This window comes from Amycolatopsis sp. 3B14, from assembly GCF_050958625.1.
Classification (GTDB): Bacteria; Actinomycetota; Actinomycetes; order Mycobacteriales; family Pseudonocardiaceae; genus Amycolatopsis_E; species Amycolatopsis_E thermoflava.
In genome coordinates this window covers 1-56,363 of the sequence record NZ_JBHZEN010000016.1, presented here as the reverse complement: position 1 = coordinate 56,363, position 56,363 = coordinate 1, and the positions used below count along the sequence as shown (strand labels likewise).

Below are 56,363 nucleotides of genomic sequence, written 5' to 3'. Positions count from 1 at the left end.
GGTACCAGTACAGCCGGCCGCCGGTCAGCGGCACCATCCCGACCTCGGTGCCCGGCCCGAGCAGACCGGACAGCTCGAGCGGCCCCGGATCGTCGAGGATCGCCCGGAACGCGGTGTGCCCGGTGTGGACCGGGCCGGGGTGGCCTGGCCAGAGCGCCGAGCGGACGGCGCTGTGCACGCCGTCGGCCGCCACGACCAGATCGGCGCTGAGCTCGCCGCCGTCCCAGCGCACCCGGCCGTCGCCGGTCACCGCGGTGACGGTGGTGTCCGCCCGCAGGTCCGCGGCCGGGATGGCCTCGCGCAGCAGGTCGAGGAGCTGGGCGCGGGCGATGCCGAGGAGCGGTTTGCCCAGCGCGCGTTCGAACCGGGCGCCGTCGACCTCGGTCAGCAGGCGCCCGTGGTGGTCCCGCAGCCGCCCGCTGACCTGCGGCACGGCGAGCGGCGCCAGGTCGAAACCGAGTGACTCCAGGGCGCGCAAAGCGTTGGGCCACAACGTGATGCCCGCGCCGACCTCGGCGAACCGCGGCGCTCGTTCGAAGACGGCGACCTCCCAGCCCGCCCGGCGCAACCCGATCGCCGCGCTCAGGCCGCCGATGCCGCCGCCGATCACCGCTGCTGTTCGCACGCCGGTGACTCTACGCCTGTAGAGTCACCGGCGTGCGCGTGACGTCGATCGCCGACGCGGCCATCGAGGTGGTCGCCGCGGAGGGGATGCGTGGCCTGACCCACCGCGCCGTCGACCGGGCCGCGGGGTTGCCGCCCGGGTCGACCTCGTACTACGCCCGCACCAGGGCGGCGCTGCTGGAGCTGGCGGTGAGGCGGATCGCCGAACTCGACGACGCGTCGCTGACGGTGGCGGACGACGAGTTGGCGCCGGCGCTCGCGCGGTTCCTGCACGCCGCGATGACGACCGGCCGCACGCGGCTGGTGGCGCGCTACGAGTTCGCGCTGGAGGCCACGCGACGGCCCGAGCTGCGGGCGATCTACGACCGGGTGGGGCAGCGATTCCGCGACAGCTGCGCCGAACTGCTGGCGCGCGCGGGCTCCCCGGACCCGGCGCGGCACACGCGGATGCTGATCGCCTGGTGCGACGGGGTGCTGTTCGATTCGGTGGCCGGCGCCGGGGTGGCTCGCGCGCCGGAGTTGGCGGAGCTGGAGCTGAGCACGGCCGAGTTCGTGGCGCTGTTGCCGGGGGTCGGTACCTGGCCGGTGGAGCGGTGATCTTCGCGTGTTGATCCCTGGTGGGTGGGCGGCCTGGGCGCTGGAGTTGGCGGAGCTGGAGCTGAGCACGGCCGAGTTCGTGGCGCTGTTGCCGGGGGTCGGTGCCTGGCCGGTGGCGCGGTGATCTTCGCCTGCTGATCGCCGGTGGGTGGGGCGGCTCGGGCGTCGGAGTTGGCGGAGCTGGGGTTGAGCACGGCTGAACTCGCGGCGCTGCTGCCTGGGGGCGGCGCCTGGCCGGTGGGGAGGCGGCCTCTGCCTGTTGGTCGCTGGTGGGTGGGCGGCCCGGGCGTTGGACCTGGCCCACAGCACGGCTGAGTTCGCGGCGCTGCTGCCGGGGGTCGTGCTCAGCATCCGGCCGCTGCCGGGAACAGTTTCCGTCCGCTGATCGCTTGGCGCGTGCGCCTCAGCGCTTCCGTCGCTTGCCGAACGACTCCATCTCGGCGACCTGCCGTCGCGCCTCGTCGGCGGTCTTGTTCGCTGCGGTCGCGGTCTTGCGGGCGGCGGCGAGCTCCTTGCGCACCGCGCGTTCTTCGCGGCTCGCGTCGTCCAGTTGCGAGCGCAGCTCGGCCACCCGCGCCGTGGCCTTGTCGGCCCGGGCGCTCACCTCGTCGAGCGCCTGCTGAGCCTCGTCGCGGGCTGCCTCCGCCTCGTCGGCCTTCGCGCGGGCCTCTTCGAGTGCGGCCTGCCGACGCTCGGCTTCCGGGTCCCGTTTCGGCGGCTTCGGGGCCGGCGCAGGCGCGGCTTTGCGCTTTGGGGAAGCAGCCAGCGCGGCCGCCAGCCAATCCTCCGAAGAGGACGGTTCCAACGCCGCGGAAAGCCGTCCCGCGGCCACTTCCGTCGCCGCGTCCGGATCGGACACCGCCGCCTCGAATGTGTCCTCCACCTGGCGCATCGCGACGTCGCTGTAGGGGACGCCCGCCTCGCCGGCGACGCCACCCGCCCGTCCGCTCAGCCGCCGGATCAGCTCGTTGCGCTGCCGCGACAGCGTGCGCAGCTCGTCGCCCGCCAGCTTCTGGTGCGCCGTGCGCAACCGCGCGCCCAGGTCCGCGAGCTGCCCGATCTCGTCCGGATGCCGCCGGCTCACCTGGTTCACCAGCCACGCGGCGACGGTCGGTTTGCGCAGCTGGCTGATGCGCTTGGCGAGCTCAGGGTGGCGGCCCTTCGCCTCCTTGGCCCGCTCGGTGCGGGCCGGCGTGAACTCGTCCCGGGGCAGCGCGTACAGCTCGTCGGCGACCGCGTCGAACCCCCGGGACGTCATGCCTCCATCATCGGCTCGCCGGCGACCACCGGCAAACCGTCATTCGGCCTGCTGCTGCTTCGCGATCTCCGCGCGCACCTGGTCCATGTCGACCTCGCGCAGCTTGCCGATCAGCTCCTCGAGGCTCTGCTCGGGCAGCGCGCCCGGCTGGGCGTAGAGCACGACGCCGTCCCGCACCGCCATCAGCGTCGGGATCGACTGGATGCCGAAGGCCTGGGCCAGCTCGGTCTGGTCCTCGGTGTCGACCTTGCCGAACACGATGTCGTCGTGCCGGTCGGCCGCACCCTCGAACACGGGCGCGAACATCCGGCACGGCCCGCACCAGGCCGCCCAGAAGTCGACGAGCACCATGCCGTCGGAGTTGACGACCTCTTCGAAGTTGTCCTTGGTCAGCGTTACCGTCGCCATGAGCGGTGCAACACGCCCCGGACGTCACCTATTCCGGGTAGCACCGGTCACCACAAGATCCTCGGAACTTATGTTCATCGAACACATAGGCAACCCGCTCCAGGCCGCTTACCGTCTGTCGCCATGAGTGGCTACTGGGACGGGCGCGTCGCGCTGGTGACCGGCGCCGGCAGCGGGATCGGGCGCGCCTGCGCGCACGCCCTGGCCGAGGCCGGGGCGAAGGTGCACGTGGTGGACATCAACGCGGGCGCGGCGGCGCGCGTCGCCGACGAGACCGGCGGCTGGGCGCACACCGCGGACCTCGCCGACCCCGCGGCCGTTGACGCCCTGCCCGCCGACGCCGACATCCTCGTCAACAACGCCGGCTTCCAGCACGTCGCGCCGCTGACCGAGTTCCCGCCGGACGTGTTCATCCGCATGCACCAGGTCATGGTGACCGCGCCGTTCCTGCTGATCCGCCGGGTGCTGCCGCACATGTACGCGCAGGGCTGGGGCCGGATCGTGAACGTCTCCAGCGTGCACGGCCTGCGCGCAAGCGCTTTCAAGTCCGCCTACGTGTCCGCCAAGCACGCACTCGAAGGACTGTCCAAAGTGGCCGCACTGGAGGGTGCGCCGCACGGGGTGACCAGCAACTGCGTCAGCCCGGGTTACGTGGACACCCCGCTGGTGCGCGACCAGATCGCCGACCAGGCCGCCGCGCACGGACGCCCCGAGGACGAGATCCTCGGCGAGGTCCTGCTCGGGCGCGCCGCCATCAAGCGGCTGATCGGCCCGGCCGAGGTCGCGGACGCGGTGCGCTGGCTGTGCGGCCCCTCGTCCGGCCACATCACCGGGATTTCCCTGCCCCTCGACGGCGGCTGGACCGCCGCCTGAGGTTTTCCGCCACGGCACAAAGGAGTGTTGCCCCATGCCCCGCAGCGAGAACCGCTCGATCGCGAAAGTGGTCGGCGCGAGCCTCATCGGCACCACGATCGAGTGGTACGACTTCTTCCTCTACGGATCGGCCGCGGCCCTGGTCTTCAACAAGCTCTTCTTCCCCGGCAGCGATCCGCTGACCGGGACCCTGCTCTCGTTCGCCACCTACGCCATCGGCTTCCTCGCCCGGCCGCTCGGCGGCCTGGTGTTCGGCCACTTCGGCGACCGCGTCGGCCGCAAGAAGCTGCTGGTGTTCAGCCTGCTGCTGATGGGCGGCTCGACCTGCGCGATGGGCCTGCTGCCGACCTACGCGACGGTCGGCGTGGCCGCGCCGCTGCTGCTCACGGCGTTGCGGCTGGTGCAGGGCTTCGCGCTCGGCGGCGAGTGGGGCGGCGCGGTGCTCATCGTGTCCGAGCACGGTGACGACCGCCGCCGCGGGTTCTGGGCGTCCTGGCCGCAGTGCGGCGCGCCCGGCGGGAACCTGCTGGCCACCGCGGTGCTCGCGATCCTCGCCGCGGTTCAGTCCGACGCCGCGTTCACCGCGTGGGGCTGGCGCATCCCGTTCCTGCTCTCCGGCGTGCTGGTGATCATCGGCCTGTGGATCCGGCTCACCGTCACCGAGTCGCCGGTGTTCCTGGCCGCGCAGGAGAAGGCCCGTCAGCGCGGCGAGCAGCACCGCGCCCCGGCGGTGGAGGTCTTCCGCGGCGCGTGGCGCCGGGTGCTGATCACCATCGGCGCCCGCATGGCCGAGAACGTGTCCTACTACGTGCTGACCGCGTTCATCCTGGTCTACGTCACCGGCCCGCTGGGGCTCAGCAAGTCGGCCGGGCTCAACGCGGTGCTCATCGGGTCGGCGATCCACTTCGTGACGATCCCGCTGTGGGGCGCGCTGTCCGACCGGATCGGCCGCCGCCCGGTGTACCTGTTCGGCGCGGTCGCCATGGCCGGCTGGGCGTTCGCGTTCTTCGCGCTGATGGACACGCGCTCGTCCGGGATGATCATCCTCGCCGCGACCATCGGCCTGGTGCTGCACGGCGCGATGTACGGCCCGCAGGCGGCGTTCTTCGCCGAGCAGTTCCCGACCCGCGTCCGCTACACCGGCCTGTCGATCGGCGGGCAGCTGTCCTCGATCGCCGCCGGCGCGCTCGCGCCGATCGTCGCGGTCGCGTTGTTCAAGGAGTTCGGCGGCACGCTGGCGGTTTCGCTGTACGTGGTGGTGATGTGCGTGCTCACGGTGATCGCGGTGACCAGCGCGAAGGAGACCGCGGGCAGCTCGCTGCACGACGAGCAGCCGGCGACCGCCCCGGAACCGGCGACGCGATGAGACGATGATCGGCGTGGACGACGACGTGCTCCGGCTGCTCGACCTGCTCGCCGGCGGGGCGAGCAGCGAGCAGCTGGCGCACGCCGGCGCCGCGCATCCCAAGGCCACCGAACTGGCCCTGCGCATCCACGCCACGCTGACCGCGCACCGCCGCCGCGAAGCCGAGCTGACCGCGTTGTTCGACACGGCCAGCGACCTGGCCCGCCTGCGCGATCCGGACGCCGTGCTGCGGTCGATCGTGCGGCGGGCCCGCACGCTGCTCGGCGCGGACGTCTCCTACCTCAGCCTCAACGACGAGGCCGCCGGGCGCACCTACATGCGCGTCACCGACGGATGCGTGTCCCCCCTGTTCAAGGAAGTCATCCTGGGCATGGGCGAGGGGCTCGGCGGCCTGGTCGCGCAGAGCGCGCGCCCGTACGCGACACCGGACTACTTCCGGGACGAGCGGTTCCTGCACACCAAGCCGATCGACGACGCGGTGCGCGACGAGGGCCTGGCCGGCATCCTCGGCGTCCCGTTGTCGCTGGGCGGCGCGGTGATCGGGGTGCTCTACGCGTCCGACCGCACGCCCCGCGAGTTCACCCCGGACGAGGTCGCGCTGCTGTCCTCGCTGGCCGACCACGCGGTCATCGCGCTGGACAACGCCCGGCTGCTGGACGAGATCAGCTCGCACTCCGCGGCGATGCACCGCGCCGAGGAGGCGCACGACCGGCTCATGGACCTGGTGCTGCGTGGCGGGGACGTGCCGGAGGTGGCGGCCGCGGTGGCCGACGTCCTGCGCGGCTCGATCGGCCTGTTCGACGCTGCCGGCGAGGAGCTGGCGCACGCCGGGACCGCCCCGCCCGCACCGGACCCGGAGGTGGTGGCGCTGTCGCGGAGCACCGGACGGTCGGTGTCGGGCGGCGGGTCGCTGGTGTGCGCCGTGCAGGCCGGGCCCGAGCTCCTCGGCAGCATGGTGCTCGCCGGCCGGGAGGCGTTGCTCGACGCCGACCGGCGACTGTTCGAGCGGGCGGCCGTGGTGACCGCGTTGTTGCTGCTGCTGCGCCGGTCGGTGGCGAAGGCCGAGGACGAGGTCCGCGGCGAGCTGCTGACCGACCTGCTCACCGCGCCGGACCGCAACCCGGGCGCGTTGCTCGCGCGCGCCGAACGGCTGGGCGTCGACCTCACCGAGCCGCACGCGGTCCTGGTCGCGCACGCCGAGTCGGTGTCCCGCGCGCGGCTGGCGGTGGCCGCGGCCCGGCACGCCGCGCTCGCCGGGATCCACGCGGAGGAGGTCGTGCTGCTGGTCCGCGGCGACCCCGACGTGGTCGCCGCGCGGATCGCGGAGGCGCTGACCGCGGCGACGGACACGCCGGTGACGGTCGGCGCGGCGGGCCCGGCGCGGGGCCCGGCGGCGATCGCCGCGGCCCATGCCGAGGCGGTCCGGTGCCTGCGGGCGTTGCTGGCGCTGGGCCGGTCCGGCGAGGGGGCGTCCGCGGGCGGGCTCGGGTTCCTCGGGGTGCTGCTCGGCGAGCGCGGCGACCTGACCGGCTTCGTGCGGCGCACGCTCGGCCCGGTGCTCGACTACGACGAGCGGCGTGGCACCGACCTGATCGGAACGTTGCACGCGTACTTCGCGGCGGGCGGCAACCTGACGCGCGCGAAGGAGGCGCTGCACGTGCACGTCAACACGGTGGTGCAGCGGCTGGACCGGATAGCGACCCTGCTCGGCGACGACTGGCAGGAGCCGGGGCGGGCGCTGGAGATCCAGCTGGCGCTGCGGGTGCAACGCTTGACGGGGCGGCGGAGCGGGTAGCCGGGGGCCGACGAAGGGAGGCCCGATGAACGTGACCGCGGGTGATCTGAAGGCGCTGCTGGACGCCGGGAACGGCGCGCAGCTGGTCCTGCAGGAGGGCAGCCTCGCGGTGTTGCCTGCCGAGGAGCTGTCCCGCCACGAGGGCGCGCTGACCGTCATCGAGCGCGAGACGCTGCGGCAGCGGGTGGGGGAGCAGCCGGAGGACCGCGAGCTCGACGAACAGGCCGCGATCCTGTCGACCCAGATCGACACCCTCGGCGCTTGACGCGGGCGAGAATCCCTCAGCGCGATCCGGCGGCCACCAGCCTCGCGGTGATGGGTTCGAGTTCGGCGATCAGCTCGTCGAGCTCGGCGGGGGAAAGCGCCTCGTACGGCGGGGTCGCGAGTTCGTCGGTGAGGGCTTCGACGCGCCGCTTGGTCTCGCGGCCCGCGTCGGTGAATCGGCCGTCGGCGCCGACGAGAGCGGCGACGTGCCCGTCGCCGCGGTGCTCGCGCAGCATGTTCGCGGAGTGCCACAGCCGGGCGACCGGATCGCCCGGCACCGGACGGGCGCGCAGCCCGGCGTACATCACCCGCCCCGCGGTGGGCGCGCTCGTCGCGGCCTGGGTGGTCAGGTAGGCGGCGCGCGCCAGGCCGGGAGAACCGGCCAGCTCGTCGCCGAGGATCCGCCGCAGGGAGGCCGCGCTGCCCCGCTCCCGCGCGGCCGCGGACGCCTCGGGCGGGATCGTCTCCCACGCGCTCGGGATGTGCCGCGCGGCCTCACCGTCGGCGAAGTTGTAGAAGGCCGATCACCGGTTTCAGCGGGCGTACTCCGCCAACGGGGGTTCCGCCGGAACGTGCGGGTACAGCGCGACCTGCGTCGCCACGACCGTCGCCATCCGGGCCTCGTTCACGGCGAGGAACACCGGGTCCACGCCGGGCATCAGCAGGCGCGTGCAGACGTCCGCGGGCAGCCGCGCGGGGTCGGCCGGGCCGTCGTGGGTGAGGGCGTCCACCACGAGCGCGAACGCGACGCCGTCGGTGGTGCCGGTGGTCAGGTGGTCGGCGACGTGCGCCGGGCACACCTCCTGCAGGCCGACGTTGCTGATCCGCCCCTGCCCGGTGTGCAGCGACGAGCTGCCGTAGTCGTTCAGGTTGGGCGCGACCACCTCGTCCAGCACCGTGTAGACGTTCGTGTACTCGATGCCAGCCCAGGTTTCCGCGCCGCTGTTCAGCGCGGTCAGGAACGCCGACCCGGTGCGCTGCTGCCAGAACGCGGGCGCGCAGCCCGGCAGGCAGACGGCCGCAGCCACGACCGTGCCGTGGTTCGACGGCGCCAGCCCGATCACGTCCCCCACCCGGGAGCGCGTGTCCGGCCAGTACTTGAGCGCCCAGCGCGGGACCATCCCGCCCTGGCTGTGCCCGACGATGTCGACGTCCCGCCCGGACGCGGCGCTGACCGCGCGGATCGCGTGCACGACGTACTCGGCGGCGACCTGGATGTCGGCCATCCCGTTGTCCGGCAGGGCGACCGTGCAGAACGGACGGCCCAGCGCGGTCAGCGCGGGCCCGTAGTTCCAGGCGAACACCTCCGGCGTCAGCGTCGTCCCGGCGACCAGCAGGATCGGGTTGTGCCCGGACCCGCGGACATCACCGGAACACACCAGCGCCGCGTCGAGCGCGGCCTCCGGGACCCGCAATGCGGGACCGTCCGCGGCGGCGGCGGACGCGGGCGCCAGGACCGCGCACACGAGGACCAGCAGGGCGAGCAACGAGCGCTTCATGACCGTCCTTCCGGCACACTCCGTCGTGTGAACCGAGGGGATCTTGTCACGCGGGCGGCCGGGGAAGCGACTTCACGGTGGTGAACACCTTCGTGATCCGCGCGGCCCAGGTCTTCGACGGCGAACGCGCCCACCGCGACCTGCCGGTGCTCGTCCAGGACGGCGCCATCGCGCGGCTCGGCGGCCCGGTGCCGGACTGGCCGGTGGTCGAATCGCCGGGCACGTTGCTGCCCGGACTGATCGACATGCACACGCACCTCTCCGGCGACGGCGGTTTCGGCGCGCTCGACCGGCTCGCGGACTACTCCGAGGACGAGCTGGACGGCGTGATCGAGCGGGCGCTGCAAGCCCAGCTGGCCGCCGGGGTGACCAGCGTGCGCGACCTCGGCGATCGCCGGTACGCCACGCTGCGCTGGCGGGGCCGGCCCGGCCTGCCGTCGATCGTCGCCGCGGGGCCGCCGATCACCAGTCCCCGCGGGCACTGCTGGAACATGGGCGGCGAGGCGAGCGGCGCCGACGGCCTGCGCGCGGCCGTCGCCGAGCGGGCCGAGCGCGGCGTGGACATCGTGAAGGTCATGGCCAGCGGCGGCGGCATGACGCCGGGCACCGACATCATGGCCTGCCAGTTCACTCTGGACGAGCTGCGGCTGATCGTCGAGGAGGCCCACGCGGCCGGGCTGCCGGTGACCGCGCACGCGCACGGCACGCCGTCGGTGGAGCAGGCGGTGGCCGCCGGCGTGGACGGCATCGAGCACTGCAGCTGCTTCACGCCCGAGGGCATCCGGATGAGCGACGAGCTGGCCGCCACGATCGCCGCCCGCGGGATCACCGTGTGCCCCACGCTCGGCGCGGTCGGCGAGATGACGCCGCCGCCCGCGTTGCGTGAGTTCCTGGAACGGACGGGTTCCACGATCCGCGACCGGATCGGCCAGGTGGCGCGGATGGCAGACGCCGGCGTGCGGATCGTGTCCGGCGGCGACTCCGGCATCTCCCCGGGCAAGCCGCACGGGATGCTCGCCACCGCGGTGGAGTGGCTGGTGGACGGCGGAATCCCGGCGGAGGCCGCGCTGGCATCGGCGACGTCGCTGGCGGCGGAGGTCGCGGGCCTGGACCGCAAGGGCCGCATCCGCCCCGGTTTCGACGCCGACCTGCTGCTGGTGGACGGCGACCCGCTGACCGACATCACGGCGCTGGCGCGCCCGGCGCAGGTGTGGCTGGCCGGCACAGCTAGATGTTGCGGGTCATGACGTTGATGCCGGCTGAGGGGGGCCGAGAGGAGGGGACCCGTCCATGCACCACCGTGATGCCCCGCTGTCTGTTGAGGGCCGCCGCCGGCTTGTCGTGCGTTGCCAGACCCGCCCGATCGCCCACGTCGCCGCCGAAATGGGCATCTCGCGGCAATGCGCGTCCAAGTGGGTCAACCGCTGGCGCCGCTATGGCGAGGCCGGTCTGCTCGACCGGCCAGCGTCCCGCACCACCAGCCGACCGCCACCCCAGCCGACGTGGTGGCCCGGATCGAACAGCTACGCCGGCAGCGGAAGTACTCCGCTGGCCGCATCGCCACCGAGCTGGCCTGCGAGGGCATCACCATCTCCGCGCGGACCGTGAGCTGGCACCTGCTGCAGCTCGGGCTGAACCGGCGACGGTTCCTCGACCCCACCGGCCAGAACAACCGGCAACCACGGCAGATCAAGATCCCCGACAGTGGTGGCTGGCGCGTCCACTGCAAAAGCAGCGACCACGACCGGCAGGTCGCCGGCGGCAAAACCCGAGGCCAGCGACCCCGCTACACCTACCTGCACTCCGCCATCGACGGCTACTCCCGCCTGGCCTACACCGAAGCCCTACCCGACGAGAAGGCCCGCACCGCGATCGGATTCGTCCACCGCATCCGGGCGTTCTTCGCCCGCCACGGCATCACCCACATCCACCGCCTGGTAACCGACAACGGCGCCTGCTACCGCGCGAAAGACTTCGCCACCGTCCTACGCGGCGCCCGCCACCAGCGGATCACCCCCTACACCCCACGCCACAACGGGAAAGTCGAACGCTACAACCGCATCTTGACCGAAGAGTTCCTCTACGCTCACACCTGGACCAGCGAAGAACACCGCACCGCAACCCTGGCCATCTGGAACATCCACTACAACTACCATCGACCACACACCGCCGCCGGAAACCAGCCACCAGCAACCCGACTCCGCACCGGCGTCACCAACGTCACGGCCTCATACAGCTAGATGATCTCGAGGTTGGCCATCATGCCCATGTCCTCGTGTTCGGCGTTGTGGCAGTGGAAGAGGTACCGGCCGCGGTAGCCGTCGAACCGGGTGATGATCTCCACCGATTCCCCCGGTCGCAACGAGACGGTGTCCTTGAGCCCCGCATCGTGCGGCAGCGGCGGGCGGCCGCCGCGCGAGAGGACCCGGAACCCGGCCAGGTGCAGGTGGACCGGGTGGTGGACGTCGGCGACCAGACGCCACACCTCGACGTCGCGGAGCGCGGTGACGACATCGGAGCGGGCCGGGTCGAACGGCAGCCCGCCGATCAGCCAGCCGTGGCGGCCGTGCGTCCGTCCCGCGCGGAAGGCGAACTCGCGCACCCGCACCGCGTCGGACCGCTGCCAGGCCGGCAGGTCGGCCGAGAGCACGCCGGGGATCCGGCTGTCGTCGGTGGCGCGGCGGACGACGCGGAACGCCATCACGTCCCGCGTGCGGCCCGCCCCCAGCCGGTTCCGGATCCGGACGCGGCCGCCGACCGGAACGCCGGCGAAGTCGACGATCACGTCGTAGCGTTCGGCCGGCGCGACCGGCAGCGCCGAGTGCGTGACCGGCGCGGCGAGCAGTCCCTGGTCGGCGCCGATCTGGACGAGGTCGAGCCGTCGTCCGTCGTCGGTGACGGCCTCGAGTTCGTAGTGCCGGGCGTTGGAGGCGTTGAGCACGCGGAGCCGGTAGCGGGCCGCGTCGACCTCGTGCACCGGCCACGGCGCGCCGTTCACCAGGATCACGTCGCCGAGCACACCGGCGAGGTACTCCTCGGTCACGCCCGGCCGGTCCGGCAGCGCGGGGTAGATCAGGCTGCCGTCGGCGGCGAACGCGCGGTCGGCGATCATCAGCGGCAGTTCGCGGGATCCCGCGGGCAGCCCCAGCGATTCCTCGGCGTCGTCGCGCACGATGTGCAGCCCGGCCAGCCCGCGCCAGATCGCCGGCGCGGTGTAGTCCATCCGGTGGTCGTGGTACCACAGCAGCGCGGGCCGCTGGTCCAGCGGGAAGGTGTAGTCGCGCGTCAGCTCGGTCACCACGGCGCGCGGATCGTGCATCGCGTGCCCGGTGTGCATTGTGGACCGGGGAAGGACGAGATCGGTGGGGTATCCGTCGGAGTCCGCCGGGGTGCGGCCGCCGTGCAGGTGCACGACGGTCGGCACGGGCAGCTCGTTGCGGTGCGTCACCGTGACCGGGTAGCCGCGGCGCGATTCGATGGTGGGGCCGGGGAACGTGCCCTCGTACGTCCACAGTGGAGTGCGCAGGCCGGGCAGGATCTCCGCGCTCGCCTCTCGCTGGGTGATCTCGTAGCGGCCGGGACCGGCCGGTCGCAGCACGGGCGGGATCGGCAGCGGCACCTGGAACGGCGGCGGCAGCGGCGCCGCGCTGCGCAGTTCCGCGCCGGTCACCGGCGGACGGCGGGCCAGCGCGGCCGCGGTCGACAAGCCGGTGGCCGCCACCAGCCCGAGCGCACCGCCGATGCCCAGCACCTGCCGCCGGGTCAGGCCCTGGTCAGGCATCGCGCGCCTCCCGTCGTGCGAGGGGACCGCGCCAGACGGCGACGAACTGCACGACCAGCGCGGCGATCGTGATCACGCCGAGCGGGACGTGCAACCACAGTGCGCCGTCCAGCCCGGCGAAGTACTGCACTGTCTCGGCCGCGGCCACCGCCACGGTCCCGAGGAATGGCCAGGACCGGCGCAGCCGCACCCAGACCACGATCGCCACGATGAGCTGCAGGTAGCCGAGTGAGCTCGTCACGTCGGCGCCGAGCGCGTGCCAGCGCAGGCTGTCGAAGTCACCGGTCAGGTACACCCCGGCGAACACCGGCTGACCGGCGATCGCCACCAGGTGCGCGCTGACGACGGCCCGGAAAGCCCATCCGGCGGGCGTTGTCGTTCGTTGCACGGCTCGAAGCTATTTCTCTACTGCTATCTTGTCTAAGATCAATATCGCTATAGTGTTATGACGCGGGAGGCATGGTGGAGCTGACCTCGCTGCGGCAGTTCCTGGTGGTGGCCCGGCTGGAGCACCTCAGCCGGGCGGCCGAGGAACTGCGCGTCGCCCAGCCGTCGCTGAGCCGCACCATCGCCCGGCTGGAGAGCGAGCTCGGCACTCCGCTGTTCGACCGGAGCGGCCGGCTCCGGCTGAACGACGCGGGCAGGCTCTTCCGCGATCACGTCGAACGGTCCCTCGGGGAGCTGGACGCGGGGCGCCGCGCCGTGGCCGAGGCCGTCAGTACGGGACTGGGCGCCGTGCGGCTCGCCTCGGAAACGTTCCTCACCCTCACCGGTCCGCTCGCGGCCTACAAGCGCGCCCACCCGTCGGCCGAGATCGAGCTCCAGTGGTCGCCTGCCGAGGACATGCCGCGACGGCTGCGGGCCCAGGACGTCGACCTGTGCGTCGCGTCGCAGCCCATCCACGCCGACGGGCTGGAGTCGGTGCAGCTGTTCGACGACGCCGTGGGCGTGGGCACGGCACTCGACCACCCGCTGGCGCGCCGCACGTCCGTGACGATCGAGGAACTCGCCGGGCAGCCGTTCGTCACCGCCCGCCGCGGCCACTGGCTGCGCCGGCTGCTCCACCGGGTCTTCGCCGCCCGCGACCTCACACCGAAGATCGTCTGCGAGAGCGACGAGCCCGGCGCCATCGCGGAGCTGATCGGTGCCGGGCTGGGCATCGGTCTCGTGCCGGGTTTCGCCCGCCGCACCGCCGTCCAGGCCCCGCTCGCCTGGGTCGCCGTCGACAGCCCCGACTGCCGCCGCCGGGTCACCCTGCACTGGGGCGCGGGCAGTCACCTCTCGCCCGCGGCGCGGCTGATGCGGGACACGATCACCGGCTGGGACTGGCCCGACGGCGACCGGTGATCAGCTCGCGGTCCACGCGCGCAGCTTCTCCGGGTTGCGCACCGCCCAGATGCGCTGGATCTTCTCGTCCGCGATCTCGAACGCGTACACGGACACGGTGACGCCGTCCTCCTGGGCGACCAGGCCGGGCTGGCCGTTGACGGTGCGCTCCAGCAGCGTGTGCCCGCGGAACCGGTGTTCGAGGCGGGCCAGGGCGCTCAGGATCCGTTCGGCGCCCTGGACCGGGTGGAGCACCGTGCTGACCAGGCCGCCGCCGTCGCTGATCGCCGTGGCGTCGGGAGCGAGCAGGCCGAGGAGGGCTTCGATGTCGCGTGCTTCCCAGGCCCGTTTGAAGTCGCGGACGACCTGGGCCTGCCGCGAGACCGGCGTGGCGGGGGCCTGGGCGTCGCGGACGCGGCGGCGCGCCGACGAGGCCAGCTGGCGGCACGCCGCCGGGGTGCGCCCGACGACCTCGGCGATTTCGGCGAACGAGTAGCGGAAGACGTCGTGCAGGATGAACGCGACGCGCTCGGCCGGGGTCATCGAGTCGAGCACCACGAGGAAGGCCATGCTGACCGACTCGTCGAGCGTGACCCGGTCGGCGGGGTCGGCGGGGCGCCATTCCGAGCTGTCCGGCACCGGCTCGGGAATCCATTCCCCCACGTAGGTTTCCCGCCGCGCGCGGGCCGAGGACAGCACGTTGAGGCAGAGGCGGCCGGCCACCTTGGTCAGCCAGGCGCCGGGGGAGGCGATGGCGTCCTGCTCGTCGCGGGACATGGCGTACCAGCGGGCGTAGGTCTCCTGGACCACGTCCTCGGCCTCGGCGAGCGACCCGAGGAGCCGGTACGCCAGGTTGATCAGCTGACGCCGTTCGCTCATGATCGCGGTCAGGCCGTCGTCCGGTTCGGTCATCGTGTGCTCGGCTCCCTCGGTCGTGCCTTCTCCACCACTCCGACAAGACAGCGGGGCGAAACGTCAGGCCTGACGTTTCGCGGCGGTGGGTTGTCGGTTCCGGTGAGAGAAGGGAATCCCACCATGAACAAGACCCACAAGGTGATCGTCATCGGCGGCGGGTACGCCGGCACGCTCGCGGCCAACCGCCTGCGCATGCGCGACGACGTGGACGTCACGTTGGTCAACCCCCGTCCGGCGTTCGTCGACCGCATCCGGCTGCACCAGTTCGCCGCAGGCACCGGAGAGGCCACAGTGGACTTCGGCACGATGCTCGACGACGGCGTCCACCTGGTGGTCGACACCGCCACGCGCATCGACACCGCCGCCCGCGCCGTGCGGCTGGCCTCGGGCCGCGAGCTGGGCTACGACTACGTGGTCTACGCGGTCGGCAGCACCGGGGCGGCGCCCACGGTGCCCGGGGCGGCCGAACTCGCCGTCCCGGTCGCCGAACTGGAGTCCGCGCGGCGGCTGCGGGACGAGCTGGACGCGCTGCCGCCGGAAGCGCCGGTCACGGTGGTCGGCGGCGGGCTGACCGGCATCGAGACCGCCGCCGAGCTGGCCGAACGGGGACGCCGGGTCACCCTGGCGTGCGGCGGGACGCTGGCGCCCTCGTTGAGCGCGGGCGGCCGCCGGTACATCGCCAAGTGGCTGTCCCGGCACGGGGTCGCGGTGGTCGAGGCCGCCAAGGTGGCCGAAGTCCGGCCGGACGCGGTCGTTTTCGACGACGGCACGACGCGGGCGAGCGCCCTGACCGTCTGGAGCGCGGGCTTCGCCGTGCCGGAGCTCGCGGCCGCGAGCGGACTGAGCACCGACGATCTGGGCCGTCTGCTCACCGACGAGACGCTGACCAGCGTCGACGACGACCGGATCGTCGCGGCGGGCGACTCCGCCGCGCCATCGGGCCTGCCGCTGCGGATGAGCTGCCAGGTCGCCGGGCCGCTCGGCGCGCAGGCCGCCGACACCGTGTTGAGCCGCATCGCCGGAACCGAACCGCCGGTGCTCGACGTGGCTCTGGTGGGGTCGTGCGTCAGCCTCGGCAGGCACGCGGCCGTGCGGCAGTTCGCCCGCAAGGACGACACCGCGCAGAACTTCTACGTCGGCGGCCGCCTCGGCGCGGCCTACAAGGAGCTGACGTACAAGCTCGGCGTGCTGAAGATCCGACGCGAGGCCCGCAAGCCCGGTTCCCTCCGGTGGGTGAAGGGCGGACGGCAGGTCACAGGCCCAGTGAGCGCAGCAGCGCCCGCAACTCCGACTCGTACAGCTTCGCCGGGTCGGTGACCTGCGGGCCGAGGTGCCCGTAGACCTCGAGCGAGATCAGGCCGTGCATCCGGCCCCACGTCCGCAGCGACAGGGCCAGCACGGCGGGCGGCAGACCGGGGAACTCCTCGCGCATGTGCTGCACCAGCGCGGGCCCGAAGTCGTCCCAGTCGAAGTCGTCCGGGGCCTGGACCGTCGGCCAGGCCCCGGCGATCAGCTCGGTCAGCAGGGCGCACGCCCGGCGCTCCGCGTCCGCCGCGGCGCCGCCCTCGGGCGCGCGGTAGCCGGGCACCGGATCGCCGTAGATGAGCCGGAAACCCTCGGGGTTGGCGAGCGACCACGTCCGCAGCGCGCGGCCCCACGCCAGGATCCGCCCGGCCGGGTCGTCCGCGGGGACGGCGTCCCGCGCGGCTTCGGCGGTGTCCACCAGCGAGGTGTAGACGTCGGAGATCAGCGTGGTGATCAGGTCGTCGCGGGTGGGGTAGTAGCCGTAGATCGCGCCGGCCGTCATGCCCATCTCACGCGCGATCGCCCGCAGCGAGATCGCGTCCGGGCCGCCCTTGGCCATCAGCTCCAGCGCGATGGTCTTGATCTCGCGCGCGGTCTCCGCCCGCAGCCGTTCCCGGCGGCTCGTCCTCGCTTCACCCACCTTGACACTGTACGGCGTTGGTCTACTATTCGCCGTGTTGATACTACACGCCGTGTAGTAAACGAACGCCGTTGAGGAGACGTCATGGCGAGAGCAGTCCTGTTCGACCGGCTCGGTGGGCCCGAGGTGCTGCGTGTCGAGGACCGGCCGGTGCCCGAGCCCGGCCCTGGCGAGGTCCGCATCCGGGTGGACGCGATCGGGCTCAACCGGGCGGAGGCGCTGTTCCGCGCGGGCGCCTACTACGAGCAGCCGATCCTGCCGGGTTCCCGGATCGGCTACGAGGCGGCCGGTGTGGTGGAGACCGGCGTCGACGAGTTCCCCGAGGGCACCGAGATCAGCACCCTCGCCTCGTTCTCGATGCGGGACTACGGGGTGTACGGCGACCGGGTCGTGGTGCCGGTGTCGAGCCTGGTCCGCCGCACGGTCGACGAGGTCACCGGCGCGTCGGTCTGGCTGACGCACCAGACCGCGTACGGCGCGCTGGTCGAGCGGGGCGGCCTGCGGCCCGGCGACACGGTGCTGATCACCGCCGCGTCCAGCGGGGTCGGCATCGCGGCGATCCAGATCGCCAACCACCTCGGGGCGGTGCCCATCGCCGTGACCCGCACCGCCGCCAAGCGGGACCTGCTGGTGGCGGCAGGCGCCGCGCACGTCGTCACGCTCGACTCGCAGGACCTGGTCAAGGAGGTCCGCGCGCTCACCGGCGGCGACGGCGCGACGATGACGTTCGACCCGGTCGGCGGACCGGGCGTGGCCGACCTGGTCGAGGCCACCGCCGTCGGCGGGCTGCTCGTCCTCTACGGCTGGCTGGGCGGCGAGGCCACGCCGCTGCCGATGAACTGGGACCGGCAGGTCACGCTGTTCGGCTACGGCAACGGCAGCTACGTCGCGCGCAACCCCGAGCGGCGGCGCCGGGCCGAGCACTTCATCAACGCCGGCCTGCGCATCGGCACCCTGCGCCCGGCCGTGGACCGCGTGTTCGACGACCTGTCCGACATCGTCGAGGCGCACGCGCACCTGGAGTCGAACACCCAGGTGGGCAAGGTCGTGGTCCGCGTTCGTCACTGAGCGAGTGAACCCCCGCCGGCGCGGGTAGCCCTCTCGGCGAAGCGAAGGAGGTCACCGTGTCGACGGACAAGAAGGACGTCATCGCGTTGCTGGAGGACCAGCACCAGGAGATCCGCCGCCTGTTCGGCGTCGTCGAACGCGCGAAGGGGGACGAGCGCGAGGACGCCTTCCGCGACCTCGTGCGGCTGCTGTCGGTCCACGAGACCGCGGAGGAGGAACTGGTCCACCCCGAGGTGCGGCGCCAGGACGGCGGCGAGCCGATCGTCGAGGCCCGCCTCGGCGAGGAGCACCGCGCCAAGGAACTGCTGTCCACATTGGACGAGATGGGCCCGGACGCGGAGGGCTTCGACACCCTGCTGATCCAGCTCCGGGACGACGTGCTCGCCCACGCCGAGCACGAGGAGCGGTCGGAGTTCCCGCTGCTGCGCCAGGCCTACGACAGCAAGCGGCTGGAGGCGATGGCCGACACGGTGCGGGCGGCCGAGGCCGTGGCCCCGACGTGCCCGCACCCGGGAACGGAAAGCGCCGCGAAGAACATGCTGCTCGGCCCGCCGGCCGCCTTGATGGACCGAGCCCGCGACGCCATCCGGAGCGTGCTCAAACGCTGACGCCCCGGAAGCCGGCCGCCCGCCGAACGGCAGGCGGCCGGTTCCGCGTCACAGACCGACCCGCACCACGCTGCCGCTGCCGGGTGAACCCGGCGGGTTCGGGCAGGCGCCGCAGTTCGACACGTACGCCTTGCCGTCACGCAGTGCCAGCCCACCGGGCATCGTCAGCTGCTGCGTCACGATGTGCTGCGCGCCGTTCTTGCCGACCTGGATCAACGCGCCCGTCGGGTCGCCGCTGAGCAGGCCGTTGTGCGCGATTTCCAGCACGTACAGCTTCCCCTGCGCGAAGCCGATGTCGATGATGTTGGTGAAGCCCTCCGCGTACACCTGCGGCGCCTTGCCCGGCACCACCCGGTACACCCGCGCCGCGCCCTTCGGGAACGGGAAGCCGGTCAGCTCGCCGACGTACAGCGCGCCGTCCGGGCCGAGCGCGACCGAGGTCGGCACCGACTGCATCGGGATCTGCGAGCCGTCCGGCCCCGTCGCCATCCGCGTCGGGAACGTGGCGATCGTGTGGATGCCGCCCTTGTCCGGGACCCACAGCAGGGAGTTGCCGCCCGCGTCGGCCACCACGCGGCCGCCGGGCAGGGCGAGGACCGAGTTGGGGTTGCTGTCCGGCTCACCACCGTCGGGGTTGGCCGTTGCCTCGTAACCGGCGATGTCGGCGACCGGTTTTCCGTTGCGCAGCAACCACCCCATGAACTGCTGGCCCTTCGGCGGCAGGTTCGTGCGCAGCGCGGGGTTCGCCCCCAGACCGACGGTGACGTACATGTTGCCCTTGCCGAGGAACGAGACGTCCGACGGGCCGATCGCGCCGGAACCGTCGCGCGCGGCGAGCGACGGCAGGCCGCTCAGCACGCGTTTCTGCTGCCCGTGGTCGATCCGCGTGACGGCGCCGGATTCGCCGTAGCACGCCTCGCCCTCGGGCCCCGCCATGCACGGACCAGCGCCGCCGCGGCCGGCTTCCGCGACGTACAGGGCCCCGTCAGGCGAGAACGACAGCCCGCGCGGGCTGTCCAGGCCGCCGGCCACTGTGGACACCTTGCCGCCGGCCTCGGCGCCGAGCGGAACCAGTGTCACCGCGAGTGCGGTGGCGGCTGTCAGCAGGATTCGGGATGTTTTCATACGCCCGTCCTTTCACGACGATGTGCCCCCCTTCCGGAGACGGAATCGCGTGGACGAGCGTTACGAGGAGATTTCGGTTGAGGGTGCAAGTAAACGCGCAGCCGTTGCGTCGGGATTTCCACGAGCTGCCAGGACAGCAGCCCGCACGCGTAGGCCAGCGGCAGCGCCAGCGCCATCAGCAGGTACGAGTTCCGCACCCCGGCGAACACGATGAGTTGCTGCACCGGCATCGCCCAGATGTACATGCCGTAACTGCCGTAGACCCACTTGTCGTAACGCGCCAGCCGGCGCGGCCAGTGGTGGGCCCACACGATCGCGCCGTACCCGGCGGCGAACGGCAGCACGATCCGCGCGCAGGGCTGCAGGACGGGCACGAAGTTGACCACCAGGTACCCGGCCACCCCGGCGTACGCGGCCGCCCGCGACAGCGGAATCTTTCCGTGGTAACGGTGCATCACCATGCCGATGACGAACGCGACACCGAACGCGACCATCGCGCCGACGGGCACGGACAGCAACGACCCGCCGCGGCCCTGGAAGGTGTAGGTGGCGCCGAGGAAACCGTCGAGCACGACGATCGCGGCCAGCAGCGCGAACAGGCCGGCGCGGGCGCGACCGAGCAGACCGGTCAGTCCCGCGACGAGAACGAGCGCGTACCCGGTGGTCTCCATCGGCAGCGTCCACAGTGAGCCATTCGCCGACCACGGGTACGGGTTCTCCGCGAACACCCCGGGAAGCAGGTGCTGCAACGGGTACAGCGCCGCGTTGTGCACCACGTAACCCCAGGTCGCGGTGTCCGTCCAGTACTCGCCGGCATCGAGCACGGTGACCAGTGGACCGATCACGAACGCGGTGAACATGACGACGACGAGCAGCGGCGGCCAGATCCGCAGCACGCGCTTGGCGGCGTACCGCCACCACGACGCGTCGCGCGCCCAGCTGTCGGTGATCTGGAACCCGCTCATCGCGAAGAAGCCCATGAGCGCGAAGTAACCGGGGGACAGGTCCCAGCTCGCCGGCAGGATCGTCAGCCGCTGCGGGTCGACGAGCGGGAACGAGTGCTCGACGACGACCATGCTCGCGCCGATGAGCCGCAGCCACGCGAACCCGGTCTCGGCCTTGGCGTACTTGACGGGGCGGATCTGCTGCGTGCGCTCCGCCGAGTTGTCCCGCGGCACCGCTCAGCCCAGCAGCTCGGTCAGCGCGGCGCGCGCGACGCCCGGCCCGAACTGCGCGGCCACCGCGGCCTGCCCGGCCCGGGACAGCCGCAGCCAGAGCGCGTCATCGGTCAGCAGCGACACGATTCCCGCGGCGATCTCCTCGGCCTTGTCGCCGACGAGGACCTCCACGCCGTCGCGCAACCGCATGCCCTCGAACGCCAGCGTCGTGCCGACCACCGGGACACCCGCGGCCAGGCTCTCGCCGACCTTGCCCTTGACGCCGGCGCCGAACCGCAGCGGCGCCACCGACAGCCGGGCCGTTTCGTAGAGCGCGCCGAGGGCGGGCACCCAGCCGCGGAACTTCACGCCGTGACCGTCGAGCGTGCGCAGTTCGTTCGTCGGGTCGTGGCCGACCAGGTCGAGCACCGCGTCCGGGACCTGCCTGCGCACCAGCGGCCAGATCTCCCCGGCCAGCCAGTACGCCGCGTCGCGGTTGGGCGGGTGCTCGAAACTGCCCACGAACAACACGCCGGGCCGTCCATCGGGGCTCGCCTCCGGCCCCGGCGTGTGCACATTGGACAGCACGCTGACCGGGGCGCCCGGCGCGAGGTCGGCCAGCAGGTCGCGTTCGGCCTCGGACACCACCAACGTCCGGTCGCAGGCGCGCACCAGCGCCAGTTCCAGCTCGCGGTAGAGCTTCGCGCGCTGGTGCAGCATCGTCGACGTCTCCGGCGCGCCGCCGAGCCGCTCCACCAGCTCGGCCTCCCTGGACAGGCGCACGAAGTGCAGGTCGACCGTGTCGAACACGATCCGCGCCCGCGGCGCGCAGATCCGCAGCCGGTCGGCGAGGTGCCAGGCCACGGTCGGCCGGGACAGCAGCGCCAGCCGGATGTGCTTGCCCGCCTCGTGCAGGAACTGCTCGCGCAGGCCGTTGTCGGCGAGCACGGTGATCCCGGCGCGGTGCAGCTGGTCCAGGTACGCCGGGTCCGCGGGCGGCCCCATCGGGCAGAACACCACGCGGTGACCGAGCGCGACCAGCTCGTCCAGCAGGCACCGCAACCGCACCGAGCCGGAGTCGCGGTCCGGGGTGGGCACGGTGACGTCGGCGACCAGCACCAGGTCGCCGTCGCGCTGAGGCCGGCCGGGCACGCGCTGGCGGGCGATCCACAGCGGCGTGCCCGGGTCGGCCTGCTCCGCGAGGGCGTCCGCCCACTTCGCCGCGAAGACCTCGCGGTTGACCTCCTGGTACCGCTTGACGCCCTGCGTGACGTCGGTGCCGTGCGAGACGCCCTCGTGGTGGACGACCACCGCGTCCGGGACCACCACCACGCGGTGGCCCGCGGCGCGGACCGCGAACGCCAGGTCGGTGTCCTCGTAGTAGGCGGGGGAGTAGCGCTCGTCGAACCCGCCCAGCCGCTCCCACAGGTCCCGGCGCACGAGGATCGCCGCGCCCGAGCAGTAGTCGACGTCGCGGACGGCCTGGTAGCGCGGGTCTTCCGGGTTGTCGCCGTGGCCGTAGTTGGCGGCGCTGCCGTCGGCGAACACGATGCCGCCGCACTCCTGCAGCCTGCCGTCCGGGTAGACCAGCTTCGCCCCGGCCAGGCCGATGCTCCCGTCGCCGCGGACGACGTCGGTGAGCGCGTCCAGCCAGCCGGGCCGGACCTCGGTGTCGTTGTTGAGCAGCACCAGCAGCTCCCCGCGGGCCTGCGCGGCGCCGAGGTTCACGGCGCGCAGGAACCCCAGGTTCTCCGGGGCGCGCACGAGCCGGACACCCGGGCACGCGGCGAGCTGCTCGGCCGAATCGTCCGGCGAGGCGTCGTCGACCACCACGACTTCGAACGGCACGCGCGTGCCGCTGTCCTCGATCGACTGCAGGCAGCGGCGCGTGTAGCTCCACTGCCCGTGCACCGGAACGACGATGCTGACGAGCGGTTCGTCGCTGGTCGACACCGCGACCGGGCCTTCGGTGGCGCGCCGCCGCGGCCGGTAGCGCTCGATGACCTTGCGGTACTTCGGGCCGCCGTCGTCGCTGGTGAGCCGTTCGATCTCGGCGCGCAGCGGCGCGGCGGCGCGTTCGGCGGCCGCGCCGAGCAACGTGAGCTGCGGGTCCAGCATCGTCGCCGCGGCGGGCACCTCCACCGGGTTGTCGGAGGCGACGCCGACCAGGTAGGTGTGCGGCGCGCCGGTGCCGACCGACCAGCTGTCCTCGCCCGTGCGGCGCAGCTGCTGCGACAGCACCGGGCCGTGCTCGCGGTCGCTGGTGAGCACCGAGCCGACCGCCACGTTCTGCCGCAGCACCGTCACGTGCCGGAACGACGCGCCGAGCAGCGCGCGGAACTGCGGCTCGGTCAACTCCTTGACGTGGAAGGGGTTTTCGTTGCCGTGCTCGTGCGTGTAGACGAGGACGTCCGGCGTGCTGGTGAAGAAGACGCCGCCGGGCGCGAGCCGGGCGCGCACCAGCGCCATCAGCTCGTCCTGCTCCGCGACGTGCTCGAGCGCCTCGAAACAGGTGACGACGTCGAACTTCCTGGCGTCGGCGAGCAGGTCCGGGTCGGTCATCGAACCGGTGGTGAACCGCAGGTTCGGCTGCCCGCCGTAGCGCGCGCGGGCGTGCTCGACGCTGGCTTCGTCGATGTCGACGCCGACCACCTCGGCCGCGTGGGCGGCCAGCAGCGCGCTGCCGTAGCCCTCGCCGCTGGCGAGGTCGAGGACGCGCCGCCCGAAGGCGTAGCGGGCGGCGAGGGCGTAGCGGTGGTAGTGCTCGTAGATCACCTGGATGTCGTCCGTCCAGGGCACGCAGCGCTCGCCCGTCCAGTCGATCCCCCGAGGTCCCACCATGGGCCGGAAGGCTACCGGTACTGGGGCCCCGGGTGATACTGATGCCCGGTAATCTGCGGCGGGGAGGGAATTTCTCACGGTGACCACTGACGTCCGCCGGCAGCGCCGGGAGCTGACCCTCGGGATCGCGATCATCGTGGTGCTGGCGCTGGGTCTCGCCGTGTCCGTCACCGGGTACCTGCTGACCCGCAACGCCGGCCTGGCCGACCCGCCGGACGCCAAGCCGGCCCCCGAGCACAGCGCGCTGGCCCTCGTCGAACCGCCCGGCGCGCCCGGTCCGAGCGGGCCGTTCACCCTCGCCGCGCTGCGCAGCACCGTGTCGCTGCCGCAGCCGATGGTCGACGTGCTGACCACGGCCGGGATGAGCGACGGGATGCGCAAGACCGCGGTGCGGACCGGGGTGACGATCGGACTGTACGCGCTGGCGACGGGTGATCCGCGAGGCGCGGTGCGGGCGTACGGCGCGGGCGTGGAGCTGCAGGGGCTGGCCGCCGACCGGGACCTGTCGCTGGAGGGCGTCACGGTGTACGGCACGCCGGTGGGCGCCCCGCTGGCCCGCTTCGGCGCGGCGTACGTGCTCTACGACCGCGTGGTGGTCGTCGAGACGGCGGGCCAGGGCGACGCGGCGCACGACGTGTTCCGGACGACGCTGGACCGGCAGATCGAGCTGGCGCCGCCTAGCGACCGCTCCTGACGGCGCGCACGACGCGGGACAGGTGCGCGGGGCGCAGGCTGTCCGCGCGGCCGGCGAGGAAGTCGTGCCGGCCGAGGTCTTCCACGACGTCGAACCCGTGCCGCCGGAGTAGCGCGCGGATCTCGTCCGGGCCGAGGAACGTGCGCCACGGCTCACCCCGGCCCGCGGTCATCCCGCCGACGGCTTCGACGTAGGCGTTGCCCGCCGGCCTTCGTCAGCTGGCTCGGCGTGCTCATGTACCTCGACGCCGCTCGACGCCACCCTGACCGCCCTCGCCCGGCTCGCCGCGGGCAGCGAACTCGTCGCGGACTACCTGCTGCCGTCCAACCGGTGGCCGCCTCGGGAATCCCGGCCGCGGCGAGGAGTTCACGCTTCGCGGACTGGCTCGCCGGGTGGTCGACCTCGAGGTGCGGACTCGGCCGTCCCGCTGGGCGAAGGTGTCGAGCCCGGCGCCGAGGACCACGTACTGGCGCAGGCCCGAGGCGTGCAGGCGGTCCTCGGTGATGCGGCTGCGCAGCGTGGTCTGCACGCGGGCGCCGGCCAGGACCGGGTGGTCGCCGTATGCGAGGAGTTCGGTCACGATCCGGTGTGGACGGTGCTACCAGTCCGGGTGCGAATCCCAGGCGCGCAGGCGAAGCGCGCTCTCGAAGCGGTGCTCCGCGCCGGTGAGCGGATCGGTGAACGCGAGCACCTTCGCGAGCAGCTGCAGCGGACGGCGGAAGTCGCCGGGCGGCACCTCGCGGACCTCCGGGTACAGCGGATCGCCCAGGATCGGGATGCCCAGCGAGTTCAGGTGCACCCGCAGCTGGTGCGTGCGGCCGGTTTCCGGCACCAGCCGGTAGCGGCCCAGCCCGTCGCGGTGCTCGATCAGCTCCACGTGCGTCCGCGCGTTCACCGGCCCCGGCAGTTCGCGCGCGGTCAGCACACCCCGCTTCTTCACGATCCGGCTCTCCACGGTCCGCGGCAGCGCCAGCTCCGGCGAGTAGGGCGCGATCGCCTCGTACTCCTTGTGCACCAGGCGATCCCGGAACAGGTTCTGGTACGCGCTGCGGTGCGCCGCGGTCTTGACGAACATCAGCACACCCGCCGTGAGCCGGTCGAGGCGGTGCGCGGGGGAGAGGTCCGGCAGGTCCCGCGTGTGCCGCAGGCGCACCAGTGCGGTCTCCCGGACGTGCCCGCCGCGCGGTGTGGTGGCCAGGAAGTGCGGCTTGTCGACCACCAGCAGGACGTCGTCCTCGTGGAGCACGGCCAGCTCGAACGGCACCGGCACCTCGTCGCCGCGGTCCCGGTGGAACCACAGGAAGGCGCTGGGCGTGAACGGTGTGCGGGCGTCGATCGGCCCGTCCACCCCGACGATCGCGCCCTCGGCCAGCATCGCGTCGATCACCGCCGGGTCCAGCTTGGTCAGCTTGCGGACCAGGTAGTCGCGGATGGTGTCCCACGGGCCGTCCGGCGGGGTCCGGATGCGCGCCGCGTTGACCCCGTCACGCGGCGGCAGCGGGGACGGGGGCGGCTTGCGTCTCATCGGTCAGCACTGTAGCGAGGGGCCACCGCGCCCGGCGCGACCACCACCGCGGCGACCAGCGCGAACCCCGCCGAGTAGGCCAGCGCCGCGGCCGAGAGCCGGGGCAGCATGGCCGCCGCGACGACCACGGTGACGCCGTTCACGGCCGCCACCGCGGACGGCAGGGAACGACCGGCTCAGCGCGCTGGCGACCGTGCCGGCTTCGCCGAGCTGATCATGACCCGCGGCAACCACGGCCCGGGCGGGCTGCGTCTCGCGGAGGTCCTCGCGGCCGCCGGCCTGGACGAACCGGCCCAGGCGTGCTTCTACCTGGTCTTCCTGGCCGTCGTGCCGGGCCGCGCCCACCGCGAGGTGCACGGCGAGCCCACCACGCCGGAACGCGACGCCGGGATCTTCGAAGCCGCACGGGCGAGCTCGGCAGCGCCTACACTGAAAGCACTGGTACCGCACCTGCGCGCCGCCACCGCCGACGAGGTCTTCGACGCGGAGCTCGACATGCTCGCCGGCGCGATCCACGCCGCACGGCGGCAGTAGGCCACAATCCCCGGGGTTGTCGGTGCCCTCCGTTACCCTGCATACGCGCGGCGCCCTGGTGCCGCCCCGCCCCAATCGCTACTGGGAGAGAAGATCCTGTGACTGCTTCTGCTGAGCCTCTCTACGGGGCCGACGACCTTACCCACCTGGAAGGCCTGGAAGCGGTCCGGAAGCGCCCCGGCATGTACATCGGGTCGACCGACAGCCGCGGCGTGAACCACCTGTTCACCGAGATCGTCGACAACTCGACGGACGAGGGTGTCGCAGGTCACGCCACGAAGGTGGTCGTCACGTTGCACGCGGACGGCAGCGTCCAGGTCGACGACGACGGCCGCGGCATCCCGACCGGCGTGCACGCCAAGTCCGGTCTGTCCGGTGTCGAGCTGGTGCTCACCCGGCTGCACGCGGGCGGCAAGTTCGGCGGCTCCGGCTACAAGACCTCCGGCGGCCTGCACGGCGTCGGCGCCTCGGCGGTCAACGCGTTGTCGCACCGCTTCGACGTCACCGTCCGGAACGGCGGCAAGGTGCACGAGATGTCCTTCGCGCACGGCACGCCGGGCGTGTTCGACGGTCCCGGCCCGAAGGCGAAGTTCACGCCGCAGCCCGGGTTGCGCGTCAAGGGCAAGATGAAGCGCGGTGAGCGCACCGGCACGTCGATCCGCTACTGGCACGACGCGCGGTACTTCGAGAAGGGCGCGGAGCTCGACGTCGAGCAGGTGCGCACGAAGCTGCGCAACACCGCGTTCCTCGTGCCGGGCGTCACGTACGTGCTGCGCACCGCCACCGAGGGGTCGATCAGCGAGGAGACCTTCCACTTCCCCAACGGCCTCGCGGACATGGTGGAGTTCCTCGCGCCGTCGGACGAGAAGCCGGTGTCCGGCACGCTGATCATCCGCGGCGAGGGCTCGTACAAGGAGAACGCGGCCGACGCCAACGGGGTCATGCGGTCCAATGTGGAGCGCCACGCCGAGGTCGAGATCGCGCTGCGCTGGGGCACCGGGTACGAGCGCACGGTCGAGTGCTTCACCAACACCATCCGCAACGTGCACGGCGGCACCCACCGCCGCGGCTTCGACCGCGGGGCGACGAAGGCGTTGCAGGAAGCCATTTCCCGCACCCGCGGCCTGCTGAAGGCCAAGGAGGACCTGCCGACGCTCGACGACGTGCTCGAGGGCATGACGGCGGTCGTCCACGTGCGCATCCCGGAGCCGCAGTTCACCTCGCAGACCAAGGACGAGCTGTCCACGTCCGGCATCACCCGCGTGGTGCAGGGCATCGTCGAGCGGCACCTCAAGGAGTGGACGGAGAACCGCAAGACCAAGGCCGAGGCCAAGGTCGTGCTGCAGAAGATCGTCGACGCCGCGCGGGTGCGGCTGACGCAGAAGCAGCAGAAGGACGCGGCGCGCCGCAAGACCGCGCTGGAGGGCGCGGCGATGCCGCCGAAGCTCGTCGACTGCCGCACCACCGGCATCTCCCGCAGCGAGCTGTTCCTCGTCGAGGGTGACAGCGCGCTCGGGTCGGCCCGCATGGCGCGCGTGTCGGAGTACCAGGCGCTGCTGCCGTTGCGCGGCAAGATCCTGAACGTGCAGAAGGCCTCGCTCGGCGACACGCTGAAGAACGCCGAGATCGCCTCGATCGTGCAGGTGCTCGGCGCGGGCACCGGCCGCACGTTCGACCTGTCCGCGATGCGGTACGGCCGCGTCATCCTGATGGCCGACGCCGACGTCGACGGCTCGCACATCCGGACGCTGCTGATCACCCTGTTCGCGAAGTACATGCGGCCGGTGATCGAGGACGGCAGGCTGTTCGCCGCGATGCCGCCGCTGCACAAGATCGTCACGAAGGGCCGCAACCCCGAGACGATCTTCACCTTCACACAGCGCGAAATGGAGCAGAAGGTCGCCGAGCTGGAGGCCGCGGGCAAGCAGATCGTCAAGCCGGTCCCGCGGTTCAAGGGCCTCGGCGAGATGGACGCCGACGAACTGTGGGAGACCACGATGAACCCCGCGACCCGGTCGGTCCGCCGCATCACGCTGGACGACGCGGAGGCCGCGGAGGCCGCGCTGGAGCTGCTGATGGGGGAGAAGGTCGAACCCAGGCGCAACTGGCTCGTCGAATCCGCCGCCCGCGTGGACCGCGAAGCGATCGACGTCTGAGTTCCCCTAGGAGACAACAGCAATGGCACGCCGATCCAAGACAGCCGTCACCCGGGTCGATCCGGCAGCGTTCGACCAGGCAGGCGCGCAGGTCTTCGAGAACCCGGTGAAGACCGAGATCGAGGACTCCTACCTGGAGTACGCCTACTCGGTCATCCACTCCCGCGCACTGCCCGACGCGCGCGACGGCCTCAAGCCGGTGCACCGCCGGATCCTGTTCTCGATGAACGAGGCCGGCTACCGGCCCAACCACGCGTACGTGAAGTCCTCGCGCGTGGTCGGCGACGTGATGGGCCGCTACCACCCGCACGGCGACACCGCGATCTACGACGCGATGGTCCGCCTGGCGCAGGACTTCTCGATGAACGCGCCGCTCATCGACGGCCACGGCAACTTCGGCAGCCCGGACGACGGCCCGGCCGCGTCGCGGTACACCGAGGCGCGCATGTCGCCGGAGGCGATGCTGCTCGTCGGCGAACTGGGCGAGGAGACGGTCGACTTCCGGCCGAACTACGACGGCTCGCTGATGGAGCCGTCGGTGCTGCCCGCCGCGTACCCGAACCTGCTGGTCAACGGCACGTCCGGCATCGCGGTCGGCATGGCGACCAACATGATCCCGCACAACATGGGCGAGGTCATCGCGGCCGCGCGGTGGCTGATCAACCACCCCGGCGCCACCCTGGACAAGCTGATGGAGTTCGTGCCGGGCCCCGACCTGCCGACCGGCGGGATGCTGCTGGGCCTGGACGAGGTGCGCAAGGCGTACGAGACCGGCCGCGGCGTGGTGCGGATGCGGGCGAAGGTCGAGATCGGCCCGCTGCCCGGCAGCCGCGGCCGCCAGGCGATCACGGTCACCGAGCTGCCCTACGGCGTCGGGCCGGAGAAGGTGATCGAGAAGATCACCGAGGAGGTCAACAAGTCCAAGCGGCTGACCGGGATCGCCGACGTCAAGGACCTCACCGACCGCGAGAACGGCACCCGGCTGGTCATCGAGTGCAAGGTGGGCGTCAACCCGAACCCGCTGCTGGCCGACCTCTACCGGCTCACGCCGCTGGAACAGTCGTTCGGCATCAACAACCTGGTGCTGGTCGACGGCCAGCCGCAGACGCTCGGGCTCAAGCAGCTGCTCGAGGTGTTCCTGGAGCACCGCTACGACGTGGTCACGCGGCGCACGAAGTACCGGCGCCGCAAGCGCGAGGAGCGGCTGCACCTGGTCGAGGGCCTGCTGATCGCGCTGCTGGACATCGACAAGGTGATCCGGCTGATCCGCAACAGCGACGACGCCGCGCAGGCCAAGGACGGCCTGATGAAGCGGTTCAAGCTGTCCGAGATCCAGGCCACCTACATCCTGGACACGCCGCTGCGCCGGCTCACCAAGTACGACAAGCTCGAACTCGAGGACGAGCAGGAGAAGCTGCGCGCCGAGATCGCCGAGCTGACCAAGATCCTGGACGACGACCGGGAGCTGAAGAAGGTCGTCTCCAACGAGCTGGCCAAGATCGCGAAGGACTTCAAGACCGAGCGGCGCACCGCGCTGATCGACGGCGACCTCAAGGAGGTGCTGGCCGCGTCCAAGCCGGCCGGGCCGCTGGAGGTCGCCGACGACCCGTGCCAGGTGATCCTGTCCGCCACCGGCCTGGTCGCCCGCACCGCGGCCGAGTCGGAGGAGGCGCCGGAGGGCCGCCGCCGCAACGGCCGGGTGAAGCACGACGCGGTGGCGGCGATGGTGCACTCGACCGCGCGTGGCCAGGTGCTGCTGGTGACCAGCCGCGGGCGGGCGTTCAAGACGGACGTGCTGCCGCTGCCCGTGCTGCCGGAGCAGTCCGGGACGGTGTCGCTGCGCGGCGGGATGGCCGCGCGGGAGCTGGTGCCGCTGGACAAGGGCGAGAAGGTCATCGGCATCGCGCCGCTGGGCGAGCAGGCGGCCGGGTCGCCCGGTCTCGCGCTCGGCACGCGGCAGGGCGTGGTGAAGGTGGTGGCGCCGGACTGGCCGGTGCGGTCCGACGAGTTCGAGATCATCGGGTTGAAGGACGGCGACGAGGTCGTCGGCGCCGCGTGGCTGGCTGATGGCGAGGAGACGTTCGCGTTCGTCACGTCGGACGCCTCGCTGCTGCGGTTCCCGGCTTCGCTGGTGCGGCCGCAGGGCCTCAAGGGCGGCGGCATGGCGGGCATCAAGCTCGCCGCGGACGCCGAGGTGGTGTTCTTCGGGGCGATCCGCACGGACGACGCGGAGCACGGCGAGCCGATGGTGGTGACGGCCACCGGCGCGAGCGTGAAGATGACGCCGTTCGCCGAGTACCCGGCGAAGGGCCGCGCGACCGGCGGGGTGCGGGCGCAGCGCTTCCTGAAGGGGGAGACGCGGCTGACGGTCGGCTGGGTGGGCCCCCGGCCTGCCGGAGCGTCGAAGAACGGGGACCCGGTGGAGCTTCCGGAGCCCACCCTCCGCCGCGACGCCTCGGGAGCCCCGCACCCCGGCCCGGACGTCATCGGACACCTCATCGAGCGCGGCTGATTTCGGTGCGGGTCCCGCGCTCCCGAGTGGGGCCCGCGAGTGGGGCCGCGAGTGGGGCCGCGAGTGGGGCCGCGAGTGGGGCCGCGAGTGGGGCCGCGAGTGGGGCCGCGAGTGGGGCCGCGAGTGGGGCCGCGAGTGGGGCCGCGAGTGGGGCCCGCGACTTGGGCCACACACCAGCCCGCAACACCGGGCCTGCAACACCCGGCGTGCAACTGGGGCCGCAACAGGGGCGGCCTTACCGGGCCGGCATGGACGGCCCGCAACACGGGCCCACAACACTGGGCTCGCAGAACATCGGACCCGCAACAGGGGGCCGGCACCACCGGCCCGCAAACACCGGCCCTACAACTGGGGGTGCAACACGGGCGGCAATAGCGGGCCGGCAAGGCCGTCCCGCAACAGGGGCCCGCAACCCCGGGCCTGCAACGCCTGGCCCGAAACTCCGGGCCTGCAACACCTAGCCCGAAACTCCGGGCCTGCAACACCTGGCCGGCCACCCCTGGCCGGCAACCAGGGCCGGCAAGGCCGGCCGGCAACACCAGGCCCACACCACCGGGCCTGCGGCGCGGGCGCGCCCCGGGCCACCCGAACGAGTGATTTTCTGGAGGCGGCCGGCCCATGACGGAAGATCGTTCGGTCCTCACCCGCCCGGCGCCGGAGCCGGACGGGCAGCTCCGCTACGGCCCGGGGCCCGACCAGGTCGCCGACCACTGGCGGGGCCGTCCGGAATCGCCCTTGATCGTCGTCGTGCACGGGGGTTTCTGGCGGCCCGCCTTCGATCGGCGGCACACCCGGCCGATGGCGGCCGCCCTGGCGCGAACGGGCGTCAACGTCCTCTCGATCGAGTACCGCCGCGTCCCCGGCGAGCCCAGCCTCGCCACCGCCGACGTCGCCGCCGCGCTGCGCGACCTGCCGGTGAAACTCGCCGGGCAGTTCGACGGCCGGGTGGTGCTGACCGGGCATTCCGCGGGCGGCCACCTCGCCCTGCTGGCCGCGGCCACCGCGCCCCCACCGGGCCTCACCGCCACCGTCCCGCTGGCGCCGGTCGCCGACCTCGCCCTGGCCGCGCGGCTCGGCCTCGGCGACGGCGCCGCCCGCGCGTTCCTCGGCGACGTCCCGCCGGACGGACTCGACCCGGCGCGGCTGCCGTCGCCTGCCCGGCCCGTCGTCCTCGTGCACGGCGACGCGGACGAGGTGGTGCCCGTCGAGCTCTCCCGCGCCTACCGCGACGTGCACCCCGGTGCGCGCCTGACCGTCGTCCGCGGCGCGGGGCATTTCGCCTTGATCGACCCGGACAGCACCGCCTGGCCTGCGGTATCGTCGACTCTGCTCGCCCCGGCGACTCAGGCGGAACCGTGGCGGGAATGACCCGAATCCTCGGAAACCGCAGGTTTCTCCGACCTGGGCAGGGGCTAGTCTCGCATCATGTCCACATCGGCCAGCGCGCGACTGCAAGCTGAGCACAAGCTCCAGCGCATCGGTCTCGTCAGCGACAGCGCGCTCGCCCACCTCGCCACCGAGGATCTGCTCACCGAGCTCCTGGACCGCGTCCGCCAGGTCCTGCGTTCCGACACCGCCGCCGTGCTGCTGCTCGAACCGGGCGGTCGTGAACTGGTCGCGGTAGCGGCGCGCGGCATCGAGACCGAGGTGGCGCAGGGCGTCCGCGTCCCGGTCGGCAAGGGCTTCGCCGGTCAGGTCGTCGCTCGCCGCGAGCCGGTGCAGCTGCAGCGGGTCGACTCGACGACGGTGGTCAACCGGCTGCTCTGGGAGAAGGGCCTGCAGACCCTGCTGGGCGTCCCGTTGCTGGTCGGCGGCGAGGCCATCGGCGTGCTGCACGTCGGGTCGCTCTCGCAACGGGAGTTCACGCCGGAGGACGTCGAGCTGCTCCAGCTGGCCGCCGACCGGATAGCGCTCGCCGCCCACGCCCAGCGCTCCAAGGCCGAGCGCGCGGCGGCGGCCGAGCTGCAGCGCAGCCTCCTGCCGACCCAGCTGCCGGTCGTGCCCGGCATCGAACTCGCCGCGCGGTACGTGCCCGGTGACGAGGGCGCCATCGCCGGCGACTGGTACGACGTGTTCCTCCTGCCCAACGGCTGGCTCGGCGTGGTGATCGGCGACGTCGTCGGCCACGGCCTGCCCGCGGCGATCGTGATGGGCCGGATGCGCAGCGCGCTGCGGGCCTTCGCGATGGAGGGCGGCGACCCCGCCGAAGTGCTCGCCAACCTCGATCGCAAGATGCAGCACTTCGAGCCGGGCATGATGGCCACCGTGCTGTACGCGCTGATCGAGCCGAACTTCGAGCGGCTGCACGTGTCCTCGGCCGGTCACCTGGTGCCGGTGCAGGGCCGGGAGGGCGAGCGGGCCAGGCTGCTCGACGTCGCCGTCGACCCGCCGATCGGCGCGCTGCGGGACGTGCGCCGCCGCGTCACGGTGGCGGAGATGCCGCCGGGCTCGGTGGTCTGCTTCTACACCGATGGCCTGGTCGAGCGGCGTGGCGTCGCGCTCGACGACGGGCTCGACCGCCTCTGCGCCGTCGTGCACCCGGCCCAGGCCCAGACCGTCTGCGCCGACGTGATGGCCGAGCTGATCGGCGAGGACACCCCCGACGACGACGTGGCGCTGCTGACCGTGCGCCGCCAGAACGGCGCGGACGTCGGTCCGCTGGAGCTCACCGTGCCCGCGGTGCCGGAGTCGCTGAAGGAGGTCCGGTCCGCGATGCGGCGGTGGCTGACCGTCGTCGGCGCGAGCGCGGACGCCACGGCCGACCTGCTGGTCGCGGTCGGCGAGGCGACCTCGAACGCCGTGGAGCACGCCTACGGGCCCGCGGGCGGCGTGATCAAGGTGCGGCTGGAACTGCGGGGGCAGGACGTGATCGCGACCGTGTGCGACGAGGGCCGCTGGCGCCCGCCGCGCGGCGAGAACCGCGGCCGGGGAACGCTGCTGATGCACCGCTGCGGGGACGAGGTCCGCATCGACCACCGCCCCCAGGGGACGGAAGTCATGATCCGCCGAACGATCGGGCCCGCGGAATGACGACGGCCACCATCGACGCCGACAACGACGGCGGTCACGTCCTGCTGCGGGTCAGCGGCGAGATCGACCTCGCGAACGCGTCCGTGGTGCAGGACCAGATCTTCGCCGCGATCGGCAACGACGCCGTGCGCGTCTCGATCGACCTCACCGATGTGACCTACTTGGACAGTTCGGGGCTGCGTGTGCTGTTCACCCTCGCCGGGCGGCTCAAGGTGCTGCAGATGGAGCTGGACCTGGTCGTCGCGCCCGTGTCGCCGGTGCGGCGGGTGCTGGAGATGTCCGGGTTCGAACCGCTGGCCGCGGTGCGTGAGGGTTGACCCCCGTGGGTAGTCCCGGCACATGGTGAGCGTCGGATACTTCCTGTCCAGCGAGGAGCACGGGCCTCGCGAGCTGGTGGAGCAGGCGAAGAAGGCGGAACAGGCCGGGTTCGAGCGGTTGTGGATCTCCGACCACTTCCACCCGTGGACCGGTGAACAAGGCAACAGCCCGTTCGTGTGGTCGGTGATCGGCGCGCTGTCCCAGGCGGTCTCGCTGCCGATCACGACGGCGGTGACCTGCCCGACCGTGCGGATCCACCCCGCGATCATCGCGCAGGCCGCGGCGACGGCGGCCGTGCAGTGCGAGGGCCGGTTCGTGCTCGGGGTCGGCTCGGGTGAGGCGCTCAACGAGCACATCTTCGGCGACCCGTGGCCGCCCGGCCCGCGGCGGCTGGAGATGCTGGAGGAGGCCGTCGAGGTGATCCGCAAGCTGCACACCGGCGAGCAGGTCACCCACTACGGCAAGCACTACACGGTCGAGCAGGCGCGCATCTACACGCTGCCGGAGCAGCCGGTGCCGATCTACGTGTCGGCGTTCGGGCCGAAGACCGCCCGCCGGATCGCGAAGATCGCGGACGGCTTCGCCACGGTGATGCCCGACGGCGAACTGGTCCACTCCTACCGTGAAGCCGGCGGGCGGGGGCCGATCCAGGGCGGGTTCAAGGTGTGCTGGGCCGATTCGGCGGAGGAGGCGCGGGAGACCGCGCACCGGCTGTGGGCGAGCGACCTGCTGCCCGGCAGCCTCGGCCGGATCCTGCCGACGCCGCGGGATTTCGAACAGGCCGTGCCGGTGGTGACCGAGGAGCAGGTCGCGGGCCAGATCCCGTGCGGCCCGGACGCCGACGCGCACGCCCAGGCGGTGCGCCAGTTCGCCGACGCCGGGTTCGACGAGGTGTACGTGTCGCAGATCGGCCCGGAGCAGGACAAGTTCTTCGACGCCTGGTCGTCGAAGGTGCTGCCGCAGCTCAAGGGGTGAGCGCGAGGCTCGTCGCGGCGAGGGCGAGGAACAGTGCGGGCACGGCGATGTTGCCGAAGACCCTGGCGCGCACGTGGGCGATGAGCGCCCCGGTGAAGAACAGCACCAGCCCGACCGCCGCGGCGAGTCCGATCCACCGCACACCCAGGAGCCCGATCAGCAGCCCCACGGCGCCGGCGGCTTTGAGCGCGCCCAGTGCGGGTAGCCAAGATTCCGGCACGTCCATCGCCGCGGAGTTCGCCAGCACGAACCGCGCCCTGGCGAAGTCAGCGACCGCGATCGCCGCGTTCAACACGATCGTCAGCACAGTCACCGTCACGTACATGACCACCAGGTTCGGGCGGCGGCAGCAGCGCGTCCAATACCTGCTCTCATAACCTGAAGGCATGGACGTGGACACGCGCCTGCTCCGCTACTTCGCCGCCGTCGCCGAGGAGGGGCACCTGACGCGCGCGGCGGAGCGGCTCTTCGTGTCCCAGCCCGCGCTCACCAAGCAGATCAAGCAGCTCGAAGCGCAGCTCGGCACGACGTTGTTCACCCGCTCCCGCCGCGGGATGGCTCTCACCGACGCGGGCCGGGTGCTGGCGGACCGGGTGCCGGCCCTGCTCGACGGGTGGGACCGGGCGTGCCGCGAGACCCGCGCGGCGGGCAGCCGCGTGCTGCGCGTCGGCTTCCTGGCCAGCGCCGCCAACGAGGCGACGCCGGCCATCATCGCCGCGTTCGGCCGCCGCCGTCCGGGGTGGCGGGTCGACATGCGGCAGGCCGCCTGGTCGGACCCGACCGCCGGGCTGGCCGCGGCCGACGTCGACGTCGCGCTGTTGCGCCTCCCGTTCCCGGGCCAGGACGAACTCCGCGTGCGGGAGCTGTTCAGCGAACCCCGCTGGGTCGCGCTGCCCGCGTCGCACCCGCTCGCCTGCCGCGACGAGATCGACTTCCGCGAGCTGTGGGACGAGCCGTACGTCGCCGCCCCGGCCGAGACCGGCTGGTGGCGTGACCACTGGCTGGGCGCGGACGAACGCGAGGGCGAGCCGCGCATCGGCGCGGTGACCGACCAGCCGGACGAGTGGCTGAGCGCGATCGCCAACGGCTACGGCATCGCGCTCGCCCCCGAATCGGCCACCCGCTTCTACGCCCGGCCCGGCATTGTCTACCGCCCGGTGCGCGGCCTCAGCCCCACCCGGGTCGGCATCGCCTGGCACCCGGCCGACGACGACAACCCGGTCGTCGCCGACTTCGTCGCCTGCTGCCTCGACACCACCCAGGCCGAGTACACCTAGTGCGAGTCGCGCGGGACCGAGTGGCCCCGGGACCCGCGCAGGAAGTCGAAGTCCGCGCCCTGGTCGGCCTGCAGCACGTGCTCCGTGTAGAGCCACGTGTACCCGCTGGTGTACGGCGACTCCGGCGCCTGCCAGGACGCCCGCCGCGCGGCCAGCTCCTCGTCGGAGACCTCGACGTTCAGCGTCCGCGCCGCCACGTCCAGCGTGATCAGATCACCGGTGCGCACCAGCGCGAGCGGCCCGCCCACCGCGGACTCCGGCGTCACGTGCAGCACGACCGTGCCGTACCCGGTGCCGCTCATCCGCCCGTCGCAGATCCGGATCATGTCCGTCACGCCCGCCTTCAGCAGCTTGGCAGGCAGCGCGACGTTCGAGACCTCCGGCATGCCCGGGTAGCCCTTCGGCCCGGCGCCGCGGATCACCAGGATGCTCGTCTCGTCCACGTCGAGGTCCGGGTCGTCGGCGACGGCGTGGTAGTCCTCGACCGTGTCGAACACCAGCGCCCGCCCCTGGTGCTTGAGCAGGTGCGGGGACGCGGCCGACTGCTTGATCACCGCGCCACCCGGGCACAGGTTGCCGCGCAGCACCGCGGTGCCGTTGCCGGCGGGCTGGAACGGCTCCTCGACGGTGGTGATCACGTCGGTGTTGAAGTTCTCCGCCCCGGCCACGTTCTCGCCGACCGGCTTGCCGGTCACCGACACACTGCCGGTGTGCAGCAGCCCCGCTTCGGCGAGCTGCCGCATCACCACCGGCAGTCCGCCCGCGTAGCAGAAGTCCTCCATCAGGTACTTGCCCGACGGCATCAGGTTCACCAGCGTCGGGACCTCGCGGATGAGCGTGTCGAAGTCGTCGAGCGTGAGGTCCACCTCGGCGCGTCCGGCGATCGCGAGCAGGTGGACGATCGCGTTCGTCGACCCGCCGATCGCGGCGTTGACCCGGATCGCGTTCTCGAACGCCTCGCGGGTGAGGATGTGCGACGGGCGCAGGTCCTCCTCGACCATCTCCACGATCCGCTGCCCGGCGGCCTGCCCGATCTCGAACCGGCGCGCGTCGACCGCGGGCCAGGTCGCCGATCCCGGCAGCTGCATGCCCAGCGCCTCGGCCATGCACGCCATCGTCGACGCGGTGCCCATCGTCATGCAGTGCCCGTTCGACCGCGCCATGCAGCCCTCGGCGAAGAAGCACTCCTCCTGGGTCATGCGCCCGGCCTTGAGCTCCTCCTCGAACTTCCACACGTGCGTGCCGGAGCCGACGTCCGCGCCGCGGTACTTGCCGTTGAGCATCGGGCCGCCGGTGACCATCACGGCGGGCAGGTCGACGCTCGCGGCGGCCATCAGCATCGCCGGGGTCGTCTTGTCGCAGCCGGAGAGCAGCACCACGCCGTCGAGCGGGTTGGCGCGGATCAGCTCCTCGACCTCCATCGCCATCAGGTTGCGGTAGAGCATCGCGGTCGGGCGCATCAGCGTCTCGCCGGTGGCCATCGTCGGGAACTCCAGCGGGAACCCGCCCGCCTGCCACACCCCGCGCTTGACCGCCTCCGCCACGCGGGTCAGGTGCGCGTTGCACGGCGCGAGTTCCGACGCGCTGGTCGCGATGCCGATGACCGGCCTGCCGTCGAACACCTCGGCCCCGAAGCCCTGGTTGCGCATCCAGGACCGGTAGATCATCCCCGCGCGGCCGGTCGCCCCGAACCACGCCGCGCTGCGCCTCTGCCCCGTCACGAGCCTGTTCCTCTCCGTCGAGTACGTGCGCTCCGAACGTTAAATCATTCGATGATTCAAGTCCAGGGGCGTTGGAGATCACAGTGCTTCCGCTGGCCAGAAAGTTGTACAGTCTCAACTGTTATAGAAATACAACGTTTGGGGTGCGCGTGCCGGAACTGTCCCAGCGGCGTCGGCTCCTGGTGCTGGCGATCTGCTGCCTGAGCCTCTTCGTCGTCTCGATGGACACCACGATCGTCAACCTCGCGCTGCCGTCGATCGAGCGCGACTTCTCCGCCGGCGTGTCGAGTCTGCAGTGGACGATCGACGCCTACACGCTCGTGCTGGCCAGCCTGCTGATGCTGTCCGGCTCGACCGCCGACCGGATCGGGCGGCGGCGCACGTTCCAGACCGGGCTGGTGCTGTTCACGCTCGGCTCCCTGCTGTGCAGCGTCGCGCCGAACATCGGGCTGCTCATCGCCTTCCGGATGGTGCAGGCGGTCGGCGGCAGCATGCTGAACCCCGTCGCCATGTCGATCATCACCAACACCTTCACCGACGCGCGCGAACGAGCGCGCGCCATCGGGATCTGGGGCGCGGTCGTCGGGCTGAGCATGGCGCTGGGGCCGGTGGTCGGCGGCCTGCTGGTGGACGCCGTCGGGTGGCGGTCGATCTTCTGGATCAACATCCCGGTCGGGGTCGCCGCGCTCGTGCTGACCGCGTTGTTCGTGCCGGAGTCGAAGGCACCACGCGCGCGGCGGCTCGACCCGGTCGGGCAGCTGCTGGTCGTGGTGGCGTTGGCGAGCCTGACGTACGGGATCATCGAGGCGCCGCACCACGGCTGGCTGTCCGGGTTGACCGTGGCGTGCTTCGCGGTGGCGGCCGCCGCGGCGGCCGGGCTCGTCGTCTACGAGCGGCGGCGGGCGGAACCGTTGCTGGACCCCCGGTTCTTCGCGAGCGCGCCGTTCTCCGGGGCGACGGTGATCGCGGTGTGCGGGTTCGCCGGGCTGAGCGGGTTCCTGTTCCTCAACGCGCTGTACCTGCAGAGCGTCCGCGGGTTCACGCCACTGCACGCCGGATTGCTGACGCTGCCCAGCGCGCTGGCGATCTTCGCGCTCGCGCCGCTGTCCGGCCGGCTCGTCGCCGCGCGCGGCTCGCGGATCCCGCTGGTGACCGGGGGATTGGGGCTCGCGGTGAGCGGGGTGCTGCTGACCCGGCTGGGCGCGGACACCGGGATCGGGTGGCTGGTGGTCGCCTACGTCGTGTTCGGCGCCGGGTTCGGGATGCTCAACCCGCCGATCACCAACACCGCGGTGTCCGGCATGCCGCGCGCCCAGGCCGGGGTGGCCGCGGCGGTGGCGTCGACGAGCAGGCAGGTCGGGGCGTCACTCGGGGTCGCGGTGCTCGGCGCGGTGGTCACGACGCACATCACCGGCGCGTTCACGACGGGCTTTCCCGCGGCGAGCCACATCGCGTGGTGGATCATGGCCGGATGCGGCGTGGTGGTGATGGCCCTGGGCGTGCTGACGACGTCTCCGTGGGCGATGGCGACGGCCCGGCGGGCGACGGTGCTGTTCGACGAGCCGGTCGGGGCGCGGACGTGACCGCCGCGGAGCGGGTGTGGGAGCGGATGCAGGACGTGCTGGGCAGGCACGACCGGCGCAAGGCGGTCACCGAGGCGCTCGGCTTGAGCTTCATCAAGATCAAGGCGTTGCGCCGGCTGGCGTCCGGGCCGCTCACCCTCGCGGACCTGGCGGAGCGGCTGAACACCGACCGCCCGTACGTGACGCTGGTGGTGGACGACCTGGAGCAGCGCGGACTGGTGTCGCGGACGGTGCACCCGGCGGACCGGCGGCGCAAGCTGGTGGCGGTGACGCCCGCGGGCGCGGAGGCGGCGGCCACGGCGGAGCGGATCCTCAAGGAGCCGCCGGCGTCGCTGGCCGCGCTCGACGCCGACGAGCTGGCCCAGCTGGACCGCCTGCTGACGAAGCTCACCACCGCCTGATCCGGCGCCACGCTCAGTCGGCCAGGGTGATGGCCCGGGAGGCGAGGTGCAGGGCCAGCCGGTCGTCCGGGCGGGACAGGTCCACGCCCAGCAGCTGCTCGATCCGGGCGACGCGCGCGGTGACCGTGTTGCGGTGCACGCCGAGCACCGCCGCTGTCTCGGCGATCGAGGACTCGGCGTCCAGGTACACGGCCAGCGTGCGCACCAGGTCACCGGGCGCGTTGCGCAGCGGGGCGACCAGCGCGCGGGCCGCCGGTTCGAAGGTGTCCGTCCGCGTCCACTCCAGCAGCAGCTGCGCCATCCCCAGCTGGTCGACGTGCAGGAAGTGTCCCGACTCCGGCCGGGTCGCGGCCAGGCGCGCGGCGTCGGTGGCCTCGGCGATCGTCGCGGCGAGGCCGTCCGGGCGCGGGTGCGGGCGGCCGACCCCGAGGTGCGCGCCGAGCGTCCGCCGCAGCGCCTTGTGCGCCGCCCGCAGCCCGGCGGCCAGCGTGCGGACGCGCTCGGCCGTCGGCTCCTGGTCGAAGGTCACCCACCCGGTCCAGCCGTCGCCGTGCTCGACGACCACCGCGGCGATCTGCTCGGCCCGCAGCGCGCGCACCACCTCGGTCGTCCGCGCCACGGTGTCCACACTGGACGCGACGCCGATGCGCAGCCCGACGTGCCAGCCGCCCAGCCGCCACCCGGCGTCGGCCGCCCGCCGACGCAGGTCCGCGCCCGGCTCGGCGTCCAGCCGCAGCAGGTCGCCGAGCAGCGCGGTGCGCGACCGGGCGTCCCGTTCCAGCTCCAGCCGGTTCGCCAGCAGCCACCGCTGCACCGCGCCGGCCGCGACTGCCAGCGCCGGCGGCACCACGTCCGCCCGCGCCGCCTCCGCGCCGGTCAGCTCGGCCGCCACCCACAGCACCGGCCCGGCCAGCAGCGCGGGGTGCGCCAGCAGCACGCCGTCGTCGAGGTCCACCCGCTGTGGCACCGGCTCGCCGACCCGGATCCGCCCCGCCGACGCCAGTTCCCCGGCCACCGGCTCACCCCGGTCGTCCAGCAACGCGACCGGCGACCGCAGCAACCCGCGCAGCGCGGTGACCACCTCCTCCGGCGAGCGCAGCCGTTCGCCGAGCGCCCGGTGCGTCGCCAGCACGAGGTTCGCGCGGTCGAGTTCCGGCGCGGCGAGCATCAGGCGGGCGTCGACGAGCAGGTCCAGCGGCCGGGCCGCCGTCACCAGCAGCGGCATCGCGAGCCGGTCGGCCAGCAGCCTGGTCGCGGTCAGCGGTTCGACCTGCGGAAGGAGCAGGCCCGCCGCGCCGCTGTCCGCCCCGCGCCGCAGCAGGGCGTCGATCTGCCAGTCCGTGCCGCGCAGTTCCCGGGCCAGCACCAGCAGCTCGCCCGGGCCGGGGCTGTCCCCGGCGTCGAGGGTGGCCCGCACCGTCTCCAGTGGACGGTCCAACCCGGATTCGCCCGCGGCGACGCGGACGCCGGCCCACGACGGGAGGGCCAGCAGGCGGCGCAGGATCATGCGAGCACCGGATCCGAGTCGATGCCGTACGCGCGTGGCTGCAGCACCGGCAGCCGTCGCGGATCGGTCCAGAACGGCGCCGCGGCGAGCTGCAGCACGTCGACCTCGATCCCGGCGCGGATCCCGTCGCAGGGCACCGGAACGCCGGTGCGGTGGTCGACCACGGCCAGCACGTCCGGCGTGGACGCCACCGGATGACCGTCCCGCAGCGCCAGCAGGTACTCGTTCTCCATCTCCAGCCGGAGCAGCGCCCCGGTGCGGTGGTCGGTCAGCGTCGCGCTGCCGCGGCCGAACCCGGCGCGGCCGTGCGCCCCGGGACCGGGGTGCCGGGACACCTCGAGCACGCGGCCCATCGCGAGCACCCGCCCGCCGGAGGCCTCGGCGAGCCGGTCCGGCTCCGGGCCCTCCCCGGCCGCGAGCACCCGCCTGCCCAGTTCCAGCGCGCCGGTGACGCTGCCCATCACCGCGCACCGCGGCAGTTCGCCCGCGGGCACCGGGGCGAACGCCATCGCCGCCCAGCCGCCGGAGCTGGCCAGGAACGCGCGGGCGCCGCGCTCGACCGACTCGTCCGAACCGGCCGCCAGCACCAGCACCTGACCGCCCGGCTCGGCGAGCGCGGCAGGCGCCAGCCCGCGGCCGGTCGCGGCGATGGAGAGCTGGTCCAGCCGCGGCAGGCCGCGTCCGGACAGGTCGGCGTCGGCGCACGGCAGGCCCAGCTCGACGGCGGCCACCAGCGGCATCAGCCCGTTGAGCCCGCCGATCTCGATCGACACCAGCGCGCCGGCCCGGGCGCCGGTCCAGCGCTCGATCGCCGACACCGCGGTCGCGAACTCCGCGCCGCTGGGCAGTTTCTCGGTGAAGGCGGCGGTCGCGCCGACGATCCCGACCGGCATCACCAGGGTGGACGGATCCAGCGCGCCGGAGATGTCGGGTTCACGCCCGTGGGTGACGTGCTGGCGCAGGAGCGCCGCGGCCGTCATCGTGTCGCCGCCACCGCCCGACCCGAGCAGCGCGACGCCCCGTTCGAGCGCGGGCACGTCCGCCACGGTGATGCGCATGCTTGCCTTCATGTGCTGAGCTGGAGGTATGACCAGGGTAGACGATCCAGCCACCATGACCCCGGAACAGGCGCGGGCGGCGTTCCGCGCCGGAACCGTGGCGCCGACGTCGGGGTGGGCGACCGGTTTCACGCAGACCAACCTGATCGCGGTGCCACGCGACTGGGCCTACGACGTGCTGCTGTTCTGCCAGCGCAACCCGCAGCCGTGTCCGGTCCTCGACGTCACCGACCCGGGCAGCACCGCGACCACGCTCGCCCCCGGCGCCGACCTGAGCCGCGACCTGCCGCGGTACCGCGTGTGGCGGCACGGCGAGCTGGCCGAGGAGGTCGACGACGTCAGCGGCCTGTGGCAGGAGAACCTGGTCGCGTTTTCGATCGGCTGCAGCTTCACGTTCGAGACCGGGCTGCTCGCGGCCGGGATCCCGCTGCGGCACCTGGAGCAGGGCCGCAATGTGTCGATGTACGTGACGAACCGCGAGTGCCGGCCGGCCGGGCGGCTGCACGGACCGATGGTCGTGTCGATGCGCCCGATCCCGGCGGGCCGGGTCGACGAGGCGATCGCGATCAGCGGTGCGATGCCCGCGGTGCACGGCGCGCCGGTGCACGTCGGCGACCCCGCCGGGCTCGGGATCGCCGACCTGGCCCGCCCCGACTTCGGTGACCCGGTCGAGGCGGAACCCGGTGACGTGCCGGTGTTCTGGGCGTGCGGGGTCACCCCGCAGGCGGCGCTGATGGCGTCGAAGCCGCCGTTCGCGATCACCCACTCGCCTGGGCACATGTTCATCACCGACCGCAGGGACAGCGAGTACCGCGTGCCTACGGCAGCGCGGTGAACGGCGCCAGGAACGTGCGCGCGGACGGGGTGTCCAGGCGGTAGGTCACGTTGGTGGCGTAGCAGGGCGCGTCACCGGTGATCGTCGTGGACACCAGCGTCCGGGTGCCGCCGATCGTGGCGAAGTTCGGCCCGCCCGAGTCGCCGTAGCAGGCGCCGCCGTTGCCCTGCGGCGCGGTCATCGCCAGGCGCACCCACGTCTTGTTGAGCGCGTCGAAGGTGACCGGCGCCTTCATCCGGACGCCGCCGCCCGGGTGGGTCTGCCCGCCGGGGCCGTTGACCGCTTCCTGCGTCCCGTAGCCGGCGACGACGAACGGCGTGCCGTTCAGGCCGCGCGGACCGAGCTGGTCCAGCTGCCCGGCGGTGGGCAACTGCGCCGGGGTGAACGACCACCGTGCGGCGACCTGCTGCGCGGGCAGCTGGATGACCGCGATGTCGTGCGCGTCCGCCGAGTTGCCCGGGTAGGACGGGTCGGAGTGCGCCACGCCTTCCACCGCGACCGCCCGTGCCACCGCGGCGGGATCGCCCGGGTGCTGCTGGGCGGCGGCGTCGAGGCCGGACTGCACGTCCTGGTCGAGCGACACGTAGAACCGCACGCCGGCGGGCCAGTCGCTGGTGCAGTGCGCCGCGGTGAGGAAGGTGTCGCGGTCGACCATGGTGCCCGAGCACACCCAGTCCACCCGGTCCGGCGTGGCTGGGTTCGCGTCGTTGTCCCAGGTCGCGACGAGCGCGCCGACCTCGGTGCGCTCAGGCGCCGGGGTCGCGTTGTAGGAGTTGATGGCCGAGGCCGGGGCCGCCGTCGCCAGGATCGCGGCGACGGCGGCGGCCGATGCGAGTGCTGCTCTCATCCGGGAGAGTCAACCTCACGGACGGCTGAAAAACACCCGACCAACGGCCCTACCGGAACGCGTAGCCGCCGTCCGGGTAGAGCGTCGAGCCCGTCGTGAAGGTGGCGCCGAACAGGTAGAGCACCGCGTCGGCCACTTCGGACTCGGTGCCGACGCGGTGCAGCACCGTGTCCGAGCGGTACTGCGCGAAGCTCGCCTCGCGGACGTCCGCCGGCCGCTGGGACCACAGGTTCCCGTCGATCGTGCCGGGCGCGACGACGTTGACCCGCACCGGCGCCAGCTCCACCGCCAGCCCGCGGCCGAGCCCCTCGATCGCGGCGTTGCACGCGACGTAGGCGGGCGCGGGCCCGGGCGGGCGGACGCTCGCCGCGCCGGACATCAGCACCACCGAACCGTCGCGCGACAGCTTCGGCGCCGCGTGCTTGACCGCGTGGTACTGGCCCCAGAACTTCGTCACGAACGGGCTCGCCGCGTCCTCGTCGGACAACTCGCGCATCGGCCCGGTCCGGTACGACGCCCCGGGCGTGAACAGGTGGTCCACCCGCGGCACGGCGCCGAAGAACTCGGCCAGCGAGTCGGAGTCCGTGTTGTCCACGACGTGCCACTGCGCGCCGATCTTCGCCGCCGCGGCCTCCAGTGTGGCCGCGGTACGGCCGCCCAGGAACACCTGCGCTCCCGCGTCGGCCGCCCGCCGGGCCACCTCGAACCCGATGCCCGAACCGCCGCCGATGATCACCACGACCCGATCCGCCAGGCTCATACCAACTCCTCCACCGGCGTGAACTCGTAGGACAACCCGAACGCGGACGGCCCGAACGTGGCCAGTGCCTCCGGTGTGCGCATCAGGTCCGGCGTCGAGATGCCGATCACCACGACCCGCTGGCCGTAGCGCAGCGTCTCGGTCGTGATCGGCTCGGCCGACTCGGACTCCAGCACGCAGATCAGGTCCGGCACCAGGCACCGGACCTCGCCGTCGACCAGTGCCAGCAGGTTCTCGTTCTGGAACAGCAGCTCCAGCTTGTGCTCGCCGTCGAACGACACCGCCTGCGCCCGCCCGCGCGCGAACCCCGCCTCGGTGCGGCGCTCCACATCGGACACCTTGCCGCGGAACAGCACCCGCAGGTTCCGGTACAGCGTCTCGCGCAACGCCTCCGACAACGCCGCGATCGGGTCCAGGTTGTTCTCCCGCGCCTCGCGGATCGTCCGGCCCACCGTCAGCGCCAGCGACAACGTGCGCGGCACCGCGGTGCGCTTGACCTCCGCGCCGCTCATCGCGTACTCGGCGATGTGCGCGACCCCGCCGAGCCGGATCGTGACGCCGCGCGCCAGCCACTCCATCCGCCGGTTGTCCGAGCCGGTGTCGATCACCGTCGTCTCGCCGCGCTCGCCGCCGATCGCCATCGGCGAACCGGGCACGCCGTAGACGCCGAAGGTCTCCATCTGCAGCTCGGGGAACGCGCGGCCCATCCCGTCCGCGTCGACCACCGGCAGGCCCAGCCGCGCGCCGACGACCAGCGGGATCATCGAGTTGATGCCGCCGCACTCGATCGGCATCGTCGCGCTCGCCCGCTTGCCCAGGTGCTTCTCCAGCGTGCGCAGCGCCAGGACGGGTTCCGCGCCGCTGGGCAGCTTCTCGTGCACGACGGTCGGCGCGCCCATCTGCGCGGTCGGCACGACCAGGTCGTGGTCGCCGACCTCGGACGGGTCGAGGACCGTGATCGGCCCGTGCTCGCGGATGGCCTGCCGCACCAGCAGCCTGCCCACGTACGGGTCACCGCCGCCCCCGGTGCCGAGCACGGCCGCGCCCCGCGCGAGGTCTTCCAGGTGCTCCTCGGTCAGTGTCCAGCTCACGCGGGCACCCCGACCGGGTCGATGTCGTAGCCGAAGTAACGCGGCCCGGCCAGCTCGATGCCCTCCGGCGTGTGCCACCGCGGGTCCGCGGGCGCCGCGATCACCGTGACGCGCTGGCCGTACCGCAGGCCCTCAGTGGTCACCGCTTCACCCGATTCGCGGTCGAGGCAGCAGATCAGATCCGGCACGGACGCCTGCGCGACCCCGTCCCGCTCGGCGACCAGGTGCTCGTTCTGGAACTTCAGCACCATCTCGCTGCCCGCGTCACCGTCCATTCCGGACAGCTTCGCCTCGCCGCGGGCGAAGCCGGTGACGGTGCGCCGGGCGACGTCGACGACCTTGCCGCTGAACAGCTTCCGGCCGCCCAGCCGCTCGACCACGCGGGCGACGGGATCGGCGTGCGCGGCCCGTGCCTGCCGCACCGCGGAGCCCAGCTCGGCACACAGGCTGAGCGTGCCGGGCACCAGCGATTCGCGGGCCTGCGCGCCGGACATCGCGTAGTTGCTGATCATCGCCGAGCAGCCCATGTCGATCGTCGCCGACCGCGCCAGCCGCTCCGCCCAGTGGTTGTCCACGGTGTCCAGCACGCCCCGGTTGCCCTTCTCGTCGGCGATGGACATCGGCGTCGCGCGGATGCCGTACAGCGTGGGCAACACCATCTGCAGCTCGGGGAACGCCCGGCCCATGCCGTCGGCGTCCACCAGCGGCAGACCCAGCTGCGCCGCCGCGACCACCGGGATCAGCGAGTTGACCCCGCCGGCCTCGGCGCACGCGATGTGGGTCAGCTCCTTGCCCAGGTAGGTGGCCAGGGTGCGGGCGGCCAGCCCGACCTGCTCGGCCGAGGGCAGTTTCTCGACCATCACCGTGGGCGCGCCCATCATCGCGACGGGCAGGACCACGGCGTCGTCGCCGACCTCGTCCAGCGGCACCAGCTCGACCGGGCCGTGGTCGCGGACGGCGGAGGACGCCAGCAGGCGCCCGATGTAGGGGTCGCCACCGCCGCCGGTGCCGAGGATCGCGGCGCCGCGGGCGATGTCGTCGAGGTGGTCGATCGTGATCTCGCGCATCGTCACGCTCCCAGCTGCAGGTCGCCGACGGCCTTGACGCGGATGCGGGTGGCGTTGCCGGGCAGGTAGGGGATGGGCACCTCGTCGAAGTCGACGATCCCGACCGAGGCCGGGCTGGCCCCGGCGGCGATCGCGCGGTCCACGGCCTCCTGCTTCGCCTCCTCCACGACGGCTTCGCGGCGGCCCGGCTCGATCGCGTACACCCGGTCGACCTCGCCGCCGATCTGCGCGATGGCCGCGCCGATCGCGTTGGCGACCGCGTAGTTCTCCGGCCGGTGCACCTTGCCCGCGTCGGCCAGCTCGTCCGGCAGCAGCACCGAACCGCCGCCGACCGCGACCACCGGCAGCGGCTCGGCCGAGGTGCGCATCCGCTCGACGACGTCGGAGACGTCCGCCGCGATCTTCTCCAGCGCGGCCCGCACCAGGTCGCGGTCGAGGTGGGCGACCAGGCTCGGGTCGCCGATCTCGGCGCGGCCCGCGGCCACCGCGATGTCGGTCGCGGTGAGCGTGTCGCCGCCGAAGACCAGGGCCTTCGAGATCAGCTCGTAGCCCACCGAGTCCGGCCCCACCGTGACGTCACTCGCGCCGCCGCGGACCCGGCTGCCGCCACCGATGCCGATGGACAGCACGTCCGGCATGCGGAAGTTGGTGCGGATCCCGGCGACGCTCACGTCTGTGGTCGCCTCGCGCGGGAAGCCCTGCCGCAGCACGCCGACGTCGCTGGTGGTGCCGCCGACGTCGACCACAGCGCAGGTGTCCAAACCGGACAGCACGGCGGCGCCGCGCATCGAGTTGGTCGGGCCGGACGCGAACGTCGCCACCGGGTAGCGGCGGGCGAAGTCGACGTCCATCAGCGTGCCGTCGTTCTGGCTCAGGTACAGCGGCGCGGTGATGCCGGCGCCGGACACCGACGCCGCGAGGCCGTCCACGATGTGCGCGGCCAGCTCCCGCAGCGCGGCGTTGATGACGGTCGCGTTCTCCCGCTCCAGCAGCCCGATGCGGCCGATCTCGTGGGACAGCGAGATCGCCACGTCCGGCAGCTGGGCGGCGATGATCTCCGCCGCGCGGGCCTCGAACTCGGCGTTCACGGGGGAGAAGACCGACGTGATCGCGACACTGCGCACCCCGTGGGCGCCCATGTCCTCGGCCGCCTTGCGCAGCTCGGACTCGTCGAGCTCGGCGATGTGGCGGCCGTCGAACTCGTGCCCGCCGTGCACCAGGTAGCTGCGCCCGGACACCGCGTCGACCAGCCGCTGCGGCCAGTCCACCATCGGCGGCAGCGACGCGCCGGCGGGCAGGCTGAGCCGCACCGCGGCGGTCGGCGCGAGCCGGTGCGCCTCGACGAGGGCGTTGATGAAGTGCGTGGTGCCGATCATCACCGCCTGCACCGCGGCCGGGTCGAACGCGCGCTGCTGCTGCAGGCCGTTGATCGCGGCGACGATGCCGGAGGTGACGTCCTCGGTGGTGCTGGTCTTGATCGAGGCGAGCACCTGCCGCCCGTCCAGCAGGACCGCGTCGGTGTTGGTGCCGCCGACGTCGATGCCGATGCGCACTGGGAAATTCCTTTCGGTGGTTCTAAGCGGCGCCAGCCGCTTGCGGTGGGGCAGTCAGCTCGCACCGCGGCGGGTTCTCAGGCGTCCCCTCGCGAGGACAGCGCCGACGTGGTGAACTGGCGTTCATGAGGAGGCGATCCCACAGCGAGGGGGCGTCTGAGGTTCCGCTACCCGCACCGCCATGCAAGCCGATCACCAGGGATTTCCTCCTTAGACGGCGGGAACGGGGTCGGCGTCGGCGGTGCGGCTGCGGCCGATGCCGCGCACCAGGCCGAGCTTGCCCGCCACCACGTAGAGCACGAAGGCCACGACGAGTGAGTTGATGCTGGGCAGGCCCCACTCGACGAACTTGCCGATCAGCGCGGAGACGACCCAGACCACGATGGTGGCAGGCACCCACACCGGGGCGTCCTCGGGCACGGTTCCCTTGGCGCGCGCGGTTTCCAGCTCGCCGCGCCACTTCTTGACCACGAAGTACTCGGCCACCATGATCCCGGCGATCGGCGGGAACGCGACGCCGAGCACGGTGAGGAAGTCGCTGAACGCCCCGAGGATCCCGGCCGCCGCGAGGACGCTGCCGACGATGCCGAGCACGGCGGTGATCAGGCCGCGGTGGGCCTTGCGGCCGGACACGGTGCCGATGAAGTTCACGACGCCGAGCCCGGACGAGTACAGGTTCCAGTCGTTGATCTTGATGGTCCCGGCGATCACGATCAGCAGGCCGACCCAGCCGACCGACGACGTGACGATGGTCGTGATCTCGGCCGACTTCACCGCGTGCGCCAGGAGCACACCGGCCATGCCGATCACGTACTCGCCGAGCGTGATGCCGACCAGGGTCTGCTTGACCACGTCCCCGGTGGTGCGGTTGAACCGCGTCATGTCCGGCGTGATCACCGCGCCGACGATGAACCCGCCCGCGACGAGTGTCGTGCCCTCCAGCAGGCTGAGCTGCGGACCTGGCGGCGCCGACGACACCAGCGCGCCGACGTCGTGGCTGGACAGCTCGGAGATGATCGACCAGCCGACCAGGATCAGGAACGCGGGCACGGTCAGGTACGCCGTCCACGCCATCGAGTGGAAGCCGCGCACCACGATCGCGGTCACGACCAGGCCGAACACCAGCGCCCACGCCCATTCCGGCAGGCCGCCGATGAGCGAGACGAGGCCCTGCGCCGACACCGCGGACTGGATGCCGAACCAGCCGATGAGGCTGATCCCGATCGCGAGCCCGATCAACGCCGACCCGCCGCGGCCGAAGCCGGTCCAGCGGGCGATCATCGACGTCGACAGGCCTTCCCGCATGCCGATCACGCCGACGAGGATCGTGATGAGCTCGAGGATGACCGAGCCCAGGGTGAACGCGAGGAACGCCTGCCAGAAGCCCATCCCGAAACCGACGGTCGCGCCGAGCAGGAACTGCGACAGCGCGGACACCTGGCCGAACCGTTGGATCGCGACGGACCACCACGAGTAGCGGGCGCTGTCCGGGACTCTGGTGAGGGCGTAGTCGTCGACACCGACTGACGAGGCCATGCCGACCTCCTTATCCGGAGAGGAAACGGTTCCCAGCACCGTAAACAGCGCCAACGCCCCGGTCACTGTGCGAGGTGCACAGGCTCGCCGCCGCGCCTGTGCACCTCGCCCGGTCAGAGGCTCCGGACCCCGTCGAGCAGCCGGTCGACCTCGGCGGCCGTCGTGTAGGGGGCGATGCCGGCCCGGACCGCTCCGGTGTCGCCCAGCCCCAGGTGGCGGGAGCATTCCAGCGCGTAGAAGCTGCCCGCGGGCGCGTTCACGCCCTGCGCGCCGAGCCGCTCGTAGACCACCTGCGACGGCACGCCTTCGACGGAGAACAGGACGGTGGGCGTGCGGCGCCGGGTGGGGGAGCCGTACCGGGTCACGCCGGGGATGTCCGCGAGGCCCGCGTCGAGCCGGTCGAGCAGGGTCTGCTCGTGCTCCTCCAGCTCGGTCAGTGACCGCAGCAGCCGCTGCCGCCGGGTGCCGTCGCCGGGCACCAGGTCCGCGAGGAAGTCGATCGCCGCGGTGGTGCCGGCGAGCAGTTCGTACGGCAGCGTGCCCAGCTCGAACCGCTCCGGCACGGCGTTCGTCGATGGCGCCAGCTTGTCCGGGTGCAGGGTCTCCAGCAGCTCGGGTGCGGCCGCGACCAGACCGAGGTGCGGGCCGAGGAACTTGTACGGCGAGCAGCCGTAGAAGTCCGCGCCGAGTGCCGTGACGTCGACCGGCGCGTGCGGCGTGAGGTGCACACCGTCCACGTAGAGCAGCGCTGGGGTTTCGTGCACCGCCGCGGCGATCGCCGGGATGTCCGGGCGCGTGCCGAGCAGGTTGGACGCCGCGGTCACCGCGACCAGGCGGGTGCGGTCCGACAGCAACCCGGTCACGGCCCCGACCGGCAGCTCACCGGTCGCCGGGTCGAAGTCCACCCACCGCACCGCGACCCCGCGCGCCTCCGCCGCCTGCACCCACGGGCGGATGTTCGCGTCGTGGTCGAGGCGGGTCACCACGACCTCGTCGCCGGGCTGCCAGGTCTTCGCCAGCGCGCGGGAGAAGTCGTAGGTCAGCTGGGTCATGCTGCGCCCGAACACGACGCCGCCGGGCTGGGCGCCGAGCAGGTCCGCGGCGGCCTGGCGCGCCTCGGCGACGATGGCGTCGGCGCGACGCTCGGCCGCGGTGACCGAGCCGCGGTTGGCGATCGCGGCGCACAGCGTCCTGGCGACGGCCTCGCCGACCACGTCCGGCACCTGCGAGCCGCCGGGGCCGTCGAAGTGCGCCGCGCCCTCGTCGAGCGCGGGGAAGTGCTTGCGTACTGCGGTTACGTCATAGGCCACGCGGCCCAGCATGCCTCACGAACCGGCGAACGTGCGCCGGTAGTCGTGCGGGGACACCCCGATCACGCGGTGGAAGTGGTGCCGGAGCAGGGCTCCCGTGCTGAACCCGCACTCGCGGGCGATCTCCTCGATGCTCAGCCGCGTGGTCTCCAGCAGGGTGCGGGCGTGCAGGACGCGTTGCGTGGTCAGCCACTTCACCGGCGTGGTCCCGGTTTCCGCGGCGAACCGGCGGGCGAAGGTCCGCTCCGACATCTGGGCGCGCCGCGCCAGCGCCGGCACCGTGTGCTCCTCGGCGAGGTTCTCGACCATCCACGTCAGCACCGGTTCCAGACTGTCCGCAGTGGACTCCGGCATCGGCAGCTCGACGAACTGCCGCTGACCGCCGTCGCGCTGCGGGGGCACGACCATGCGGCGCGCGATCGCGGTGGCCACCGCCGAACCCAGCTCGCGGCGGACGAGGTGCAGGCTCGCGTCGATCCCGGCCGCGGTGCCCGCGCTGGTGATGATGTCGCCGTCGTCGACGAACAGCACGTCCGGATCGAGGATCGCCTCGGGGAACCGCTGCTTGAAGTCCTCGATGTGCTTCCAGTGCGTGGTGCACGGGCGGCCGTTGAGCAGGCCGGTGGCGCCGAGCAGGAACGCGCCGCTGCAGACGGTCAGGAGGGTGGCGCCGTTCGCGTGGGCCCGCCGGATGGCGTCCAGCACCGCGGGCGGGTAGTCGTCGCGGACGGCGGCCGCCGGGATCGCGACGAGGTCGGCGCCGTCGAGCCCGTCGAGGCCGTGTTCGGGAATGAACTGCACGCCGACGCCCGCCCGGATGGGTTCGCCCGGCCGTTCGCCGCACACGCGGAACTCGATGGGCGGCACCCCGTCCTCGGTCCGGTCGATGCCGAAGACCTCGCAGACGACGCCGAACTCGAAGACGGCGGCGCGATCGACCAGCACGGCGGCCACAGTGCGGAGCATCCCGTCAGAGTAGCTGGCAGAATTTTGCCGGACAAGGACCGTTCTGCCACTTCTGGCAGCTTCTGGCGGAGCGAATAATTTCTGCCATGACCGAATTGCTGATGTTCCTCCTGCTCATCGCCCTGATCGTGTGGGGCCTGAACCGCAACCACCGCCGTCAGGCGCCGTCGCGGATGTTCGGCAGTTTCGACATCGAAGACCGCGACGCGCTCCGGATCCGGGGCGAGGTGGCCGCCCGCCGGCTGGAGGCCGCGCACCCGGAGATCCGGACCGTCCCGGCTCCGCGGACTCGTCACCACCTTTCCCGCGCCTGACGGCGACCTAGACTGGGCACGACCTCGACGCCGAGGAGGACGCGTGCCCGAGCTGAGCCTGGCCGACACCAACGGCATCCTGCGCCAGCCGTGGATCCACCCGGCCCGCTCCAGCGCGGGCCTCGGGTGGGACCGGCTCTACGTCTCGACGCAGGCCGAAGCGCCCTACCGCGCGAGCTTCGACGCGGCGGGCACCCACCTGGTGATCCTGCACCTCGACGGCCCGGTGACCGTGCGCCGCGGGCGGCACCAGGTGGCGCATATCCCCGCCGGCGGGCTGTTCCTCCACCCCGCCGGGCGCGATCTCACCGTGGAACTCGGCGGGAAGCTGCGGACCGTGCACGCCTACCTGCCCGACTCGGTGCTGCACGAGGCGGCCGGTGGCCCGGTCGGCCTCGGTGAGGAGGTCGTGGTCGCCGATCCGCTGGCCGAGCAGGTGATGCTGGGCCTGGACGGAGTGCTGCGGCAGTGGACGCCGACGGCCCGGACCTACGTCGACCACCTCGCCGGGCTACTGGCCGCGCACCTCGCGCACCGCTACGGGACGGCCGTGGAACCGGAGTCGGCCGCGCTGTCCCGGACCCAGCTTGCCGCCGTGCGCGAGCTCATGGAGCAGCGGCTCGCGGAACCGCTGCCGCTCGCCGAACTCGCGGCCGTCGCGGCGCTGAGCGTCAGCCAGTTCACCCGCCGGTTCAAGGCCGCGACCGGCGAAACCCCGCACCGGTACCTGATGCGCCTGCGCGTCGAGCACGCGTGCCGGCTGTTGCGCGGCAGCACGCTGCCGATCCCGGAAGTCGCCGTGCGGTGCGGGTTCTCCCACCAGGAGCACCTGACCAGGGTGATGCGCGGCCGGCTGGGCACCACACCCGCCGCGTACCGAAGGGATCACCCCTAGTACGAAGATCGTTCACGTCCTGGACAGCACCGCCGGGTGAGATCCTCGTGTGATCCGCACCCTCCTGGCCGCCGCGATGGCCGGCTCCCTCCTCGTCGCGCCGCCCGCTGACGCGGCGCCCGCCAAGGTCACCGATCCCGCCCGCTACGTCGACCCGCTCATCGGTTCCGCGGGCGGCGGCAACACCTATCCCGGGGCGGTGCGGCCCTTCGGGATGATCTCGTGGAGCCCGACCACCACGGCAGGCGACCAGACGAACGCCGCAGGCGCCAACGGTTACGCCTACAACACCCCGCGTGTGCGGGGTTTCGCCCTGACCCACGTCAACGGCGCCGGCTGCCACCCCGGCGCCGCCGGTGACGTGCCGATCATGCCGTTCGCCGGGGACGTGACGTCCTCGCCGACCGCCGACACGCGGGACGAGATCTACGCGAGCAACTTCAGCCACGACGACGAACTCGCCGAACCCGGGCACTACCGCGTCGGTCTCGACTCGGGCGCCACCGCCGACCTGGCCGTCACCACCCGGGCCGGTGTCGGCGAGTTCACCTTCCCCGCGGGCAAGACCGCGAACCTGCTGTTCCGGGTGTCCAACTCGCTCAACGGCAGCGAGGACGCCGAGATCACCATCGACCCGGCCACCCGCACCGTCACCGGTTCCGTGCTGACCGGCGCGTTCTGCGGCCGCCGCGCCAACGGCGGGATCAACAACCGCAAGAGCTACTACCGCCTGTACTTCGTGGCGTCGTTCGACAAGGCGTTCTCCGGCACCGGCACGTGGGTGAACGACCAGCTGCGGCCCGGCACGACGACCGCGGGCGGCGGCGAGGGCTACGCGACCGGCGCCGACCGCGCGGGCCGCGGATCGGGCGGGTACGTCAGCTTCGCGGACACCGACGTGACGATGAAGGTCGGCATCTCCTACACGAGCCTCGACGCGGCGCGGAAGAACCTGTCCGCCGAGGTCAAGCCGAAGGACGACGTCGAGTCGGTGGCCGCGGACGCGCGGGAGGCGTGGTCGAAGCAGCTGCGGTCGATCGAGATCGCAGGCGGCACCGAGGACCAGCGCACCACGTTCTACACCGCGCTCTACCACTCGTTCCTGCAGCCGAACATCGCCAGCGACGTCGACGGCACCTACCTGGGCAGCGACTTCGCGGTGCACCGGCTCGCGCGCGGGCAGCGGGCGCAGTACGGCAACTTCTCCGGCTGGGACCAGTACCGGGCGCACACGCAGCTGCTCGCGCTGCTGGAGCCCGGGGTGGCGGGGGATTTCGCGCAGTCGCTGTACAACCTGGCGCAGCAGAACGGCGGCGTGTGGGACCGGTGGGTGCACGTCAACGGCCCGACGCACGTCATGACCGGCGACCCGTCCGCGCCGACGCTCGCCGGGTTCTACGCGATGGGTGTGCGGAACTTCGACGTGCGTGGCGCGTTCGACTCGCTGGTGCGCCAGGCGACGGTGCCGCACCCGTCCGGCTTGTCGGACGCGGGTTGCCCCGGGCAGTGCGAGGGGCAGCGGCCGAACCTGGCGGAGTACGAGCGGCTCGGTTACGCGCCGCAGGACACCTGTCACTGCTGGGGCGGCGCGGCGGAGACGCTGGAGGACGCGACCGCTGATTTCGCGTTGGCGGACTGGGCGTCGCGGCTGGGGCGCGGCGCCGAGTACCGCGAGCTGATGCCGCGGGCGAGCTGGTGGCGCAACACGTTCAACCCGGCGGCCACCCCCGAGGGCGGTTACCAGCAGGCCCGGCTAGCGAACGGCAACTGGGTGGGCCCGTTCTCGGCGACTTCGGATGTGGGCTTCGCGCAGGGCACCAGCGCGACGTACACGTGGATGGTGCAGCACGACGTGTCCGGCCTGGCGGCGGCGATGGGCGGCCCGTCGGTGGCGGCGGCACGGCTCGTCGGGTTCTTCCACCGCCCCGACGGTTCATGGGCCACGGGCGGCGACGGTTTCCGCTACGACCCGACGAACGAGCCCGGCATCCACACGCCGTGGCTGTACAACGGGTTGGGTCAGCCGTGGAAGACGCAGGAGACGGTCCGCGCGATGGCCTCTTTGGTGTACCGGACGGGCCCGAGCGGCCTGCCCGGCAACGATGACCTGGGCACCATGTCAGCGTGGTATGTGTTCGCCGCGCTGGGCATGTACCCGCAGACGCCGAGCCGCGCGGAGATGCTGTTGTCCAGCCCGATGTTCGCAAAGGCCTGGATCAAGCGCGACGACGGCCCGACGATCACGGTGAGCGCCCCAGAAGCTTCGGCGACGAACATCTACGTGCAGTCGGTATTGGTGAACGGCAAGGCGACCGACAGGTCATGGTTGCCCGAGTCTGTGATCAACGGAGGCGGCTCGATCACAGTGACAGTCGGCGCCACACCGAACACCACGTGGGGCAAGGACCTCCCAGTGGACCACCACTAACAAACCGCCACCCGGCAACG

At 72.5% G+C, this 56,363-nt stretch carries 52 protein-coding genes and 2 pseudogenes (1 of these 54 running past the window's edge); 26 read left to right on the top strand and 28 right to left on the bottom strand.

The features are described 5' to 3' along the window. Window positions 1-625, bottom strand: partial view of an FAD-dependent monooxygenase gene (locus tag ACCP09_RS08805; protein ID WP_433744812.1) — the 5' portion only. It extends 521 nt beyond the left edge of the window; the window shows 625 of its 1,146 coding nt (coding positions 1-625); the start codon lies at window positions 623-625; the stop codon falls past the left edge of the window. Window positions 626-657: 32 nt separating this feature from the next. On the opposite strand from ACCP09_RS08805, the gene ACCP09_RS08800 reads away from it, so the two are divergent. Then, window positions 658-1,221 (top strand): TetR/AcrR family transcriptional regulator, encoded by a 564-nt coding sequence (locus ACCP09_RS08800; protein ID WP_433744809.1) that lies wholly within the window; start codon window positions 658-660, stop codon window positions 1,219-1,221. A gap of 403 nt (window positions 1,222-1,624) precedes the next feature. Here the strand turns inward: ACCP09_RS08800 and ACCP09_RS08795 are convergent, their stop codons facing one another. After that, entirely contained in the window at window positions 1,625-2,479 is an 855-nt protein-coding gene (locus ACCP09_RS08795) for a hypothetical protein (RefSeq protein ID WP_433744806.1), read from the bottom strand. A 39-nt stretch (window positions 2,480-2,518) separates the two neighbouring features. Beyond that, a complete protein-coding gene (trxA, locus tag ACCP09_RS08790; protein ID WP_017987207.1) occupies window positions 2,519-2,887 on the bottom strand; it encodes a thioredoxin in 369 nt (122 codons plus the stop codon). 123 nt (window positions 2,888-3,010) lie between these two features. Between trxA and ACCP09_RS08785 the strand changes: the two genes are divergently transcribed. The 4 genes from ACCP09_RS08785 to ACCP09_RS08770 are packed head-to-tail and all read left to right on the top strand — an operon-like array spanning window position 3,011 to window position 7,186. Beyond that, the gene (locus ACCP09_RS08785) at window positions 3,011-3,760 is read left to right on the top strand and encodes a 3-hydroxybutyrate dehydrogenase (RefSeq protein ID WP_433744803.1); all 750 of its coding nucleotides are present in this window, start codon (window positions 3,011-3,013) and stop codon (window positions 3,758-3,760) included. A gap of 34 nt (window positions 3,761-3,794) precedes the next feature. Beyond that, window positions 3,795-5,126 carry an MFS transporter gene (locus ACCP09_RS08780; RefSeq protein ID WP_123683693.1) on the top strand — a complete coding sequence of 444 codons (1,332 nt, stop codon included), beginning with the start codon at window positions 3,795-3,797 and terminating at the stop codon, window positions 5,124-5,126. Window positions 5,127-5,130: 4 nt separating this feature from the next. Further along, the gene (locus ACCP09_RS08775) at window positions 5,131-6,921 is read left to right on the top strand and encodes a helix-turn-helix domain-containing protein (protein WP_027932131.1); all 1,791 of its coding nucleotides are present in this window, start codon (window positions 5,131-5,133) and stop codon (window positions 6,919-6,921) included. 25 nt (window positions 6,922-6,946) lie between these two features. Then, the gene (locus tag ACCP09_RS08770) at window positions 6,947-7,186 is read left to right on the top strand and encodes a hypothetical protein (RefSeq protein WP_123683692.1); all 240 of its coding nucleotides are present in this window, start codon (window positions 6,947-6,949) and stop codon (window positions 7,184-7,186) included. 16 nt (window positions 7,187-7,202) lie between these two features. On the opposite strand, the pseudogene ACCP09_RS08765 reads toward ACCP09_RS08770, so the two are convergent. Beyond that, window positions 7,203-7,753, bottom strand: a pseudogene (locus ACCP09_RS08765) (SCO6745 family protein); the annotation flags it as partial. Then, complete coding sequence (locus ACCP09_RS08760) at window positions 7,719-8,684, bottom strand: lipase family alpha/beta hydrolase (RefSeq protein ID WP_433744798.1); 966 nt, start codon at window positions 8,682-8,684, stop codon at window positions 7,719-7,721. The gene ACCP09_RS08760 and the pseudogene ACCP09_RS08765, both read right to left, overlap by 35 nt. A gap of 80 nt (window positions 8,685-8,764) precedes the next feature. Here ACCP09_RS08760 and ACCP09_RS08755 point away from each other — a divergent pair, with 80 nt between their 5' ends. Beyond that, complete coding sequence (locus ACCP09_RS08755) at window positions 8,765-9,931, top strand: amidohydrolase family protein (protein WP_433744796.1); 1,167 nt, start codon at window positions 8,765-8,767, stop codon at window positions 9,929-9,931. 43 nt (window positions 9,932-9,974) lie between these two features. Further along, window positions 9,975-10,924: pseudogene (locus tag ACCP09_RS08750) on the top strand (IS481 family transposase). Here the strand turns inward: ACCP09_RS08750 and ACCP09_RS08745 are convergent. Then, window positions 10,921-12,465 (bottom strand): multicopper oxidase family protein, encoded by a 1,545-nt coding sequence (locus ACCP09_RS08745; RefSeq protein WP_433744793.1) that lies wholly within the window; start codon window positions 12,463-12,465, stop codon window positions 10,921-10,923. The pseudogene ACCP09_RS08750 and the gene ACCP09_RS08745 sit on opposite strands and share 4 nt — an antisense overlap. Beyond that, window positions 12,458-12,853, bottom strand: coding sequence for a hypothetical protein (locus ACCP09_RS08740; RefSeq protein ID WP_433744790.1), 396 nt, complete (start codon window positions 12,851-12,853; stop codon window positions 12,458-12,460). The genes ACCP09_RS08745 and ACCP09_RS08740 overlap by 8 nt, the downstream gene beginning before the upstream one ends. A gap of 71 nt (window positions 12,854-12,924) precedes the next feature. On the opposite strand from ACCP09_RS08740, the gene ACCP09_RS08735 reads away from it, so the two are divergent. Beyond that, a complete protein-coding gene (locus tag ACCP09_RS08735) occupies window positions 12,925-13,812 on the top strand; it encodes a LysR substrate-binding domain-containing protein (protein ID WP_433744787.1) in 888 nt (295 codons plus the stop codon). Here ACCP09_RS08735 and sigJ read toward each other — a convergent pair whose 3' ends face one another. Further along, the gene (sigJ, locus tag ACCP09_RS08730; protein WP_123683687.1) at window positions 13,813-14,703 is read right to left on the bottom strand and encodes an RNA polymerase sigma factor SigJ; all 891 of its coding nucleotides are present in this window, start codon (window positions 14,701-14,703) and stop codon (window positions 13,813-13,815) included. Window positions 14,704-14,826: 123 nt separating this feature from the next. Between sigJ and ACCP09_RS08725 the strand changes: the two genes are divergently transcribed. After that, window positions 14,827-16,023, top strand: coding sequence for an NAD(P)/FAD-dependent oxidoreductase (locus ACCP09_RS08725; RefSeq protein WP_433744783.1), 1,197 nt, complete (start codon window positions 14,827-14,829; stop codon window positions 16,021-16,023). Here ACCP09_RS08725 and ACCP09_RS08720 read toward each other — a convergent pair. Beyond that, window positions 15,959-16,651, bottom strand: a complete 693-nt coding sequence (locus ACCP09_RS08720; protein ID WP_027932122.1) for a TetR/AcrR family transcriptional regulator — start codon at window positions 16,649-16,651, stop codon at window positions 15,959-15,961. The genes ACCP09_RS08725 and ACCP09_RS08720 overlap by 65 nt on opposite strands. An 84-nt stretch (window positions 16,652-16,735) precedes the next feature. On the opposite strand from ACCP09_RS08720, the gene ACCP09_RS08715 reads away from it, so the two are divergent. After that, window positions 16,736-17,719, top strand: coding sequence for a zinc-dependent alcohol dehydrogenase family protein (locus ACCP09_RS08715; protein WP_378365619.1), 984 nt, complete (start codon window positions 16,736-16,738; stop codon window positions 17,717-17,719). A 56-nt stretch (window positions 17,720-17,775) separates the two neighbouring features. After that, window positions 17,776-18,327 (top strand): hemerythrin domain-containing protein, encoded by a 552-nt coding sequence (locus ACCP09_RS08710; protein ID WP_433744779.1) that lies wholly within the window; start codon window positions 17,776-17,778, stop codon window positions 18,325-18,327. 48 nt (window positions 18,328-18,375) lie between these two features. Here the strand turns inward: ACCP09_RS08710 and ACCP09_RS08705 are convergent, their stop codons facing one another. From ACCP09_RS08705 to ACCP09_RS08695, 3 genes are read right to left on the bottom strand one after another with little or no spacing between them, the layout of a single operon-like run. Further along, window positions 18,376-19,452: a ScyD/ScyE family protein gene (locus ACCP09_RS08705; protein ID WP_433744777.1), complete on the bottom strand. Its 1,077-nt coding sequence runs from the start codon at window positions 19,450-19,452 to the stop codon at window positions 18,376-18,378. Beyond that, window positions 19,449-20,630, bottom strand: a complete 1,182-nt coding sequence (locus ACCP09_RS08700; protein WP_433744774.1) for an acyltransferase family protein — start codon at window positions 20,628-20,630, stop codon at window positions 19,449-19,451. The genes ACCP09_RS08705 and ACCP09_RS08700 overlap by 4 nt, the downstream gene beginning before the upstream one ends. Before the next feature lie 3 nt (window positions 20,631-20,633). Then, window positions 20,634-23,450: a glycosyltransferase gene (locus tag ACCP09_RS08695; RefSeq protein ID WP_433744771.1), complete on the bottom strand. Its 2,817-nt coding sequence runs from the start codon at window positions 23,448-23,450 to the stop codon at window positions 20,634-20,636. Window positions 23,451-23,529: 79 nt separating this feature from the next. On the opposite strand from ACCP09_RS08695, the gene ACCP09_RS08690 reads away from it, so the two are divergent. Then, complete coding sequence (locus ACCP09_RS08690; RefSeq protein ID WP_433744768.1) at window positions 23,530-24,144, top strand: hypothetical protein; 615 nt, start codon at window positions 23,530-23,532, stop codon at window positions 24,142-24,144. On the opposite strand, the gene ACCP09_RS08685 is transcribed toward ACCP09_RS08690, so the two are convergent. From ACCP09_RS08685 to ACCP09_RS08670, 4 genes are read right to left on the bottom strand one after another with little or no spacing between them, the layout of a single operon-like run. Next, window positions 24,128-24,316, bottom strand: a complete 189-nt coding sequence (locus ACCP09_RS08685; RefSeq protein ID WP_378365624.1) for a hypothetical protein — start codon at window positions 24,314-24,316, stop codon at window positions 24,128-24,130. The genes ACCP09_RS08690 and ACCP09_RS08685 overlap by 17 nt on opposite strands. A 60-nt stretch (window positions 24,317-24,376) precedes the next feature. Next, window positions 24,377-24,724, bottom strand: a complete 348-nt coding sequence (locus ACCP09_RS08680; protein ID WP_433744765.1) for a class I SAM-dependent methyltransferase — start codon at window positions 24,722-24,724, stop codon at window positions 24,377-24,379. An 18-nt stretch (window positions 24,725-24,742) separates the two neighbouring features. Beyond that, window positions 24,743-25,669 carry a pseudouridine synthase gene (locus tag ACCP09_RS08675; RefSeq protein ID WP_433744762.1) on the bottom strand — a complete coding sequence of 309 codons (927 nt, stop codon included), beginning with the start codon at window positions 25,667-25,669 and terminating at the stop codon, window positions 24,743-24,745. Then, complete coding sequence (locus tag ACCP09_RS08670; protein ID WP_433744759.1) at window positions 25,666-25,812, bottom strand: hypothetical protein; 147 nt, start codon at window positions 25,810-25,812, stop codon at window positions 25,666-25,668. The genes ACCP09_RS08675 and ACCP09_RS08670 overlap by 4 nt, the downstream gene beginning before the upstream one ends. Between ACCP09_RS08670 and ACCP09_RS08665 the strand changes: the two genes are divergently transcribed. The 7 genes from ACCP09_RS08665 (at window position 25,799) to ACCP09_RS08635 (ending at window position 35,194) form a co-directional block, all read left to right on the top strand. After that, window positions 25,799-26,203, top strand: a complete 405-nt coding sequence (locus ACCP09_RS08665; RefSeq protein ID WP_433744756.1) for a hypothetical protein — start codon at window positions 25,799-25,801, stop codon at window positions 26,201-26,203. The genes ACCP09_RS08670 and ACCP09_RS08665 overlap by 14 nt on opposite strands. Window positions 26,204-26,301: 98 nt before the next feature. Then, window positions 26,302-28,359 (top strand): DNA gyrase/topoisomerase IV subunit B, encoded by a 2,058-nt coding sequence (locus tag ACCP09_RS08660; protein WP_026153864.1) that lies wholly within the window; start codon window positions 26,302-26,304, stop codon window positions 28,357-28,359. Between the two features lie 22 nt (window positions 28,360-28,381). Then, on the top strand, window positions 28,382-30,871 hold the full coding sequence (locus ACCP09_RS08655; RefSeq protein ID WP_027932111.1) for a DNA gyrase/topoisomerase IV subunit A: 2,490 nt from the start codon (window positions 28,382-28,384) through the stop codon (window positions 30,869-30,871). 618 nt (window positions 30,872-31,489) lie between these two features. Continuing rightward, window positions 31,490-32,239 (top strand): alpha/beta hydrolase, encoded by a 750-nt coding sequence (locus tag ACCP09_RS08650; protein WP_433744751.1) that lies wholly within the window; start codon window positions 31,490-31,492, stop codon window positions 32,237-32,239. A 57-nt stretch (window positions 32,240-32,296) separates the two neighbouring features. Then, a complete protein-coding gene (locus ACCP09_RS08645; RefSeq protein WP_378335152.1) occupies window positions 32,297-33,901 on the top strand; it encodes an ATP-binding SpoIIE family protein phosphatase in 1,605 nt (534 codons plus the stop codon). After that, entirely contained in the window at window positions 33,898-34,218 is a 321-nt protein-coding gene (locus ACCP09_RS08640) for an STAS domain-containing protein (protein WP_027932108.1), read from the top strand. Before ACCP09_RS08645 ends, ACCP09_RS08640 begins: the two co-directional genes overlap by 4 nt. Before the next feature lie 22 nt (window positions 34,219-34,240). Then, window positions 34,241-35,194 carry a TIGR03557 family F420-dependent LLM class oxidoreductase gene (locus ACCP09_RS08635; protein ID WP_027932107.1) on the top strand — a complete coding sequence of 318 codons (954 nt, stop codon included), beginning with the start codon at window positions 34,241-34,243 and terminating at the stop codon, window positions 35,192-35,194. Here the strand turns inward: ACCP09_RS08635 and ACCP09_RS08630 are convergent. Next, a complete protein-coding gene (locus ACCP09_RS08630) occupies window positions 35,184-35,519 on the bottom strand; it encodes a DoxX family protein (RefSeq protein ID WP_433744745.1) in 336 nt (111 codons plus the stop codon). The two genes, ACCP09_RS08635 and ACCP09_RS08630, sit on opposite strands and share 11 nt — an antisense overlap. 61 nt (window positions 35,520-35,580) lie before the next feature. On the opposite strand from ACCP09_RS08630, the gene ACCP09_RS08625 reads away from it, so the two are divergent. Beyond that, entirely contained in the window at window positions 35,581-36,471 is an 891-nt protein-coding gene (locus ACCP09_RS08625; protein ID WP_433744742.1) for a LysR family transcriptional regulator, read from the top strand. Here the strand turns inward: ACCP09_RS08625 and ACCP09_RS08620 are convergent. Next, the gene (locus ACCP09_RS08620; RefSeq protein ID WP_027932104.1) at window positions 36,468-38,192 is read right to left on the bottom strand and encodes an IlvD/Edd family dehydratase; all 1,725 of its coding nucleotides are present in this window, start codon (window positions 38,190-38,192) and stop codon (window positions 36,468-36,470) included. The two genes, ACCP09_RS08625 and ACCP09_RS08620, sit on opposite strands and share 4 nt — an antisense overlap. Before the next feature lie 149 nt (window positions 38,193-38,341). Between ACCP09_RS08620 and ACCP09_RS08615 the strand changes: the two genes are divergently transcribed. Continuing rightward, window positions 38,342-39,775, top strand: a complete 1,434-nt coding sequence (locus ACCP09_RS08615) for an MFS transporter (protein WP_123683676.1) — start codon at window positions 38,342-38,344, stop codon at window positions 39,773-39,775. Then, on the top strand, window positions 39,772-40,176 hold the full coding sequence (locus ACCP09_RS08610; protein ID WP_027932102.1) for a MarR family winged helix-turn-helix transcriptional regulator: 405 nt from the start codon (window positions 39,772-39,774) through the stop codon (window positions 40,174-40,176). Before ACCP09_RS08615 ends, ACCP09_RS08610 begins: the two co-directional genes overlap by 4 nt. Before the next feature lie 13 nt (window positions 40,177-40,189). Here the strand turns inward: ACCP09_RS08610 and ACCP09_RS08605 are convergent, their stop codons facing one another. Continuing rightward, window positions 40,190-41,683: a helix-turn-helix domain-containing protein gene (locus ACCP09_RS08605; RefSeq protein WP_027932101.1), complete on the bottom strand. Its 1,494-nt coding sequence runs from the start codon at window positions 41,681-41,683 to the stop codon at window positions 40,190-40,192. After that, window positions 41,680-42,741, bottom strand: coding sequence for a DUF917 domain-containing protein (locus ACCP09_RS08600; RefSeq protein WP_433744738.1), 1,062 nt, complete (start codon window positions 42,739-42,741; stop codon window positions 41,680-41,682). Before ACCP09_RS08600 ends, ACCP09_RS08605 begins: the two co-directional genes overlap by 4 nt. Window positions 42,742-42,796: 55 nt before the next feature. Between ACCP09_RS08600 and ACCP09_RS08595 the strand changes: the two genes are divergently transcribed. Further along, window positions 42,797-43,576, top strand: coding sequence for a putative hydro-lyase (locus ACCP09_RS08595; protein WP_209440874.1), 780 nt, complete (start codon window positions 42,797-42,799; stop codon window positions 43,574-43,576). On the opposite strand, the gene ACCP09_RS08590 is transcribed toward ACCP09_RS08595, so the two are convergent. The 8 genes from ACCP09_RS08590 to ACCP09_RS08555 all read right to left on the bottom strand — a co-directional run bounded on the left by ACCP09_RS08590 (window position 43,560) and on the right by ACCP09_RS08555 (window position 52,706). Further along, a complete protein-coding gene (locus ACCP09_RS08590) occupies window positions 43,560-44,423 on the bottom strand; it encodes a trypsin-like serine protease (RefSeq protein ID WP_378335147.1) in 864 nt (287 codons plus the stop codon). The two genes, ACCP09_RS08595 and ACCP09_RS08590, sit on opposite strands and share 17 nt — an antisense overlap. Before the next feature lie 49 nt (window positions 44,424-44,472). Continuing rightward, entirely contained in the window at window positions 44,473-45,183 is a 711-nt protein-coding gene (locus tag ACCP09_RS08585) for an SDR family oxidoreductase (RefSeq protein WP_027932097.1), read from the bottom strand. Then, complete coding sequence (locus ACCP09_RS08580; protein ID WP_433744734.1) at window positions 45,180-46,274, bottom strand: DUF917 domain-containing protein; 1,095 nt, start codon at window positions 46,272-46,274, stop codon at window positions 45,180-45,182. Before ACCP09_RS08580 ends, ACCP09_RS08585 begins: the two co-directional genes overlap by 4 nt. Beyond that, complete coding sequence (locus ACCP09_RS08575) at window positions 46,271-47,347, bottom strand: DUF917 domain-containing protein (RefSeq protein WP_433744731.1); 1,077 nt, start codon at window positions 47,345-47,347, stop codon at window positions 46,271-46,273. The genes ACCP09_RS08580 and ACCP09_RS08575 overlap by 4 nt, the downstream gene beginning before the upstream one ends. After that, window positions 47,344-48,894 carry a hydantoinase/oxoprolinase N-terminal domain-containing protein gene (locus ACCP09_RS08570; RefSeq protein WP_433744728.1) on the bottom strand — a complete coding sequence of 517 codons (1,551 nt, stop codon included), beginning with the start codon at window positions 48,892-48,894 and terminating at the stop codon, window positions 47,344-47,346. Before ACCP09_RS08570 ends, ACCP09_RS08575 begins: the two co-directional genes overlap by 4 nt. 210 nt (window positions 48,895-49,104) lie before the next feature. Further along, the gene (locus ACCP09_RS08565; protein ID WP_027932093.1) at window positions 49,105-50,430 is read right to left on the bottom strand and encodes a purine-cytosine permease family protein; all 1,326 of its coding nucleotides are present in this window, start codon (window positions 50,428-50,430) and stop codon (window positions 49,105-49,107) included. 113 nt (window positions 50,431-50,543) lie between these two features. Then, entirely contained in the window at window positions 50,544-51,740 is a 1,197-nt protein-coding gene (locus tag ACCP09_RS08560) for a cysteine desulfurase-like protein (protein WP_433744725.1), read from the bottom strand. A gap of 15 nt (window positions 51,741-51,755) precedes the next feature. After that, window positions 51,756-52,706, bottom strand: coding sequence for a GlxA family transcriptional regulator (locus tag ACCP09_RS08555; RefSeq protein ID WP_027932091.1), 951 nt, complete (start codon window positions 52,704-52,706; stop codon window positions 51,756-51,758). An 86-nt stretch (window positions 52,707-52,792) separates the two neighbouring features. Between ACCP09_RS08555 and ACCP09_RS08550 the strand changes: the two genes are divergently transcribed. Genes ACCP09_RS08550 through ACCP09_RS08540 form a run of 3 tightly spaced genes read left to right on the top strand, consistent with a single transcriptional unit; the run spans window position 52,793 to window position 56,343 of the window. Continuing rightward, window positions 52,793-53,020: a hypothetical protein gene (locus ACCP09_RS08550; protein WP_378335142.1), complete on the top strand. Its 228-nt coding sequence runs from the start codon at window positions 52,793-52,795 to the stop codon at window positions 53,018-53,020. Window positions 53,021-53,063: 43 nt separating this feature from the next. After that, complete coding sequence (locus tag ACCP09_RS08545; RefSeq protein ID WP_378335141.1) at window positions 53,064-53,915, top strand: AraC family transcriptional regulator; 852 nt, start codon at window positions 53,064-53,066, stop codon at window positions 53,913-53,915. Window positions 53,916-53,964: 49 nt separating this feature from the next. Then, the gene (locus tag ACCP09_RS08540) at window positions 53,965-56,343 is read left to right on the top strand and encodes a GH92 family glycosyl hydrolase (protein WP_433744720.1); all 2,379 of its coding nucleotides are present in this window, start codon (window positions 53,965-53,967) and stop codon (window positions 56,341-56,343) included. The last annotated feature ends 20 nt before the right edge of the window (window positions 56,344-56,363 follow it).

What these genes read in the sequence shown, in the direction of transcription:
- ACCP09_RS08705 (WP_433744777.1), bottom strand. Translation starts at nt 19,452, where the DNA reads ATGAAAACATCCCGAATCCTGCTGACAGCCGCCACCGCACTCGCGGTG.
- ACCP09_RS08555 (WP_027932091.1), bottom strand. Translation starts at nt 52,706, where the DNA reads ATGCTCCGCACTGTGGCCGCCGTGCTGGTCGATCGCGCCGCCGTCTTC.
- ACCP09_RS08585 (WP_027932097.1), bottom strand. Translation starts at nt 45,183, where the DNA reads ATGAGCCTGGCGGATCGGGTCGTGGTGATCATCGGCGGCGGTTCGGGC.
- ACCP09_RS08780 (WP_123683693.1), top strand. Translation starts at nt 3,795, where the DNA reads ATGCCCCGCAGCGAGAACCGCTCGATCGCGAAAGTGGTCGGCGCGAGC.
- ACCP09_RS08550 (WP_378335142.1), top strand. Translation starts at nt 52,793, where the DNA reads ATGACCGAATTGCTGATGTTCCTCCTGCTCATCGCCCTGATCGTGTGG.
- ACCP09_RS08655 (WP_027932111.1), top strand. Translation starts at nt 28,382, where the DNA reads ATGGCACGCCGATCCAAGACAGCCGTCACCCGGGTCGATCCGGCAGCG.
- ACCP09_RS08645 (WP_378335152.1), top strand. Translation starts at nt 32,297, where the DNA reads ATGTCCACATCGGCCAGCGCGCGACTGCAAGCTGAGCACAAGCTCCAG.
- ACCP09_RS08725 (WP_433744783.1), top strand. Translation starts at nt 14,827, where the DNA reads ATGAACAAGACCCACAAGGTGATCGTCATCGGCGGCGGGTACGCCGGC.
- ACCP09_RS08785 (WP_433744803.1), top strand. Translation starts at nt 3,011, where the DNA reads ATGAGTGGCTACTGGGACGGGCGCGTCGCGCTGGTGACCGGCGCCGGC.
- ACCP09_RS08595 (WP_209440874.1), top strand. Translation starts at nt 42,797, where the DNA reads ATGACCCCGGAACAGGCGCGGGCGGCGTTCCGCGCCGGAACCGTGGCG.
- ACCP09_RS08735 (WP_433744787.1), top strand. Translation starts at nt 12,925, where the DNA reads ATGGTGGAGCTGACCTCGCTGCGGCAGTTCCTGGTGGTGGCCCGGCTG.
- ACCP09_RS08600 (WP_433744738.1), bottom strand. Translation starts at nt 42,741, where the DNA reads ATGCGCATCACCGTGGCGGACGTGCCCGCGCTCGAACGGGGCGTCGCG.
- ACCP09_RS08675 (WP_433744762.1), bottom strand. Translation starts at nt 25,669, where the DNA reads ATGAGACGCAAGCCGCCCCCGTCCCCGCTGCCGCCGCGTGACGGGGTC.
- ACCP09_RS08635 (WP_027932107.1), top strand. Translation starts at nt 34,241, where the DNA reads ATGGTGAGCGTCGGATACTTCCTGTCCAGCGAGGAGCACGGGCCTCGC.
- ACCP09_RS08760 (WP_433744798.1), bottom strand. Translation starts at nt 8,684, where the DNA reads ATGAAGCGCTCGTTGCTCGCCCTGCTGGTCCTCGTGTGCGCGGTCCTG.
- ACCP09_RS08630 (WP_433744745.1), bottom strand. Translation starts at nt 35,519, where the DNA reads ATGTACGTGACGGTGACTGTGCTGACGATCGTGTTGAACGCGGCGATC.
- ACCP09_RS08745 (WP_433744793.1), bottom strand. Translation starts at nt 12,465, where the DNA reads ATGCCTGACCAGGGCCTGACCCGGCGGCAGGTGCTGGGCATCGGCGGT.
- sigJ (WP_123683687.1), bottom strand. Translation starts at nt 14,703, where the DNA reads ATGACCGAACCGGACGACGGCCTGACCGCGATCATGAGCGAACGGCGT.
- ACCP09_RS08775 (WP_027932131.1), top strand. Translation starts at nt 5,131, where the DNA reads ATGATCGGCGTGGACGACGACGTGCTCCGGCTGCTCGACCTGCTCGCC.
- ACCP09_RS08565 (WP_027932093.1), bottom strand. Translation starts at nt 50,430, where the DNA reads ATGGCCTCGTCAGTCGGTGTCGACGACTACGCCCTCACCAGAGTCCCG.
- ACCP09_RS08795 (WP_433744806.1), bottom strand. Translation starts at nt 2,479, where the DNA reads ATGACGTCCCGGGGGTTCGACGCGGTCGCCGACGAGCTGTACGCGCTG.
- ACCP09_RS08590 (WP_378335147.1), bottom strand. Translation starts at nt 44,423, where the DNA reads ATGAGAGCAGCACTCGCATCGGCCGCCGCCGTCGCCGCGATCCTGGCG.
- trxA (WP_017987207.1), bottom strand. Translation starts at nt 2,887, where the DNA reads ATGGCGACGGTAACGCTGACCAAGGACAACTTCGAAGAGGTCGTCAAC.
- ACCP09_RS08685 (WP_378365624.1), bottom strand. Translation starts at nt 24,316, where the DNA reads ATGACCGCGGGCCGGGGTGAGCCGTGGCGCACGTTCCTCGGCCCGGAC.
- ACCP09_RS08625 (WP_433744742.1), top strand. Translation starts at nt 35,581, where the DNA reads ATGGACGTGGACACGCGCCTGCTCCGCTACTTCGCCGCCGTCGCCGAG.
- ACCP09_RS08650 (WP_433744751.1), top strand. Translation starts at nt 31,490, where the DNA reads ATGACGGAAGATCGTTCGGTCCTCACCCGCCCGGCGCCGGAGCCGGAC.
- ACCP09_RS08770 (WP_123683692.1), top strand. Translation starts at nt 6,947, where the DNA reads ATGAACGTGACCGCGGGTGATCTGAAGGCGCTGCTGGACGCCGGGAAC.
- ACCP09_RS08715 (WP_378365619.1), top strand. Translation starts at nt 16,736, where the DNA reads ATGGCGAGAGCAGTCCTGTTCGACCGGCTCGGTGGGCCCGAGGTGCTG.
- ACCP09_RS08640 (WP_027932108.1), top strand. Translation starts at nt 33,898, where the DNA reads ATGACGACGGCCACCATCGACGCCGACAACGACGGCGGTCACGTCCTG.
- ACCP09_RS08605 (WP_027932101.1), bottom strand. Translation starts at nt 41,683, where the DNA reads ATGATCCTGCGCCGCCTGCTGGCCCTCCCGTCGTGGGCCGGCGTCCGC.
- ACCP09_RS08695 (WP_433744771.1), bottom strand. Translation starts at nt 23,450, where the DNA reads ATGGTGGGACCTCGGGGGATCGACTGGACGGGCGAGCGCTGCGTGCCC.